This window comes from Micrococcus porci (assembly GCF_020097155.1).
Classification (GTDB): domain Bacteria; phylum Actinomycetota; class Actinomycetes; order Actinomycetales; family Micrococcaceae; genus Micrococcus; species Micrococcus porci.
The window spans coordinates 2,080,642-2,138,312 of the sequence record NZ_CP083691.1; the positions used below are offsets into that span (position 1 = coordinate 2,080,642).

At 74.2% G+C, this 57,671-nt stretch carries 44 protein-coding genes and 5 tRNA genes (2 of these 49 only partly in view); 14 read left to right on the forward strand and 35 right to left on the reverse strand.

Annotation, left to right across the window (positions count from 1 at the left end):
• Nucleotides 1-988 carry the 3' portion of an aminotransferase class I/II-fold pyridoxal phosphate-dependent enzyme gene (locus tag KW076_RS09830; RefSeq protein ID WP_224355168.1) on the forward strand. It extends 269 nt beyond the left edge of the window, so the window shows 988 of its 1,257 coding nt (coding positions 270-1,257); its start codon lies off the left edge, out of view; its stop codon occupies nt 986-988.
• 46 nt (nt 989-1,034) lie between these two features.
• Here the strand turns inward: KW076_RS09830 and rsmD are convergent, their stop codons facing one another.
• Genes rsmD through KW076_RS09850 form a run of 4 tightly spaced genes read right to left on the reverse strand, consistent with a single transcriptional unit; the run spans nt 1,035 to nt 5,929 of the window.
• Nucleotides 1,035-1,598, reverse strand: coding sequence for a 16S rRNA (guanine(966)-N(2))-methyltransferase RsmD (gene rsmD / locus KW076_RS09835; protein ID WP_224355169.1), 564 nt, complete (start codon nt 1,596-1,598; stop codon nt 1,035-1,037).
• Nucleotides 1,599-1,603: 5 nt separating this feature from the next.
• Nucleotides 1,604-3,802 carry an ATP-dependent DNA helicase RecG gene (locus tag KW076_RS09840; protein WP_224355170.1) on the reverse strand — a complete coding sequence of 733 codons (2,199 nt, stop codon included), beginning with the start codon at nt 3,800-3,802 and terminating at the stop codon, nt 1,604-1,606.
• Nucleotides 3,792-4,808, reverse strand: a complete 1,017-nt coding sequence (locus tag KW076_RS09845) for a DAK2 domain-containing protein (protein WP_224355171.1) — start codon at nt 4,806-4,808, stop codon at nt 3,792-3,794. Before KW076_RS09845 ends, KW076_RS09840 begins: the two co-directional genes overlap by 11 nt.
• Nucleotides 4,805-5,929 (reverse strand): LCP family protein, encoded by a 1,125-nt coding sequence (locus KW076_RS09850; protein ID WP_224355172.1) that lies wholly within the window; start codon nt 5,927-5,929, stop codon nt 4,805-4,807. The genes KW076_RS09845 and KW076_RS09850 overlap by 4 nt, the downstream gene beginning before the upstream one ends.
• 174 nt (nt 5,930-6,103) lie before the next feature.
• On the opposite strand from KW076_RS09850, the gene KW076_RS09855 reads away from it, so the two are divergent.
• The gene (locus KW076_RS09855) at nt 6,104-6,586 is read left to right on the forward strand and encodes a DUF3515 family protein (protein ID WP_224355173.1); all 483 of its coding nucleotides are present in this window, start codon (nt 6,104-6,106) and stop codon (nt 6,584-6,586) included.
• 28 nt (nt 6,587-6,614) lie between these two features.
• Here the strand turns inward: KW076_RS09855 and KW076_RS09860 are convergent, their stop codons facing one another.
• The 6 genes from KW076_RS09860 to leuC all read right to left on the reverse strand — a co-directional run bounded on the left by KW076_RS09860 (nt 6,615) and on the right by leuC (nt 13,251).
• On the reverse strand, nt 6,615-7,748 hold the full coding sequence (locus tag KW076_RS09860) for a D-alanine--D-alanine ligase family protein (protein ID WP_224355174.1): 1,134 nt from the start codon (nt 7,746-7,748) through the stop codon (nt 6,615-6,617).
• Nucleotides 7,745-8,758, reverse strand: a complete 1,014-nt coding sequence (locus KW076_RS09865) for an NAD(P)H-dependent glycerol-3-phosphate dehydrogenase (protein WP_224356830.1) — start codon at nt 8,756-8,758, stop codon at nt 7,745-7,747. The genes KW076_RS09860 and KW076_RS09865 overlap by 4 nt, the downstream gene beginning before the upstream one ends.
• An 83-nt stretch (nt 8,759-8,841) precedes the next feature.
• Nucleotides 8,842-9,585, reverse strand: a complete 744-nt coding sequence (locus KW076_RS09870) for a lysophospholipid acyltransferase family protein (RefSeq protein WP_224355175.1) — start codon at nt 9,583-9,585, stop codon at nt 8,842-8,844.
• Nucleotides 9,582-10,910 (reverse strand): UDP-N-acetylglucosamine 1-carboxyvinyltransferase, encoded by a 1,329-nt coding sequence (gene murA / locus KW076_RS09875; RefSeq protein WP_224355176.1) that lies wholly within the window; start codon nt 10,908-10,910, stop codon nt 9,582-9,584. The genes KW076_RS09870 and murA overlap by 4 nt, the downstream gene beginning before the upstream one ends.
• A 271-nt stretch (nt 10,911-11,181) precedes the next feature.
• The gene (gene leuD, locus KW076_RS09880) at nt 11,182-11,787 is read right to left on the reverse strand and encodes a 3-isopropylmalate dehydratase small subunit (RefSeq protein WP_224355177.1); all 606 of its coding nucleotides are present in this window, start codon (nt 11,785-11,787) and stop codon (nt 11,182-11,184) included.
• Between the two features lie 3 nt (nt 11,788-11,790).
• Nucleotides 11,791-13,251 carry a 3-isopropylmalate dehydratase large subunit gene (gene leuC, locus KW076_RS09885; protein ID WP_224355178.1) on the reverse strand — a complete coding sequence of 487 codons (1,461 nt, stop codon included), beginning with the start codon at nt 13,249-13,251 and terminating at the stop codon, nt 11,791-11,793.
• A gap of 220 nt (nt 13,252-13,471) precedes the next feature.
• Here leuC and KW076_RS09890 point away from each other — a divergent pair, with 220 nt between their 5' ends.
• Entirely contained in the window at nt 13,472-14,242 is a 771-nt protein-coding gene (locus KW076_RS09890; RefSeq protein ID WP_224355179.1) for an IclR family transcriptional regulator, read from the forward strand.
• Nucleotides 14,243-14,355: 113 nt separating this feature from the next.
• Nucleotides 14,356-15,855, forward strand: a complete 1,500-nt coding sequence (locus KW076_RS09895; protein WP_224355180.1) for a UDP-glucose dehydrogenase family protein — start codon at nt 14,356-14,358, stop codon at nt 15,853-15,855.
• Nucleotides 15,856-15,907: 52 nt separating this feature from the next.
• Here KW076_RS09895 and KW076_RS12595 read toward each other — a convergent pair whose 3' ends face one another.
• From KW076_RS12595 to KW076_RS09965, 13 genes are all read right to left on the reverse strand, one after another.
• The gene (locus KW076_RS12595; RefSeq protein WP_286670217.1) at nt 15,908-17,101 is read right to left on the reverse strand and encodes a thiamine-phosphate kinase; all 1,194 of its coding nucleotides are present in this window, start codon (nt 17,099-17,101) and stop codon (nt 15,908-15,910) included.
• Nucleotides 17,098-18,834 carry a GTPase gene (locus KW076_RS09910; RefSeq protein ID WP_224355181.1) on the reverse strand — a complete coding sequence of 579 codons (1,737 nt, stop codon included), beginning with the start codon at nt 18,832-18,834 and terminating at the stop codon, nt 17,098-17,100. The genes KW076_RS12595 and KW076_RS09910 overlap by 4 nt, the downstream gene beginning before the upstream one ends.
• Nucleotides 18,831-20,669, reverse strand: coding sequence for a dynamin family protein (locus KW076_RS09915; protein WP_224355182.1), 1,839 nt, complete (start codon nt 20,667-20,669; stop codon nt 18,831-18,833). Before KW076_RS09915 ends, KW076_RS09910 begins: the two co-directional genes overlap by 4 nt.
• A gap of 93 nt (nt 20,670-20,762) precedes the next feature.
• A tRNA-Glu gene (locus KW076_RS09920) sits at nt 20,763-20,835 on the reverse strand.
• Between the two features lie 123 nt (nt 20,836-20,958).
• Nucleotides 20,959-21,031 (reverse strand) — tRNA-Glu (locus KW076_RS09925).
• A 95-nt stretch (nt 21,032-21,126) separates the two neighbouring features.
• Nucleotides 21,127-21,198: transfer RNA gene (locus KW076_RS09930), tRNA-Gln, on the reverse strand.
• Between the two features lie 83 nt (nt 21,199-21,281).
• The gene (locus KW076_RS09935; protein WP_224355183.1) at nt 21,282-22,088 is read right to left on the reverse strand and encodes an HAD family hydrolase; all 807 of its coding nucleotides are present in this window, start codon (nt 22,086-22,088) and stop codon (nt 21,282-21,284) included.
• 8 nt (nt 22,089-22,096) lie between these two features.
• On the reverse strand, nt 22,097-23,662 hold the full coding sequence (gltX, locus tag KW076_RS09940; protein WP_224355184.1) for a glutamate--tRNA ligase: 1,566 nt from the start codon (nt 23,660-23,662) through the stop codon (nt 22,097-22,099).
• 51 nt (nt 23,663-23,713) lie between these two features.
• A complete protein-coding gene (locus KW076_RS09945; protein ID WP_224355185.1) occupies nt 23,714-24,508 on the reverse strand; it encodes a fumarylacetoacetate hydrolase family protein in 795 nt (264 codons plus the stop codon).
• 21 nt (nt 24,509-24,529) lie between these two features.
• Nucleotides 24,530-25,441 carry an SMI1/KNR4 family protein gene (locus KW076_RS09950; RefSeq protein WP_224355186.1) on the reverse strand — a complete coding sequence of 304 codons (912 nt, stop codon included), beginning with the start codon at nt 25,439-25,441 and terminating at the stop codon, nt 24,530-24,532.
• A gap of 110 nt (nt 25,442-25,551) precedes the next feature.
• On the reverse strand, nt 25,552-27,612 hold the full coding sequence (locus tag KW076_RS09955; RefSeq protein ID WP_224355187.1) for a DUF1851 domain-containing protein: 2,061 nt from the start codon (nt 27,610-27,612) through the stop codon (nt 25,552-25,554).
• A gap of 155 nt (nt 27,613-27,767) precedes the next feature.
• Nucleotides 27,768-28,505 carry a hypothetical protein gene (locus KW076_RS09960; protein ID WP_224355188.1) on the reverse strand — a complete coding sequence of 246 codons (738 nt, stop codon included), beginning with the start codon at nt 28,503-28,505 and terminating at the stop codon, nt 27,768-27,770.
• Nucleotides 28,506-28,598: 93 nt separating this feature from the next.
• Complete coding sequence (locus tag KW076_RS09965; protein WP_224355189.1) at nt 28,599-30,128, reverse strand: hypothetical protein; 1,530 nt, start codon at nt 30,126-30,128, stop codon at nt 28,599-28,601.
• 143 nt (nt 30,129-30,271) lie between these two features.
• Here KW076_RS09965 and KW076_RS09970 point away from each other — a divergent pair, with 143 nt between their 5' ends.
• A complete protein-coding gene (locus KW076_RS09970; protein WP_224355190.1) occupies nt 30,272-30,805 on the forward strand; it encodes a GNAT family N-acetyltransferase in 534 nt (177 codons plus the stop codon).
• Nucleotides 30,802-31,329 (forward strand): GNAT family N-acetyltransferase, encoded by a 528-nt coding sequence (locus KW076_RS09975; RefSeq protein ID WP_224355191.1) that lies wholly within the window; start codon nt 30,802-30,804, stop codon nt 31,327-31,329. The genes KW076_RS09970 and KW076_RS09975 overlap by 4 nt, the downstream gene beginning before the upstream one ends.
• Before the next feature lie 81 nt (nt 31,330-31,410).
• Here KW076_RS09975 and KW076_RS09980 read toward each other — a convergent pair whose 3' ends face one another.
• From KW076_RS09980 to ilvD, 10 genes are all read right to left on the reverse strand, one after another.
• Nucleotides 31,411-31,593 carry a YbdD/YjiX family protein gene (locus KW076_RS09980; RefSeq protein WP_224355192.1) on the reverse strand — a complete coding sequence of 61 codons (183 nt, stop codon included), beginning with the start codon at nt 31,591-31,593 and terminating at the stop codon, nt 31,411-31,413.
• 1 nt (nt 31,594) lies between these two features.
• Nucleotides 31,595-33,856: a carbon starvation CstA family protein gene (locus KW076_RS09985; RefSeq protein WP_224355193.1), complete on the reverse strand. Its 2,262-nt coding sequence runs from the start codon at nt 33,854-33,856 to the stop codon at nt 31,595-31,597.
• Nucleotides 33,857-34,028: 172 nt separating this feature from the next.
• Nucleotides 34,029-35,120 carry a branched-chain amino acid aminotransferase gene (locus KW076_RS09990; RefSeq protein WP_224355194.1) on the reverse strand — a complete coding sequence of 364 codons (1,092 nt, stop codon included), beginning with the start codon at nt 35,118-35,120 and terminating at the stop codon, nt 34,029-34,031.
• An 82-nt stretch (nt 35,121-35,202) separates the two neighbouring features.
• Entirely contained in the window at nt 35,203-36,294 is a 1,092-nt protein-coding gene (locus tag KW076_RS09995; RefSeq protein ID WP_224355195.1) for a 3-isopropylmalate dehydrogenase, read from the reverse strand.
• Between the two features lie 96 nt (nt 36,295-36,390).
• Nucleotides 36,391-38,004 carry a methionine--tRNA ligase gene (gene metG, locus KW076_RS10000; RefSeq protein ID WP_224355196.1) on the reverse strand — a complete coding sequence of 538 codons (1,614 nt, stop codon included), beginning with the start codon at nt 38,002-38,004 and terminating at the stop codon, nt 36,391-36,393.
• Nucleotides 38,005-38,100: 96 nt separating this feature from the next.
• On the reverse strand, nt 38,101-39,696 hold the full coding sequence (gene serA, locus KW076_RS10005) for a phosphoglycerate dehydrogenase (RefSeq protein ID WP_224355197.1): 1,596 nt from the start codon (nt 39,694-39,696) through the stop codon (nt 38,101-38,103).
• A 143-nt stretch (nt 39,697-39,839) separates the two neighbouring features.
• Complete coding sequence (gene ilvC / locus KW076_RS10010) at nt 39,840-40,871, reverse strand: ketol-acid reductoisomerase (protein ID WP_224355198.1); 1,032 nt, start codon at nt 40,869-40,871, stop codon at nt 39,840-39,842.
• A 49-nt stretch (nt 40,872-40,920) separates the two neighbouring features.
• Nucleotides 40,921-41,430, reverse strand: coding sequence for an acetolactate synthase small subunit (gene ilvN, locus KW076_RS10015; RefSeq protein ID WP_224355199.1), 510 nt, complete (start codon nt 41,428-41,430; stop codon nt 40,921-40,923).
• A gap of 11 nt (nt 41,431-41,441) precedes the next feature.
• Entirely contained in the window at nt 41,442-43,301 is a 1,860-nt protein-coding gene (locus tag KW076_RS10020) for an acetolactate synthase large subunit (protein ID WP_224355200.1), read from the reverse strand.
• Nucleotides 43,302-43,478: 177 nt separating this feature from the next.
• Nucleotides 43,479-45,212 (reverse strand): dihydroxy-acid dehydratase, encoded by a 1,734-nt coding sequence (gene ilvD / locus KW076_RS10025; protein ID WP_224355201.1) that lies wholly within the window; start codon nt 45,210-45,212, stop codon nt 43,479-43,481.
• 134 nt (nt 45,213-45,346) lie between these two features.
• On the opposite strand from ilvD, the gene KW076_RS10030 reads away from it, so the two are divergent.
• The 7 genes from KW076_RS10030 (at nt 45,347) to KW076_RS10060 (ending at nt 53,354) form a co-directional block, all read left to right on the forward strand.
• The gene (locus KW076_RS10030) at nt 45,347-45,817 is read left to right on the forward strand and encodes a hypothetical protein (RefSeq protein WP_224355202.1); all 471 of its coding nucleotides are present in this window, start codon (nt 45,347-45,349) and stop codon (nt 45,815-45,817) included.
• A gap of 54 nt (nt 45,818-45,871) precedes the next feature.
• Nucleotides 45,872-45,947: transfer RNA gene (locus KW076_RS10035), tRNA-Lys, on the forward strand.
• Between the two features lie 101 nt (nt 45,948-46,048).
• A complete protein-coding gene (gene bcp / locus KW076_RS10040; RefSeq protein ID WP_224355203.1) occupies nt 46,049-46,540 on the forward strand; it encodes a thioredoxin-dependent thiol peroxidase in 492 nt (163 codons plus the stop codon).
• Nucleotides 46,541-46,602: 62 nt separating this feature from the next.
• A tRNA-Leu gene (locus KW076_RS10045) sits at nt 46,603-46,684 on the forward strand.
• Between the two features lie 57 nt (nt 46,685-46,741).
• A complete protein-coding gene (locus KW076_RS10050; protein ID WP_224355204.1) occupies nt 46,742-48,403 on the forward strand; it encodes an ABC transporter substrate-binding protein in 1,662 nt (553 codons plus the stop codon).
• A 129-nt stretch (nt 48,404-48,532) separates the two neighbouring features.
• Complete coding sequence (locus KW076_RS10055; protein WP_224356831.1) at nt 48,533-50,014, forward strand: malate:quinone oxidoreductase; 1,482 nt, start codon at nt 48,533-48,535, stop codon at nt 50,012-50,014.
• A 10-nt stretch (nt 50,015-50,024) separates the two neighbouring features.
• Complete coding sequence (locus tag KW076_RS10060) at nt 50,025-53,354, forward strand: efflux RND transporter permease subunit (protein WP_224355205.1); 3,330 nt, start codon at nt 50,025-50,027, stop codon at nt 53,352-53,354.
• Here the strand turns inward: KW076_RS10060 and KW076_RS10065 are convergent.
• Both KW076_RS10065 and KW076_RS10070 read right to left on the reverse strand, forming a co-directional pair.
• The gene (locus tag KW076_RS10065) at nt 53,305-56,304 is read right to left on the reverse strand and encodes an AAA family ATPase (protein ID WP_239240207.1); all 3,000 of its coding nucleotides are present in this window, start codon (nt 56,302-56,304) and stop codon (nt 53,305-53,307) included. The genes KW076_RS10060 and KW076_RS10065 overlap by 50 nt on opposite strands.
• An 11-nt stretch (nt 56,305-56,315) precedes the next feature.
• Nucleotides 56,316-57,524: a metallophosphoesterase family protein gene (locus tag KW076_RS10070; RefSeq protein ID WP_224355207.1), complete on the reverse strand. Its 1,209-nt coding sequence runs from the start codon at nt 57,522-57,524 to the stop codon at nt 56,316-56,318.
• A 97-nt stretch (nt 57,525-57,621) separates the two neighbouring features.
• On the opposite strand from KW076_RS10070, the gene KW076_RS10075 reads away from it, so the two are divergent.
• On the forward strand, nt 57,622-57,671 hold the start of the coding sequence (locus KW076_RS10075; RefSeq protein ID WP_224355208.1) for an ADP-ribosylglycohydrolase family protein. 1,075 nt of this gene lie beyond the right edge of the window; 50 of the gene's 1,125 nt are visible here — the first part of the coding sequence; the start codon lies at nt 57,622-57,624; the stop codon falls past the right edge of the window.

Below are 57,671 nucleotides of genomic sequence, written 5' to 3' on the forward strand. Positions count from 1 at the left end.
GACGGGCCGCGCCGACCTGCGCGCCGCCGTCGCCGCCCACCGGGCACGCCACTGGGGCGTGGCCGAGGACCCGGACACGCAGGTCCTGGCCACCACCGGCGCCACCGAGGCGATCGCGGCGACCGTGCTGGCCCTCGTGCGGCCCGGCGACGAGGTGATCACCGTCGAGCCGTTCTACGACTCGCACGCCGCCGTGGTCGCCCTGGCCGGCGGGCGGCACGTCACCGTCCCGGTCCACGCCCCGGACTTCCTGCCGGACCCGGCGCGGATCGCCGCCGCGATCACGCCCCGCACACGGCTGCTCATCGTGAACACGCCGCACAACCCCACGGGCGCCGTCTATCCGCGCGCCCTGCTCGAGGAGCTGGTGGCGCTGTGCCGGGCGCGCGACGTGCTGATGCTCTCGGACGAGGTCTACGACCACCTCGTGCACGAGGGCCGGCACGTCACCCTCCGGGCGATCCCCGGCGCGGAGCGGATCGCCCTCACCGCCTCCAGCGCGGGCAAGTCCCTGGCCGTGACGGGGTGGAAGGTCGGCTGGCTCACCGGGCCGGCCGACCTGGTGGCCGCCGTCCGGGGAGTCAAGCAGTTCCTCTCCTACTCCTCCGGGCCGGCCTTCCAGCAGGCCGTGGCCGCGTTCCTGCCCCGGGCGGACGACTTCCTGGCCGGCCAGCTGGCCCGCCACCGCCGCTCCCGCGACCTGCTGGTGTCCGGGCTCCGGGACATCGGCCTGGACCCGGTGGTCCCGGCCGCCGGCTACTTCACCGTGGTCGACCTCGCCCCGTGGGGCGTGCGCGACGCCGCGGCGGCCGCCCGCACATGGACGGAACGGGCGGGCGTCGCCGGCATCCCCGTCTCGGCGCTGTGCCGACCGGACGGGGACCACCTGCGCTCGTGGCTGCGGCTGACGTTCTGCAAGTCCGAGGACACCGTGGCCGAGGCCGTGGCCCGGCTGACGCGCCACGCCGCCGATCTCCGCGCCGGCTGAGCGGGACCGTGACCCGGCGCGCGGGCACCGAGCGCGCGACGCCGGCTCAGCCCTCGTCCTGCCAGAAGTACAGCGCGGTCTCCCCGTAGGTCCGCACCTCGACCTGCTCCAGGCCTGCGGGCCGCTCCGGCGCGGGGTCCCGGGCCGAGCGCTCCAGCACCAGCAGCCCGCCCGCGGCCAGGCGCGCGGCAGCCGCGGCCAGCACCGCATGGAATGCCGGGCCGGACTCCGGGTACGGCGGGTCCGCCAGGATCAGGTCCGCGGAGTCCCCGGGCAGCGCCAGGGCCTGCTCCACGGACGAGGCCGCCACCTGCACGACGGGCGCCCCCAGCACGGCGTTCAGCGCGGCGGCGTTGGCGCGGCACACCTCGGCGGCGCGCCGCGCCTTCTCCACCAGCGTCACGTGCGCCGCCCCGCGGCTGGCAGCCTCGCAGCCCAGGGCGCCGGAGCCGGCGTAGAGGTCCAGCACCCGGGTGCCGTCCAGCCAGTCCCGGGCCTGGAGCCAGCTGAACAGGGCCTCCTTGGTGCGGTCCGTCGTCGGGCGCGTGCCGGTGCCGGGCACCGAGCGCAGGGGGCGGCCGGCGGCGGCGCCGGCGATGATGCGGGACATGGGGCTCAGCCCTTCTCGAGGTAGTCGGCGGCGGTCAGGTGCGCGGCCTCCCAGCGGGACACCTCGGCCGCGAGCGCCGGGTGCGCGGAGAGCCCGGGCGCCGCCGCCATGAGATCGGCGACGACGTCGGCGGCCACACCGATGACGTCGGCGTCGCCGATCACGTCGACGTGCGTCAGGCCGGAGGCGAGCCCGGACTGGGCGGCGCCCAGGACGTCGCCGACGCCGCGCTGAGCCAGGTCCGCCTGGGCGATCCGCATGCCATCCCGGGTGGCCTCCAGCACCTCGAGCCGCCGCAGCGACGGATGCCCGTCCGCCAGGCGGGTGGCCAGCAGGCAGATCGCCGCGTCCTGGCCGCGCCCCACGCGCCCCCGCAGCTGGTGCAGGGTGGACAGGCCGAAGTCGTCCGCGTCGAGGACCGCCATGACCGTGGCGTTGGGCACGTCCACGCCCACCTCCACGACGGTGGTGGCGACCAGCACGTCCGTCTCCCCACGGGCGAAGGCCTGCATGGCGGCGTCCTGCTCGGCCTGGTCCATGCGGCCGTGGACCTCGCCGATCCGCAGCCCGCCCAGCACGGGCAGCGCGCGCAGGCGCTCCGCCATCTCCGTGACGTTCGCGTGGGCCGGGTCGGCGTCGTCGGGGTCGATGCGGGGGCACACCACGAACGCCTGCCGGCCCGCGGCGCAGTGCTCCGCCACGACCTCCCAGACACGGGCGATCACCCGGGGCCCGTGCGCCATGCGGGCGACGTGCGTGGCCACCGGCGTGCGCCCGGAGGGCAGGCCCTCCAGCACGGACAGGTCCAGGTCGCCGAACACCGTCATCGCCACGGAGCGCGGGATGGGCGTGGCCGACATGACGAGCAGGTGGGTGCCCGGGTTCGCCCGCCGCAGCGCCTCGCGCTGGTCCACGCCGAACCGGTGCTGCTCGTCGACGACGGCGAGGGCCAGCTCGGCGAACTGCACGCGCTCGGCCAGGAGCGCGTGCGTGCCGACGGCGATCCCCGCCTCCCCCGAGGCCAGCTTCAGCAGCGCCGCGCGCCGCTGGGCGGAGCGCTGGGACCCGGTGACCAGGACGACGTCCGTGCCCGGCCCCTCCTGCGCGGCCGCCCCCAGCGTGCCCGCCTCCCTGGCCAGTGGGCCCAGCAGGGCGAGCAGGGCGCGGTGGTGCTGGGCCGCGAGGACCTCGGTGGGGGCCACGAACGCGGCCTGCCCGCCGGCGTCGACGGCCTGCGCCATGGCCCGCAGGGCCACCAGGGTCTTGCCCGCGCCCACGTCGCCCTGCAGCAGCCGGGACATCGGGTGCGGCCCGGAGAGCTCCGCGGCGAGCTCCTCCCCCACGGCCCGCTGGCCCGGGGTCAGCTCGAAGGGCAGGCGGGCGTCGAGGGCCTCGAGCAGGCCGCCGGCGCGGCGCGGGCGCGGCACGGCGGGCACGGCCTTCTCCCGCGAGCGCCGCCAGGCCAGCGCCCCCTGGACCACGAGCGCCTCCCGCAGGGACAGCGCCGTCCGCGCGGGTCCGGTCTGCTCGACGGCGTCCGGCGCGTGCAGCCGCCGGTAGGCCTCCGCCGTGCCCGGCAGCGTCTCCGGCAGGCCGAGGGCGAGCGTCGCGCGGGCGCGGATCGGCTCGGTGAGCAGCTCGGGGATCGCGTCGAGGTCCACGGTCTCGAGGACCCGGCGGACCGCCGAGCGGACCGTCCAGCTCGGCATCCTGCCCGTGGCCCGGTAGATCGGCACCGGCCGGGTGTCGACCTCGCCGGGGGCGACGTCGTCGTCCAGGAGGGCGAAGTCCGGGTTGTTCAGCGTGACCGCGCCCCGGTAGAGCGAGGTCTTCCCCTGGAACATGGCCGTCACGCCGGGGGCCAGGCGGCGCTGGGCGTCGTGGCCGTTGAAGAACGCCATGGACAGGCTCGCCCCCGCCGTGCCGGCCACGGAGGGGTCGGCCACGGTGACGTCCACGATGAAGCCGGCCCGGCTGCGCATCCGCCGCGTCGCCACGTGCTCCACGCGGGCCACCACCGTGACCTCCGCGTCCACGGGCAGCGCCGCGATGGGCGTCAGCTCCCCGCGCTCCACCCAGCGGCGGGGCACGTGGTCCAGCAGGCCGCCCACCGTGGCCAGGCCCAGCTCCTTCTCCAGCCGACCGGGCAGCCGGCCGGAGAGGACCTCGCCCAGGGGCAGGTCCAGCACGCCGTCAGCGGCCATGGCCGTCCGGGGCCGGGGAGGCTGCGTCGCCCTCGGCCGGGTCGTCGGGGTGCCGATGGGCGGGGTCCCACAGGTCCGTCACGGCCACCTCCTCCGGGGCGCCTGCCGCCTCCAGCAGGGCCACCGCGTCCTCGGCCCGGGCCACGTGGACGTGCACGCGCCAGCGCAGCCGGCCGGCGCCGTCGACGGCGCGGGACAGCGGGGCCAGGATGACCGAGTCCCCGGCCTCCTCGAGGCCGCGACGGAGGCCCGCCGCGTCCACGGGCGTCAGGTCGATCGAGCACATCACCTCGACGCCGGGGGCCTCCCGCCCGTCCGCCTGCGGGTCCTCACCGGCCGCGCCGGGGCCGTCGGCCCAGCCGTGCAGCGCCGCGACGACGCCCTCGTCGAACGGCGTGCGCGTCACCTCCGCGCGCAGCGCCTCCAGCACGAGCAGGAGGCCGACCGCGCCGGCGTCGACGACGCGGGCGCGGGTCAGCGGGGCGAGCTGGCCCTCCGTGTCCTCCACGGCGCGGCGGGCGGCCTCCACGACCGACCCCAGGGCCTCGGCGGGCTCCCGTCCGCCGGCCGCGGCGGCCTCCAGGACGGTCGCGGCCTCGCGCAGCACGGTGAGGATCGTTCCCTCGCGCGGATCCGAGAGCGCCGCGCGCGCCGCCCGGTCCGCCGCGCGGGCCCCCGCAGCCAGTTCGGCCGTGGTCAGGGGAGCGTCCGGCGTCAGCGGGGCCGCCAGCCCGACGAGGGCGACCGCCAGCAGGGTCCCGGAGTTGCCGCGCGCGCTGTCCAGCGCCGCCGCGCCGGCGTCGCGCAGGACGGCCGACATGTCCGTCCCCGCCGAGCGCTCGGCGGCCTGGCGGGCGGCGCGGACCGTGGCGAGCATGTTGGACCCGGTGTCGGCGTCGGGCACGGGGAACAGGTTGAGGGCGTCCAGGCGCGGGGCGGCCTGGGCGAGCGCCGCCTCGGCGCCGCGCAGCCACGCGAGGGCGCCCCTCAGGCGGGCCCGGATCATCGTGCCTCGCTGGTGCGGATCTGGCGGCCGATCTCGTGGATGGCGGCCCAGTCCGGCCACACCACGGCCTGGCCGTCGGCCGAGTACCCGACGCCCGCCGCCGGGACGGTCGAGGTCTGGATGTCCGAGCCGCGCAGGTTCCGCATCGACCAGGCGAGGGCGGCGAGGTCGCCCGAGTGCAGTTCGGAGTCCAGCGTCAGGAACGGCGAGAAGCGCTCGACCGCCTGCTGCACCCGCCCCGGGTCGGAGAGGGTGTCCAGGGAGAGGGCCTTGGAGAACACCGCCTTCACCACGCGCTGCTGGTTCTCCACGCGGTCGAAGTCGCCGCGCGGCAGGTTGTAGCGCTCCCGCGCGTAGACCAGCGCGGTGGCCCCGTCCATCTGGATCGCACCGGCCGGGTACGCGTGCCCGTCGTCCGCCGTGAACGCGATGGGGTTGTCCACGGTGATGCCGCCCAGCGCGTCCACCAGGCCCTGGAAGCCCGCCATGTCCACGGCGACGACGTGGTCCACCCGCGCCTGGAACATGTTCTCCACGGTCGCCACCGTCAGCGGGATCTGGCCGTACTGGTAGGCGGCGTTGACCTTGTGATCGCCGTGGCCGGGGATCGGCACCCAGGTGTCACGCATGATGGAGCGCACCTGCACCGCGGACCGGTCCCCCGGGATGTGCACCCACATCAGGGTGTCGGAGCGCCCGTTCGGGTCGCGGCCCTCGACGCCGGAGTCCTCACCGACCAGCAGGAAGTCGACGGCCTTCCCGTCCGCCACCTCGTCCGCGGCCGGCCCCGCCGGACCGGCCAGCGCCGTGGCGGGGTCGACGCCCGCGGGGGCGGTGCCGGGCGGCGGGGCCGACGGCGAGTACACGCCGCTGGCGTTCCGCCCGTCGGCCGCCGAGCCCGGGGCCGCAGCGGAGCCCGGCTCCGCCGGGCGCAGCGACTCCTCCGGCAGGGCCTGTCCCTCGAACCGCTGCACGCCCTCGTCCACCGTGCGGCCGAGGCCGCCGAGCCACAGGGCGGCGGTCAGGCCGGCCGCGAGCAGCAGCACCAGGAGGGCGACGAGGACGATCAGCAGCGGCCGACGGCGGCGGCGGGGGGTCGCGGTGGGCTCGGCGGTGGACATGGGCCGGGGCTCCTCAGGGCAGGGGTGCCGTCGGCGCGGCGGCACGGCGGCGAGGGGACCCTGCCATGCTAGGCCACCTCCCCGGGAGGGGCCCGGTCGGGCAGCGGCCGACGACCCGTCCCGGCCCCGTCCCGGACGGCGGCCTCCCCCCGGCCACCCCGTACCCTGGAGGGCATGCCCCGCCTGCCCCGTCCCGTGATCCTCGCGCCGGCCCTGGCCGCGGCCGCCCTCGGTCTCACCGCGTGCTCCGGCCCTGTCGTCTCGGTGGAGGCCGCCCCCGGCGCCGCGGACCCGGCCTGCGCCCCGGCCATGGTGGCCGTGCCCGACGTCCTGGGCGGCCAGGACCGCCGCGAGACGGACAGCCAGGCCACCGCCGCGTGGGGCGAGCCGGCCGCCGTCGTGCTCCGCTGCGGCGTCCCCACGCCCGGCCCCACCACCGACCGCTGCGTGTCCGTGGACGACATCGACTGGGTGGTCCGCGACGAGGACGACCACTGGCGGATCACCACCTACGGCCGCACCCCCGCCGTGGAGGCGGTGTTCGGCAAGAGCGAGGTCAGCTCCGACTCCGTGATGACCGGCCTCGGCTCGGCCGTCGCCCAGATCCCCTCCCAGCGCCGCTGCGTGAACATCGAGGACGCCACCCCGGTGGGGTGACGTCCTCGTGCTCCGGTGTGCGGGCCGCTCAGTGCAGGCCGACCCCCCGCTCCAGGGCGAGGTCGAGCAGCTCGGAGATCAACTCGCCGTAGGGCAGGCCCGTGCGCTCCCACATGGCCGGGTACATGCTGATCGAGGTGAACCCGGGCATCGTGTTGATCTCGTTGACCACCCAGCGCCCGTCCGGGGTGTAGAAGAAGTCGCAGCGGCCCAGACCGGCGCCGTCGACGGCCTCGAACGCGCGCACCGCCTGCTCGCGCAGGCGCTCGATGGCCTCCTCGGGCAGCTCGGCCGGGCAGGAGAGCTGCGCGGCGGAGGCGTCCTGGTACTTGGCCTCGAAGTCGTAGAACTGGTGGCCCGACTCGGCGCCCTTGACCACGATCTCACCCGGCAGGGACGCGCGCGGGGACTCGGCGCCGTGCCCGTCCAGCACGGCGCACTCGATCTCGCGGCCCAGGATGCCGGCCTCGACCACGACCTTCGGGTCGAAGCGGCGGGCCTCCTCCACGGCCGCGCGCAGGTCCTCGGGGGCGTCCACCTTGGTGATGCCGAAGGACGAGCCGCCACGGGCGGGCTTGACGAACAGAGGGTAGTCCAGGGCGCCGGCCCGTTCCAGGGCGGCCTCCGGGTCGTTGCGCCACTGGCGGTCGGTGATGGTCTCCCACGGGCCGACCTCCAGGCCGCCGGCCTGGAACGCGACCTTCATGAAGTGCTTGTCCATGCCCACGGCCGAGGCCAGCACGCCGCAGCCCACGTAGGGCAGGCCCAGGGACTCGAACATGCCCTGGAGCGTGCCGTCCTCGCCCCACGGTCCGTGCAGCAGCGGGAACACGACGTCCACGACGCCGAGGTCCTCCCCGTCCGCGCCGACCAGCTCCACGGCGTCGTCCGCGCGCGCCCGCAGGCTCACGGGGCGCTCGGGCTCCGGCACGCTCGGCAGCTCCCCGTCGCCGAGGGCGTAGGCGGCGGCGTCCACCTCGCCGTGGGACCACAGGCCCGAGTGGGCGACGCCGACGGGCACCACGTCCCAGCGCTCGCGGTCCGCGGCGTGCAGCACACCCGCGGCGGTGACACAGCTGATGGGGTGCTCGCTGGAGCGGCCGCCGAACAGCAGCAGCACGCGGGGGCGACGGCCCGGGGCGGTCTCGGGGGGCTGGGTCATGCGTGTCGTCCTTCCGACTTCAGGTCTCGGGCCAGCAGCAGTCCCGCGAGGCGGTCGACGTCGAGCGTCCCCGCCACCACGCGGTCCATGGCCTCGCTGATGGGCATCTCCACGCCGTGGGCGCGGGCGACGTGCACGACGGCGGACACCGACTTGATGCCCTCCGCCGTCTGCTTCATGGCGGCCACGGCCTCGTCCGCGCTCAGCCCCGTGCCCATGAGCCGGCCGGCGCTGCGGTTGCGGGACAGAGGCGAGGCGCAGGTGGCCACGAGGTCGCCGAGGCCGGCCAGGCCGGCCAGGGTCGAGGCCTCGCCGCCGAGCGCCACGGCCAGGCGGGTCGTCTCCGCCAGGCCGCGGGTGATCACGGAGGCCTTCGAGTTGTCCCCCAGTCCCTGGCCGTCGCAGATGCCCACGGCCAGCGCGATCACGTTCTTCACGATGCCGCCGATCTCCACGCCCACGACGTCGCCGTTGGTGTAGGGGCGGAAGGTGGGCCCGGCCGTGAGCGCGGCGACGCGGTCGGCGGTGGCCCGGGACGCCGAGGCCACGACCGTGGCCGTGGGCTCCCCGCGGGCGATCTCGAGGGCCAGGTTGGGCCCGGAGAGCACGGCGAAGCGCTCGGGGCCGATCCCCAGGGCCTCCTGGCAGACCTGCGAGGGCCGCGCGTCGGTCCCGCGCTCCAGGCCCTTCATGAGGGAGACGGCGATCGCGTCCGGGGCGAGGGCGTCGGCCAGGCCCTCCAGGACGGTGCGGGCCTGCTGGGCGGGCACGGCCACCACCACGACGCCGGCCTCGGCCACCGCCTCGCGCGCGTCGGTCACCGCGCGGACGCACTCCGGGAGGGCGACGTCCGGCAGGTACTCGGGGTTGGCGTGGTCCTCGGTGATGGCGCGGGCCACCTCCGCCCGACGGGACCAGACGACCACCTCGCGGGCGCGACGGCCTGCCGGGCTGGTGCTGGAGCCGAGCACGCAGGCGAACGCCGTGCCCCAGGAGCCGGCGCCGAGCACGGCGACGCGGGTGGGGTCCCCGGCGCGGTCGCCGGCCGACGCGGAGGCGAACGCGGGTTCCGGGCCCGCGGACGGCGCCGGGCTCACGCGGCGCCCTCGCGGCGACCGGTCCGCAGGTCCCAGCGCCAGGCCGGGGCCGGCTCGCCGCGCAGCTGCGCCACGAGCTCCGTGACGGCGTCCATCATGCGCTCCGTGCCGACGCGCAGCACGGCGGCGGTCAGCGGCCCGCCGCGGAGGTCGTCGAGGTCCACGGGCTCGCCCACGAGCACGCGGGCGGTCTTGCGCGGGAAGGGCGAGAGCCGGAACCCCGGGTAGGGCAGCAGCTCCTGCATGCCCCACTGGCCCACGGGGATCAGCGGGGCGCCGGTCTGCAGCGCCAGGCGCACGGCGCCGGAGCGGGCGGACATGGGCCAGCCCTCGGGATCACGGGTCACCGTGCCCTCGGGGTAGACGATGATGACCCGACCCTCGTCCAGTGCGGCCTGGGCGGCGGCCAGGGAGCGGCCCCCGTCGCGCGAGCGCTCCACGGGGATCATCCGGGTCGACTGCAGCACCCGCCGCAGGACGGGGACCTTCCACAGTTCGGCCTTGGCCAGGACCGCGGGCAGCAGCCCCTGGTTGTAGACCATGTGGGCGACCGAGAGGGGGTCCAGCTCGGAGATGTGGTTCACCGCGAGGATCGCGCCGGTGCGCGGGATCCGCTCAGCGTGCAGCCACTCCTGGCGCACCAGGGCGCGCAGGGCCGGCCGGACGACGGCGGCGGGCGCCACGAAGCCCCGGCGCAGGCCGCGCGAGGGCTGCGCGATCGGACGCTCGCCGTCGTTCATCGGGGCCGCTCGGAGAGCTCGACGTCCGCGCCCAGGCCCTGGAGCTTCGCCATGAAGTGCTCGTAGCCGCGGTTGATGATCTCCAGGCCGGTGGCGTGGGAGGTGCCCTCCGCGGCCAGGGCCGCGATGAGGTGGGAGAAGCCGCCGCGCAGGTCCGGGACGTCGAAGTCCACACCGTGCAGCGGCGTCGGGCCCGAGATCACGGCGGAGTGCAGGAAGTTGCGCTGGCCGAATCGGCACGGCACGGAGCCCAGGCACTCGCGGTGCAGCTGGATGGACGCGCCCATGCGCACCAGGGCGTCGGTGAAGCCGAAGCGGTTCTCGTACACGGTCTCGTGGACGATCGACACGCCGGTGGCCTGCGTCAGGGCGACGACGAGCGGCTGCTGCCAGTCGGTCATGAAGCCGGGGTGGACGTCGGTCTCCAGCACGAGCGGGTTCAGCTCGCCGCCCCCGTGCCAGAAGCGGATGCCCTCGTCGGTGACCTCGAACTCGCCGCCGATCTTGCGGTACGTGTTCAGGAACGCCGTGAGGTCGCGCTGGGAGGCCCCACGGACGAAGATGTCGCCCTTCGTGGCCAGCGCGGCCGATGCCCACGAGGCGGACTCGTTGCGGTCCGGGATGGCCACGTGGTTGTAGCCGCGCAGCTCCGGGACGCCCTCGATGCGGATGGTGCGGTCCGTCTGGACCGTGATGATCGCGCCCATCTTCTGGAGGACGTGGATCAGGTCGTGGATCTCCGGCTCCACGGCGGCGCCCTTGAGCTCGGTGATGCCCTCGGCCTTCACCGCGGTCAGCAGGACCTGTTCGGTGGCGCCCACGGAGGGGTACGGCAGCTCGAGCTTGGCGCCGTGCAGCCCCTTGGGCGCGGAGATGGAGATGCCGCCCGGGCGCTTGTCGACGACGGCGCCGAAGTTGCGCAGCACGGCCAGGTGGTAGTCGATCGGCCGGTCGCCGATCTTGCAGCCGCCCAGGTCGGGGATGAAGGCCTCGCCGATGGCGTGCATCAGCGGGCCGCAGAAGAGGATCGGGATGCGCGAGTCGCCCGCGTGGGCGTCGATCTCCGCGGTGAGGGCGGACTTCACGCCGGCCGGGTCCATGGTGATCGTCCCGGACTCCTTGTCCCAGTCCACGGTCACGCCGTGGATCTCGAGCAGGGAGCTGACGACGTCGACGTCCTTGATCTCCGGGATGCTGCGCAGCACGGACGGGCCGGTGCCCAGCAGGGCGGCGACCATCGCCTTGGGGACCAGGTTCTTGGCGCCGCGGACGGTCACCTCGCCCTGCAGCGGCTTGCCTCCGTGGATCGTCAGCAGCTTCGCCATAAGTGGTGTCCTTCTTCCTCACGCCGCCCGGGGGGCGGGGTCGTCGGCGGCCCGCGACGGGCGCGGGACGGTCATGCGGGCGGGCGGGGCCGGCGCGCCCGGGGAGGACGCGGCCGGCCGGGCCACGGATCCCGTTCAGCATAGGGCGTGGGCCCCCGTGCGGCCCAACCCTCCGCTCGCGTCCGACGGGTCCGCGCAGACGGACCCGCCCCGGGATCGCGGAGGATCCCGGGGCGGGTGGGGGCGCGGTCGACGCCGGCGGGCGGAGCCGTCAGTCGGCGGTGCGCGCGGGGAGGGTGGTCGGCTTGTACGACGGGCGGCCCGCCTCGTACGCGGCGATCGCGTCGGCGTGGCTGAGGGTGATGGCGATGTCGTCCAGCCCGTGGAGGAGGCGGTGGCGGGCGTCCTCGTCGATCTCGAAGGCCGCGGTGACCCCGCCGCACTCCACCGTGAGGTGCTCGAGGTCCACGGTCACGGCGGCACCGGGCTGGTTCTCCAGCTGCTTCATGATCCGCTCGACGTCCTCCGGCTCCACCTGTGCGGCCACGAGGCCCTGCTTGGCGGAGTTGCCGCGGAAGATGTCCGCGAAGCGCGATGAGACGACGACCTTGAAGCCGTAGTCCTTGAGCGCCCACACGGCGTGCTCGCGGGAGGAGCCGGTGCCGAAGTCCGGGCCGGCCACCAGCACGGAGCCGGCGGAGTAGGGCTCGGTGTTGAGGATGAAGTCGGGGTCCTGGCGCCAGCCGGCGAACAGGGCGTCCTCGAAGCCGGTGCGGGAGACGCGCTTGAGGTACACGGCCGGGATGATCTGGTCCGTGTCCACGTTCGAGGCGCGCAGGGGCACGCCGATGCCGGTGTGGGTGGTGAACTTGTCCATGGCTCAGGCCTCCTGGTTCTCGAGCGCGGGCAGGTCGGACGGGCTGGCCAGGCGGCCGAGCACCGCGGTGGCGGCGGCGACGAGGGGCGAGACCAGGTGGGTGCGCCCGCCCTTGCCCTGGCGGCCCTCGAAGTTGCGGTTGGACGTGGATGCGCACCGCTCGCCCGGGGCGAGCTGGTCCGGGTTCATGCCCAGGCACATGGAGCAGCCGGCGAAGCGCCACTCCGCGCCGAAGTCCTCGAAGACCTTGTCCAGGCCCTCGTCCATCGCCTGCAGGCGCACGCGGGCGGAGCCGGGGACCACCATGACGCGCAGCCCGTCGGCCTTGGTCCGGCCCTTGACGACCTCGGCGAAGGCCCGGAGGTCCTCGATGCGGGAGTTGGTGCAGGAGCCCATGAACACGGTGTCCACGGCGACGTCCTTCATGGGCGTGCCGGGGGTCAGGTCCATGTACGAGAGCGCCTTGCGCGCGGCCTCCTGGGCCGCAGGGTCCGAGAAGTCCTCGGGGGCCGGGACGGCGTCGTTGAGGGAGACGCCCTGGCCCGGGTTGGTGCCCCAGGTGACGAAGGGCTCGAGCGTGTCGGCGTCGATGACCACCTCGGCGTCGAACTCGGCGCCCTCGTCCGTGGCGAGGGTGCGCCAGTGCTCCACGGCGGCGTCCCAGTCCGCGCCCTGCGGAGCGTGGGGGCGGCCCTTCAGGTACTCGAACGTGGTGTCGTCCGGGGCGACCATGCCGGCGCGGGCGCCGGCCTCGATGGACATGTTGCAGAGGGTCATGCGGCCCTCCATGGACAGGCTCCGGATGGCCTCGCCGCGGTACTCCAGGACGTAGCCCTGGCCGCCGCCGGTGCCGATCTTCGCGATGACGGCCAGGATGACGTCCTTCGCCGTGACGCCGGGACGCAGGGTGCCGTCCACCGTGATGGCCATGGTCCTGAAGGGCTTCAGGCGCAGCGTCTGCGTGGCGAGCACGTGCTCCACCTCGGAGGTGCCGATGCCGAAGGCCAGCGCGCCGAACGCGCCGTGCGTCGAGGTGTGGGAGTCGCCGCAGACCACGGTGAGCCCGGGCTGGGTCAGCCCGAGCTGAGGGCCCACGACGTGGACGATGCCCTGCTCCCTGTCCCCGAGGGAGTGCAGGCGCACGCCGAACTCCTCGGCGTTGGCGCGCAGAGTCTCGATCTGCACGCGGGAGGTCTCATCGGCGATCGGCCGGTCGATCTCCAGGGTGGGGGTGTTGTGGTCCTCCGTGGCGATGGTCAGCTCCGGGCGCGCGACCGGCCGGTCGGCCAGGCGGAGGCCGTCGAAGGCCTGGGGGCTGGTGACCTCGTGGACCAGGTGCAGGTCGATGTACAGCAGGTCGGGGGTCCTCCGGGCGCCCTCGCCCTCGCCGCGCACGACCACGTGCTCGTCCCACACCTTCTCGGCCAGCGTGCGCGGACGCGGGGTCTGCGTCTGAGTGCTCATGAGCCGTCCTCCTCGTGTTCCTCACGCCGACCCGGGTGCGGACGGCGCATGCTGGGGTCCACTGTGCCGCCCGCGTCCGACGACGACGAACCCGCCCCGCGACATCTCACCTGTTGAGACCCCCGCCGTCATCGCCGCACCCTCTCACGCCGCCGTCGCACGGACGACAGGGCGCGATCGCGCGGCTGGCGTCCGATGGGTGAGACGGTACGATCAGCGCATGACCACCACTCCCCTTCCGGACGCCGGGGCCGACATCGGCCCGGCACTGCATGTGCACCCCAGCGGGGTCGGCGTCGTGGACAAGTCCGTGGCCATCCTCGACGCGCTCGAGTCCGGCCCGGCCACCCTCGCCCAGCTCGTCACGGCGACGGGGATCGCCCGCCCCACGCTGCACCGGCTCGCCGCCGCCCTCACCCACCACCGGCTCGTGGCCAAGGACCTCCAGGGCCGGTATGTGCTGGGGTCCCGGCTCGCCGAGCTGGCCTCCGCCGCCGGCGAGGACCGCCTGACCTCCGCGGCGGGCCCCGTGCTCCAGTGGCTGCGCGACGCCTGCGGCGAGTCGGCCCAGGTGTTCCGCCGCCAAGCAGACTCCCGCGTGTGCGTGGCCTCCGCCGAGCGCCCCTGGGGGCTGCGGGACACGATCCCCGTGGGCACGCGGATGTCCATGAAGGCCGGCTCCGCCGCGCAGGTGCTCCTGGCCTGGGAGGACAACGAGCGGCTCGTGGACGGCCTCGTCGGGGCCGTGTTCACCCCCACCGTGCTCGCGGCCGTGCGCCGCCGCGGCTGGGCCCAGTCGCTGGCCGAGCGCGAGCCCGGCGTCGCCTCCGTCTCCGCGCCCGTGCGCGGGCCCAACGGAAAGGTGATCGCCGCCCTCTCCATCTCGGGACCCCTGGAGCGGCTCTCCCGCCAACCGGGCCGACTCCACGCCGGGTCCGTCGTCGCGGCCGCCGACCGGCTCACAGAGCTCATCCGCGCCGGCGAGGCCTGAGCCCGTCCCTCGTCCCACCGCAGTCCCCCCGGTGTTCGGCCCGTGTTCACGCGGACCACGTAGCGTCACCGCCGGAACCCGCCCATGCCCGCCGTCCACCCGAGGAGCCCCACGTGACCGAGACCGCCGTCGTCCCCGCCGCAGCCGAGTCGGAGGAGGCGCCCGCGCGGCCCCGGCTCTCCGTGATCGGCACCGGCTACCTGGGCGCCACCCACGCCGCGTGCATGGCCGAGCTCGGCTTCGAGGTCCTCGGCGTGGACGTGGACCCCGCCAAGATCGAGCGGCTGGCCCGCGGCGAGGTCCCCTTCCACGAGCCCGGGCTGCCCGAGCTGCTGCGCGCGCACGTCGCCTCGGGGCGGCTGCGCTTCACCACCGACGTGGCCGAGGCCGCCTCCTGGGCGGACGTGCACTTCATCGGCGTGGGCACCCCGCAGAAGGTCGGCGAGGCCGCCGCGGACCTGACCTACGTGGACGCCGCCGTCGAGTCCCTCGCGCGGGCCATCGACCGGGACGCCCTGATCGTCGGCAAGTCCACGGTCCCGGTGGGCACCGCGCGTCGCCTGGCCGCCCGCGTGGCGGAGATCCGCGCCGCGGAGGGCCTGCCCGGCGAGGTCGAGCTGGCCTGGAACCCCGAGTTCCTCCGCGAGGGCTACGCCGTCAAGGACACCCTCACCCCCGACCGCCTGGTGATCGGCACCCACGGCCCGCGCGCCGAGCTCCTGCTGCGCACCGTCTACGCGACCCCCCTGGCTGCCGGCACCCCGTGGATCAGCACGGACCTGGAGACCGCGGAGCTCGTCAAGGTCGCCGCCAACGCCTTCCTGGCCACCAAGATCTCCTTCATCAACGCCTTCTCCGAGATCACGGAGACCGTGGGCGGGGACATCGGCACACTGGCCGACGCCATCGGCCACGACGGGCGCATCGGCCGCCGCTTCCTCAACGCGGGCGTCGGCTTCGGCGGCGGCTGCCTGCCCAAGGACATCCGCGCCCTCCAGGCTCGCGTCTCCGAACTCGGCCTGGACCGTACCATGCGCTTCCTCGCCGAGGTCGACGACATCAACCTGCGCCGCCGCGACCGGGTGGTGGACCTGGCCGTGCAGGTGCTCTCCGCCGCCCGCCAGGGCGTGGTCCGCTCCGCCCCGGGCGGGGCGCGCACCGCGCCCACCCCGGCCGGCGTGCAGGTCCTCAACGGCACGCGGATCGCGGTCCTGGGCGTCACCTTCAAGCCGTACTCCGACGACGTGCGGGACTCCCCCGCCCTGGACGTCGCCAACCGCCTGTTCACGGCGGGCGCCGAGGTGGCCGTCTACGACCCGGAGGGCAACGCCAACGCCGCCGCCCGGTTCCCGCGGCTGGGCTACGTGGACTCCCTCGACGCCGCCCTCCAGGGCGCGGAGCTGGTGCTCCTCCTCACCGAGTGGGACGAGTTCCGGCAGATGGACCCCGCGGCCGCCGGCGAGCTGGTCGCCCAGCGGATCCTCATCGACGGGCGCAACGTCCTCGACGTGGACGCCTGGGGCGAGCACGGCTGGACGGTCCTGGGCCTCGGCCACCGCTTCGACCCCGCCGCCCTCAACGGGGGGCGCCCTGGGGACGACGCGCAGGCCTGATCCGACGCGCCGGGGTCTGAGCCCCGGAGGCAGGGCCGGTGCCGGCCCGGCCTCAGCCCCGCCCGGCGTCGAAGTGGTCCCAGCCGGCCTCGGGCAGGCGGACGTGCCCGTCCGGCGTCTCCCCCGCGGGGGCGAGGCGTCCCACGCGGCGGAAGCCTGACGGCAGGGCGAGCCCGGGCTCGGCCAGGCCGAGGAGGCCGTAGTCCTCGGCGCCGCCCAGGACGAGCGCCTCGGGCGTCGTGCCGGCCAGGGAAGCGACCCGGCGCAGCGGCTCGGCGGCCTCCGCGAGCCAGCGCCGGTCCACCCACGGGACCAGAGGCGCGCCCGGCGCGGAGGACGCGCGGGCCAGCCGGTGGCCGTCGCGGCCCAGGCCGTCGGAGACGTCCATCAGCGCCGCCAGCCCGGCCCGCGCGGCCGCGGGGCCGGCCGCCAGGGGCGGACGCGGCCGCAGCTGGCCCCGGACGGCGCGGGCGAGCTCCCGGGCGGAGGGCCGCTCGTGGGCGGCGAGGTCGGCCCAGCGGCGCGTCAGCACGGCACGGTCGGTGAGCAGCAGCGCGAGCCCGGCCGCCGCCCAGCCCGGGCCCGCCGGGCCCCAGGCGGAGTCCTGCCCCTCCCCCGCGGCCGCTGCCCGCGGGGAGCCCGCCGCGAGGACGAGGTCGGCGCCGCGGCGGGCGATCCTCGCCCCGCGCTCCCCGCCCGCGGCGCGGCGGAGGGCGCCCGCCGGGTCGGGGTCCCCGAGGGCTGTGACCGCCACCTGGACGGACTCCCCGGCGCCGAGGTCGCCGCCGGCCACCCGGCAGCGGTCCGCCCCCAACGCGCGCACGGCGGCCGTGAACCCGCCGGCGAGGGAGGCGACCCAGTCCAGCGGCGTCGGCGCCGGCAGGGCGAGGGCGGTGACGAGGGCGGACGGCGTCGCCCCCATCGCGTTGACGTCCGAGAGGTTCTGCGCGGCGGCCTTCCAGCCGACGTCGTGCCCGCGGGTGCGCACCCCGGCCGGCCACCGGCGCAGGAAGTCGGTGCCCTCGCCCATCGCGTCCGTGGACACGGCCACCAGGCCGCGGGGAGCGGGGACGACGGCGCAGTCGTCACCCGGGGGGACGGTGCCGGCGGGCCAAGGGACGTCCCGGGCGACGGGGGCCAGGGCGTCCTGGATCAGGTCCAGCAGCTCGGCCTCGGACGCCTCGCCGACCGTGCGGGCCGGCGCGGGCCGCCCGCCCGCGGACGCCGTGCTCGCCGGAGTGCTCACCGGCGCGAGCGCGAGCGGACGCCGGACCCCTGCGCGGCGGCCAGGGCGGAGCGGAACTCGCGGTGCCGCGCCGCCTCGGCGTTCACCGGGTCCACCACCAGCTCGCGGCCCACGCGCACCGCGGCCTCCTCGAGCCGACGCCGGGCGCGGCGGCCCCGGGACGCCGCCGTCAGGCGGGTGAGCGGCACGGCCAGCAGGGCCAGCAGCAGGCCGAGGGCCAGGCCGCCGATCAGCAGCAGCGTCGGGATCGGGAAGCCCTGGGTGGTGGGTGCCGGCGGCAGCGGGAACTGCAGCCACGCGGCGAGCGCGTAGGCGCCGAGCCAGCCGGCCCCGGCCACGGCCACCGCGAGGGCCAGCCACTGGAGCACGTCCAGCACCGGCCACCACCAGCTGCCCCGGCCGGCCTCCACGTCGGTCCCGGCGATCGCGTGGTCGACGGCGGCGGGCAGCTCGTCCAGGTGCTCCCGGCCGGCGCGGCGCACCGAGGCGGCCCACGGCTCGGACGCCCCGGCCGAGGCGGAGGTCACGAGGGTGCGCACGGCCCCCTCGACGACGGCCCTCTGCGTCTGGGTGCGCTCCGGCAGGGAGGTCCGGTGCAGGGCGGGGTCCCGGTCCACGGGGTCGCGGTCCCGCCGGGCGACGGCGCGCTCGGGCAGCAGGTGCAGGCGGCGGAGCGGATCCGCACGGAACGAGTGCATCCAGCGCAGCACAGGCCAGCTCGTCCGCTTGGCCGAGCGCAGGCGGTACGAGCCCTCCACGGCGCGCACCACGGCCGGCACGCCCCCGGCGACGGCGAGATCGCGGCCCAGGCGCACGGCGTCGTCGTCGCCGGCCCCGGCGGGCTCCCCGGGCCCGGAGGCCTCGTCCAGGGCGCGCGCCCGGGCGGAGACGTCCGCGCCGAGCCGCTCGGCCGCGGCTCCGCGGCGGGAGACGATGGCGGCGATCTGCCTGCCGACCTCCTCCAGCCCCTCGCCCGTGCGGGCGGAGACGGGCAGCACGCGCACGTCCCCCATGCCGTGGCCGGAGAGCATGCGACGCAGGGAGGCGAGGACGGCGTCCCGGTCGGTCACCGTGAGGCGGTCCACCTGGTTCAGCAGCACGAGCGTGACCGCGGCGTGGGAGGCCATGGTCGCCAGGAAGTCGCGGTGGATCACGGCGTCGGCGTACTTCTCCGGGTCCACGACCCACACCAGGACGTCCACATGCCCGGCCAGCCGCGCGGTGACGTCCCGGTGGGAGCGCTGCACGGAGTCGATGTCCGGCAGGTCCAGCAGGATGAGCCCGGTGGCGTCCGCGCCCTCGCGGTGGCCGAGGCCCAGGAAGACGGGGCGGCCGCCGTCGAGCACGGGGGCGTCGTCCAGCAGGTGGCGACGGCGCACGCCGAGCCAGTCCAGCAGTGCGGCGGCACCGCCGCCCTCGCCGTCCAGGTTCTCCCCGCGGCCCACGCCCCAGACGGCCGCCAGGGGCTCCGACGTGGTGGGGCGGGTGGCGGCGACGCCGGCCAGCTCGCGGCCGGTGAGCGCGTTGAAGAGGGAAGACTTGCCGGATCCGGTGGCCCCGAAGAAGCCCACCACGGTGTGCTCGGCGGAGAGCGACTGGCGCTCCTCCGCGGCGCGCACGGCGGCCTGGGCGTCGGCGACGACGGCGTCCGGCAGCCGGTCCCGGGCGAGCTCCGCGGCGGTGCCGAGGGCGTCCAGGCGCTGGGCGAGAGTCGGTGCGGCGGGGCGGCTCATCGGGCGTCCTCCTCGATCGCGGCGTCGGCGGCCTCACGCCGCGGGGCGTCCGGGGCGGCGTCGGGCTGCGGGCCGTCGACGCCGGCGGCCACGCCCCGGCGCAGGGTCGGCACGAGGGCGCGCAGGGCCGCGGTGTCCTCCGCGTCGCGCTCGAGGCGCAGCAGCGGCAGGAAGCGGCCGCCGACCACGTCCTCCAGGAGCACGCGGACGCGCTCGTCGAGCAGCTCGGACGCGCGGCGGGCCATGCGGCGCACGGCGTCCTCCCCGAAGATCGACTCCAGCAGCTTCTGACCGACGGCGGCCGCGCCGCCGGCGATGCCGAGCTCGATGCCGGACAGGCCCGCGGTGGAGGCGAAGGAGATGACCATGAGGGCCACAGCGGCGCCGTTCACGCCGAAGGCGGCCAGGCGCGCGCGGGTGCGGCGGCCGGCGCCCTCCTCCTGGATCAGGGCGAGGACGTCGCCCTGCCACTCCCGGACGAGCGTCGCGGCACGCTCCGAGGTGCCGGCGGGCAGGGAGCCCAGGTCCCGGCCCTCGACCAGCGCGCGGCCGGCGGGCTCGGAGCGCCAGCGGCGCTCGACCTGCTCGACGGCGGAGGCGACGGCCTCCACGAGCACGGCGTGCAGGCCCGTCTCCAGCGCGTCCTCGACCTCCTCGGGCGGGGCCGGGCGGCCGCGGACCAGCGCGCCCAGGCGGTCGCGGACGCGGCCGACGGCGGACTCGAGGCCGCGGAAGAACTCGCCGGTGCCCACGAAGTCCTGCCAGCGGGCGAGCACCTCGCCGCGCAGGAGCGTGCCGTCCGAGGTGGCGCGGTGGACGGTCTCCAGGGCCAGCTCCGTCGAGTCCGCGACGATCCCGGCGAGGCGGGCGGCGGTCTCCTGCTGGCCGTGTTCGGCCTCGGCCAGCGCCTCCACCCGCACGGCCAGCTGGGTGAGCACGCCGTCCACGGTGCGGCGGGCGACGGCGGAGCGCGCCTGCGCGTCCTCGGCCAGGGAGGTCAGCCAGGCCCGGAGATCGGCCACGTGCTCGGCCGGGAGCAGGCCGTCCTCGCCGAAGCGGGTCTCGGGAATGACGTGGATGGGCGCCTCGGGCAGGCCGTGCTCCACGAGCATGCGGCGCAGGTCCGGCGCGATCGCCTCCCCCGCCCCCTGGGGCACGCGGCCGAGCACCACGGCGACGGTGATGTCCCGGGCGGCGGCCTGGTCCAGGAGCTCCCACGGCACGGCGTCGGCGTAGCGGTGGGCGGTGGTGGTGAAGATCCAGAGGTCGGCGGCCTCGAGGAGCTGCCGGGCGAGGGCGCGGTTCTGGTCGGCCACGGAGTCGATGTCCGGGGCGTCGACGATCGCGATGCCCTGCGGCAGGGACGGCTCGGCCACCAGGGCCACCGTGTCCATGGCCTGCGAGTCCGGCTCCACGGGTCCGGCGGAGGCGGAGCGGTGCACGGTCACGCGCGCCAGGTCGGGGAGGACGCGGGAACCGGTGAACCAGTGGGCGTCGTCGGGGTGGTGCAGCAGCAGGGGCTGGCGCGTGGTGGGGCGCAGCGCGGAGGAGCGGGAGACCTCGTGGCCGACCAGCGCGTTCACCAGGGTCGACTTGCCGGCGCCCGTGGAGCCGCCGACGACGGCCAGCAGGGGCGCGTCGAGGGAGTCCAGGCGCGGCAGGACGTAGTCGTCGATCTGGTGGCGGGTGCGCTCGGCCTCGGCGCGGTCCGCCCCGACGGTGGCGGTGGCGAAGGGCAGTTCGAGGGCGTCCAGGTGCGCGCGGACGCGGCGCACAGCCGTGTCCACCCCGATCGGGGCGGCGGCGCTGGGGGAGGTCAGGTCGGTGGATTCCACCCGGACATGGTCTCATGCGCGCGCGTCGCTCCCCCGGTGCACGCCGGAGACGACGAACGCCCGGTCCAGCTGGACCGGGCGTGCGTTCTCACGTGACCCCAGCGGGATTTGAACCCGCGTTACCGCCGTGAGAGGGCGGCGTACTAGGCCGCTATACGATGGGGCCGTACGCGTCGCGCGGCTTCACTGCCGTCCGACGACTGGAGACTCCTTCACGACCTGCGTCTCCGAGCAGGCGACGGACTCGCGTCCGTCACACCCGTCACCTGAGAGGTGGTGGGTGCATGCGTGACCCCAGCGGGATTTGAACCCGCGTTACCGCCGTGAGAGGGCGGCGTACTAGGCCGCTATACGATGGGGCCGTACGTCCTCCGCAGGGACTGCGGAAAACTTGGAAATCATGCCTGACTTCCTGAATCCCGTCAAGCTGACCGCATGGCCGGCTCTCCGTGACTCGCTGGGGTACCAGGACTCGAACCTAGAATGACGGTACCAGAAACCGTTGTGTTGCCAATTACACCATACCCCACTGAACAGTCAAGCCAGGCCTGACCTCAGTGAACCTCTTCACTTGTCCGCGTGCTCGGATCTCTCCGGCAACGAGTAAGAACTCTACAGCACCTCGCGACCGGATGCCAAATCGGCTCCGGAGCCGGGGAACCACGCCGCCAGCGCGCCGAGTCCGCCGATCGTCCAGGCGCCCTCCGCCGCGTCCCAGCGGCCCTCCCCGCCCCCGTCCGCGGCCCCGGCCCCCCGGCGCAGCCACACCGGGACGAGTCCCGCGGCCCGGGCCCCGCGCACGTCGTGGGACAGGCTGTCCCCCACGCACGCGGTGCGCCCCGGAGTCGTGCCCATGCGACGGCACGCCTCCAGGAACGGCGCCGGATCCGGCTTCGGCGCCCCGGCGGAGTCCGACCCCACGAGGACCGTGATCGCCTCCAGCCCGAGCGCGTCCGCCTTGGCCCGCTGGTAGGCCTCCACGTTGTTGGTCACGATCCCCAGCGCCACCCCGGACGACCGCAGCGTCGCCAGGGTGGGGACGACGTCGTCGAACAGGGCCCAGTGGGCGCGGACCCGCACCTCGTACTCGTCCGTCCACAGCGCGGGGTCCGGCTCGGCGACGGCGCCGGGCGCGCCCAGCACTGCGAGGGCGTCCCGGGCCCGGGCCAGCCGCTGGCCGGCGAAGTCGAGCTCCCCGGCGATGTAGCGCTGGTAGTGCCCCGAACGGTCCGCCGCGAAGTGGTCGGCGGCGCGGACGAAGACCCCCGCCTCCGCGGGCGGTGCGTCCGGCCACTGGGCGCGGACGGTCTCGGCGAAGGCCGGGAGCTGCGCGCCGCGCAGGTCGAGGAGCGTGTCGTCCAGGTCGAAGAGCACCCCGTCCACGACGGGCGCGGACGGGGTGCCGGGGGTGCGGATCACGAGCGGGATCAGGCGGCGGCCTGCTCGGCGGCGAACCGGTCCAGGCGGGCCAGGGCCGACTCCTTGCCCAGGATCTCCAGGGACTCGAACAGGGGCGGGGAGACCTTCTTGCCGGTCACGGCCACCCGGACCGGGCCGAACGCCTGGCGGGGCTTCAGCTCGAGCCCATCGATGAGCGCCGCGCGCAGCGCCTCTTCGACGGCCGCGGTGGTGAACTCGGCCTCGTCGATGCCCGCCAGGGCCTCTCGGGCCGCGGCGACGGCTGTCGGCAGGTCCGCCGGCATGCCCTTGAGGGCACCCTCCGCGGTGGCGATCTCCGCGTCCGGGGTGAACAGGAAGGCGAGCATGTCGACGGCCTCGCCCAGCAGCGCCACCCGCTCATGAACCAGGGGCGCGGCGGCGTCGAGGATCCGCTCCTCGCGCTCCGTCAGCCGCTCCCCCACCAGGCCGGCAGCCTGCAGGTACGGCACCAGGCGGGCGCGGAAGTCGGCCGGCTCCAGCATGCGCACGTGCGTGCCGTTGATGGCCGTGGCCTTCTTCTCGTCGAAGCGGGCGGGATTGGCGAGCACCTTGTGGATGTCGAAGTGCTCCACGAACTGCTCGGGCGTGAAGATGTCCTCGTCCGCAGACAGGGACCAGCCCAGGAGGGCGAGGTAGTTCAGCAGGCCCTCGGGAATGAAGCCCCGATCGCGGTGCAGGAACAGGTTGGACTGCGGGTCCCGCTTGGAGAGCTTCTTGTTGCCCTCACCCATCACGTACGGCAGGTGGCCGAACACGGGCATGTACCGCGCCACGCCGATCGCGTGCAGGGCGCGGTACAGGGCGATCTGGCGCGGGGTGGAGGAGAGCAGGTCCTCGCCGCGCAGCACATGGGTGATGCCCATGAGGGCGTCGTCCACCGGGTTCACCAGCGTGTAGAGGGGCGAGCCGTCCGCGCGCACCACCACGAAGTCCGGCACGGAGCCGGCCTTGAAGGTGATCTCCCCGCGCACCAGGTCCGTGAAGGTGATGTCCGCGTCCGGCATGCGCAGGCGCCACACCGGCCGGCGGCCCTCGGCCTCGTACGCCTCAACCTGCTCGGCCGAGAGGTCGCGGTCGGCGCCGTCGTAGCCGAGCTTGGGGTCCCGCCCGGCGGCCCTGTGGCGGGCCTCCGTCTCCTCCGGGGTGGAGTAGGACGGGTAGATGTGGCCGCCGGCCTTGAGCTTCTCGATGACCTCGGCGTAGATCTCCCCGCGCTGGGACTGGCGGTACGGCTCGTGCGGGCCGCCGACCTCGACGCCCTCGTCCCAGTCGATGCCGAGCCAGCGCATGGCCTCGAGCAGCTGCTGGTAGGACTCCTCCGAGTCGCGCTTGGCGTCCGTGTCCTCGATGCGGAACACCAGGGTGCCGCCGGTGTGGCGGGCCCAGCCCCAGTTGAACAGGGCGGTGCGGATCAGGCCGACGTGCGGGGTGCCGGTGGGCGAGGGGCAGAAGCGCACACGCACGGGCGTGTCCGCGTCCACCTGGGGGACGTCGGCGAACACGGCGGGGGCGTTCTCGGCGGCGGTGTCAGAGGCGGTGGTGGGCTCAGTCATGATGCCCCCGAGTCTACGCGGGGGCCCGGACGCGACGGCGGCCGCGGACGCTCAGCGGCGGACGTGGGTGCCGAGGACCCCGATGCCCTCCACCTCCGCCTCCACGCGCTGGCCCGCCTCCACCGTCCCGACGCCGGCCGGCGTGCCGGTGAGGATCACGTCGCCGGGCAGCAGGGTGAACATCTCGGAGGCGGCCGCCACGAGCTCCTTCACGCCGAACACCATGTCCGCGGTGGTGCCGTCCTGGCGGGTCTCGCCGGCCAGGCGGGAGGTGACGCGCAGGCCGCCGGCCTGCTCCACGTCCAGCTCGGTCTCGATCCACGGGCCGAGCGGGCAGGCGCCGTCGAAGCCCTTGGCGCGGGCCCACTGCAGGTCGGTGCGCTGGGCGTCGCGGGCGGTGAGGTCGTTGGCCACCGTGTAGCCGAACACGACGTCGTCCACCCGGCTCAGCGGGACGTCCTTGCAGATGGTGCCGATCACCACGGCGAGCTCGGCCTCGTAGGAGACCTCCTCGGACCAGGAGGGCAGGGTGACGGGCTCGTCCGGACCCACCACGGAGGTGTTGGGCTTGAGGAAGAACTGGGGCGAGGACGGGACCTCGTTGCCGAGCTCCTTGGCGTGGTCCGCCCAGTTGCGGCCGACGCCCACGATCTTCGAGCGCGGGATGATGGGTGCCACCAGGCGCACGTCCTCGAGGCGGTGCGTGGTGCCGGTGGGCTGGATCCCGTGGAAGAACGGGTCGCCCTGGAGGGCGGTGACGGTGAGCGCGGAGAGGTCCGCGTCCGCGGGGCCCTCCACCACGCCGTAGGTCGGTTCTGCCTGGTCCACGAAACGAGCGATGCGCATGGGGGCAAGCCTAGTGGGCGGTCAGTCCTCGAGATCCTCCACGTGGTCCTGGAGCCAGGCGCGGAAGTCGGGGTGGGTCACGCGCGTCTCGCCCTCGCCGTAGGACAGGACCTTGCCGGCGGTGCCCTCCGGCCCGGGTGCGCAGTCCAGGATCACGAACTCACCGGTGCCGTGGGAGTACACCGGCGGCTCCTTCGCGTCCCGGGCCACCTCGTGGGCGCCCTCGAACTCCCGGTCCTTGGAGCCGTTGGCGCGTTCGAGGAAGGCGCGGTAGTCGGCGGGGAGGGTCACACCGGTGCGCTGCTCGAGAGTGGCGATCTGCTTCTCCGTGGCGGGGCGGCGCCACTCCAGGTCCTCGAGGGCGACCAGGGCGTCGAGGAGTTCGCCGAGCGGGCGCGCGGGGCGGGGCTCGGCGGGCTCGTCCACGGGGGCCTCCACGACGCGGAGCGCGGCGGTGTAGAGGGGCGGCACGGGCAGAGCGGCCGAGCGCAGGCGCGTGAGCGCGGCCATGAAGCCGCGTGGGAACACAGTCCTGGGCTCGTCCTCGAACGGCTCCGGGGTGGGAACGCCACGACGCTCGCGCTCCCCTGCGACGGCGTCCGCGAGGGCGGCGTCGATCCCGGCGCGGCGTTCGGCGTCGAGGGTGGGGTCCAGACGGGCGGCCCAGGCCCCGGCGACGCCCTCGGGCAGGCGGCCGCCGGAGCCGGCGGCGACGCGCAGGGCGAGGGCGGCGGGCAGGGCGGTGTTGAAGAGCTCCGCGTAGCCGGTGAGGGCCGTCTGCTCAGCCGCCCACTGCGCGGCCGGCAGGGCCGCCCAGGCGTCCGGGTCCCCGGGGTCCGCGGCCAAGACTGCGGCCAGGGCCTCGGCGGAGGACCGGACGGCGCCCCTGTCCCCGGTGACGGCGGCGTCGAAGAGCAGGGTCGAATCGGTCATGTCAGTGCGTCTCCTCGTGTAGGTCGCTGCGAGGGGCCGCGTCAGCCGCGGAGGAGGCACCGGGCTCCGCCCGCCGTCGCCGCCCACGGTGGTCGCCCCACGGCTTGGGCTCACCCCTTGAACATGCGCCCGAAGAACCCCTTCTCCTGCTTCGGGCCGGACCCGTCCTGCCGGGCAGCGGCGGCCTCGGAGACACCCGGGGCGCCGCCGTCGTGCAGACCGCTGAGGCCGTCCCCCGTCCGGCCGTCGGGCAGGGTGTAGTGGATCAGCGGGCGGCCGTCCTCCAGGGGCTCGACCCGCTGGATGCGAGCGCCCTCCGGCATGGCCCGCGCCTGCGCGAACACCCGGCCGTGCCATGACCAGTGGACGTCCAGGGAGTCGTCCTCCCAGTTCTCCGGGGACTCGTCCCCGCCGAGGAACAGCGGCCGCTTGACGCCCACGCAGCGCCCCTGCCCGATCCGCACCAGGCCCAGCGTGTCCAGCGCCCGCCGGAACCCTGCCTCGTCGAAGAGCTCGCGGGCCACGGGGGTCACCAGGATCTGCTCGAGGCCGTCCTCGAACCGGCTCAGCTCCTCGCGCTGGCCGGAGGCCGCGTCATAGGAGACGAGCATCGACTGGCCCTCCACCACCTCGCGCACCGCGTACCGGCCCAGCCAGTCCACGATCACGGGGACGGCTTCTGCGGCCTGGCCGCCGAAGGACTCACGCAGATGCCCGGCCGCCTGCGCCACGCCCTCGGCCCCGAGGAAGCGGAACAGGCCGGCGTTGTACACCCGGCCGGCCAGGCCGTACCAGGCGATCGCCATCTGGGCGTCCCCGGCGTCCTTGTCCGGGGCGGCGTCGTCGTCCTGCGCCGTCTGCACCACGCCGGTCTCGGCCAGCGCGGCGAACCGTGGGGCGAAGCGCACCGGGGGCAGGCCCGCGGTGTCCTCGGACGGGCGCGGCGGCGGGGTGGGCCCGTCGGCGGGGGCGGTCTGCAGCCCGAGCCGCCCCTCCGGCGTGAGCACGTAGCCCTGGAGACGACGCTCGGGGCCCGCCTCCCGCGCGAGCCGGGCCAGGTTGCCGGCGAGCCACCAGGCGACGGACGCGGACTGGAGGCGGAAGGTGGCCGGGTCGTCCGCCTCGGGGCCCGCCACCGACGGCGGGGCCGGCGGCACCAGCACGTCACCCGCCGGGATCTCTGTCAGACGCAGTCGGGCGCAGAGCAGGGACTTCTCGGCCTCGCCGAACAGGTCCAGCAGCGCGGGGTTGCCGGCGAGGCGGTCGCGGAAGCCGTCCGCCTCCGCCACGGGGGTGCGCGTCATGGTGACCGGGCAGGAGCGCACGACGACGTCGCGGCCGTCCACGCGCTCGACCGCGTAGCAGCGGGCCCGCCAGTCCATGAGGAACGGGGCGGCGGCGTCGGGGGTGCCGAACGCCTCCCGCACCGCCTCGGCGGCCTCTCGGGCCTGCTCGTCCGTGAGCTCGCGGGCCAGGCCGTGGTTGTAGACGGCGGGACCGTGGGGGGAGGTGACCACGAGCCGCTCGGCACGCGTGCCGGCGCCGGGGCTGTGCTCCGGGTCCTGGTCCGTGTCGAAGACCAGGGTGAGGCCGCCGTCGCGGGCGGCGACGGCGATCGCGTGAGCACCCGGCTGGCGGTGCTGCCACTGGTTCTTCATGTCCGCCATGGCCGCCCAGTAGGGGTTCACGGGGACGTCCAGGATGTTGGAGGAGTGGTCCTCGCCTCCGGCGAAGGGCGGGAGCATGTAGCCCAGGCACTGGTCGAACGGCAGGTCCGAGATGCCGCGAGCCGCGAGGGCCGCAGCGCAGTCCTCGGCGCCGAGGACCCTGGCCGCGCCGGGATCGGTGAGGACGGTGTCCATGAACACCTCGAAGTCCACCACGCTGCTGGCCGCGAACAGCCCCGGGTCCGCGCGAACCGCCGAGTCCACACCGTCCTGCCGGACCCGACAGTACTGCCGGCCACGCCAGTCCACCGCGAACGGGACCCACCCCTCCGTGAACCCGGGCGGGAAGTGGAAGGCGAGCAGGCGGGCCGCCTCGGACCCGGACTCGTGCGTGTGGAACCGCAGCAGCCCGTGCTCCAGGGTGGCGCCCGCGAGACCCGCCGCGCCGATGCGCCCGTCCAGGTCCTCGTCCCGGTAGGGCTGCGCGTCCGGGACGCGGCTCATGATCGTCAATGCCATGGTCGTGGCGCTCCCCCTCGATGCGGACGGCGTACCGCCCCATGTCGATCCGATGTTCCCGTTCACCCTGCCACGGATGCCCCCGGCCGGTGGAGTGACGCGGAGCGCCTCAGCGGACGTCGGGCCCGAGCCCCCTGCCATCAGGCCGACACGAACCCCGTGAACTCCACCGGCAAGTCGACGCGCGGATCCTCCGTCAGGGGCGCCTGCTCCAACGGCAGACCCAAACGGGCACGCACCACACCCACATGCCAAGCCACTTCGCGCTCAATCCGCTCCCGCTCCCACCCGTAGTCATTCATCCACGGCACATCCCGCGCCACCAACAACCACGTCAACCCGTCCAGGATCATGCGCACCGCCACCACGTAGTTCGAGGGCGTCACCTTCATCGCACCCTCCAGGTCCCCCTTCTCATCGAAGGCAATCCCTGCATACTCCTTGTCCGAACCGAAATTGAAGCTCACTCGCGGAATGTGCGCCTCCGGACCCGGCTCCGAGTTCGGCGGAGCATCGAACACCTCAGCCCACCCCGAAAGCCCCACCCGCTGCGCACACCACCTGTTCACCACCCGCCGCGACTCCATCTTCGTCGACCGCGCCGGCTTCACCGCCTCCTCCATCAACAGATCCCCCCGGAACAACGGCACCAACGCCTCACGCTCCCCCGCCAACGCCAACAACAACGCGAACTGGAAATGCGCATCCGAGAACTCGTTCTCCCCCAACTCCACCCCCGGCCGACGCCCCAAGAACTTCTTCACACCCTTCGGCGTGTCTTTGGAGAGAAGCTTCGGGAACCTCTTCCACTCCCGCCCCGCAGCAACCAGCAACCCCTCGTCCACCGGCAAGTGCGACTTATAGATCTCCACCGTCATCTCCTCACCTCTCCCATGACAACTCTGCTGATCAGTGCGTCATGCGATTCCGCACTCAACGCGTCGAGATCGTCGACAGGGCTATAGCCGTACTTATCCCGATGATGCCGCACCTGCGAACCCCGCACTCCGATTCGCCGACTTCTCCAACCACTGCAGATTCTCATGGGCGTCCCGGCCGCCCAGCTGCAGGTCACGTGCGTGGTCAAGGTCGAATCCCTTCATGGCTGCACGGACCGCCCGCTCCTGCGTGTACTGCGGCAGTTCGTGCCAGTCAGCGATCTCGCCTCGGGAGCCCTTCGCGGCATTGTGCCGCGTCATCTCGTCCTCGAGCCGCCGGAGAATGTCGTCCTCCACGCCCTTCAGCAGGGCGGGAGCCTGGTTTCCTCGCAGGTCAGTCACGCGGCCCAGCGCGTAGTCCGGATCCTTCATAAAGTCGGACCGCTTGATCGTGCGCGCATCCGGCTTCGTGAATCCCAGCCGTTCAGGCGAGCTCACGAACTGCTTGTACTGATCGACCTTGCCGACGAAAGCCTCATAAGACGCCCGACCCTCAGCCGTGGACAGATCCCACTTCGGACTCGGCCGCATCACCATCGTGCCCTTGCCCTCCACCACACCCGCAGGAAGACCACCACCCCCAGACCGGACCGGCGACACCCCCTCATCGACCGCGCGGCGCAACACCGAGGAGAACGACTCACCGCTCTTCACCCACATGACACCACCATCGGCGAGCACGCCCACCGCCGGCACCTTCGCCAACATCCCATCCGAGAACACCTTGGCCGCCTTGTTCACATCGAACTCCCACACCGTGCGCATCGTGCTCGCCATCGCACCCACCTGCGGATGCCGATACGCAAACGCCGACGCCTTCGAGTGCAGCGCATCCGTCACCGCGAACTTCTTGTCACTCAGACCTCGCACGAGGTCCTCCGCCTTAAACGCCACCTTGAACTTCGCCGCGGTGCCCAACTCCTTCACAGTGTCCGCAGCACGAGCTGCCTTCCCGAGGACCGACGCCGCCTTGCCCGACTTCGCCGCCACCGACGCGCCCTTCACCGCCGCACCACCAGGCACCAGCGCCGTCGCCAGGTCACCCGTGAGCATCCCCGCCGCCTTCGCCGGGTTCTCCTTCCACATCTCCACATTCAGCACCGCCTCGCCCACCTGCACCAGACGCTGCCCCGACTGAGCCCGACGCTCATCAGAGACCAGAAGACCCACCGGCGTGGCCGTCACCGCCAGATCCACCGCCAACGTCCCGATCCCCTTCCACGTGGCCGAGAACGTCTCCCAGTCGAACGGATTCACCATCGCCAGCAGACCCGTCACCGTCCCCTTCAGGGACTCCCACACACCCGAGCCGAAATCCACCACGGCATCGGCCACATCCAGGTACCACGGCTTGTCCCACACCGCAGGCATGCCCCATGGGGTCTCCCCCGCACCGGACGCCGAGTTCAGCATCTCGCGGGACATCCCGTATGCCTCAGACCCCGCCGGCGGCGCCGACCCGTCCGCGGAGACCTGCACGTACCGCGTCCCCCCGTACAGCGCGTTGATCGCGTTCGCGCACGTCATCTCCGCCGTCTGATGGCGCGAGATCAGCCCGTTCATGCCGTCCGGCCGTCGCCTAGGGGGATCGGACTCGTCGGCCCGGCTCTCTAGACTGCTGGCCATGAGCCTCCACAGCCCGTTCAGCGCGATCCTCCGGGGGGCCGCGCCCGCGCTCAGCGGTTCCGGCCAGGCGGTATGAGGGCGTGGAGATCACCCTCCGTCCTGCGTCGCCGGGCGACGCCGAGGAGCTGGCCGCCCTGACCCTCGCCCAACGAGAGCATCTGGCACCGTGGGAGCCCGAGCGCGGGCCCGGCTGGTTCACCGTGGACGGCCAGCGACACGCGCTCCGGGCCGCCGACGCCGACCGGGCGGCAGACCGGGCCCACGCGTTCGTCATCGTGGGCGCGTCCGGGGCCATCGTGGGCCGACTGACGCTGGCGAGCGTCGTGCGGGGCGCGGCCCAGTTCTGCTCGATCGGCTACTGGGTGGCCCACGAGGCCACCGGGAGGGGCATCGCCGGCGAGGCGGTGCGGAGGGGCGTGGCCCTTGCTTTCGGGCCGCTGCGTCTGCACCGCGTGCAGGCCGAGGTCCTGCCCCACAACCACGCCTCGATCCGCGTCCTGGAGAAGGCCGGGTTCCTCTCGTACGGCCGCGCACCCGAGTACCTGAGGATCGCCGGACGCTGGCAGGACCACCTCCTGTACCAGCGGGTGAACCCCGACTGGCGCCCCGCGTGATCGCGTCCTATGCCCGGTGGCAGCCGGAGGATCACGGGACGCCCCGGGCCGACGTGCTGATCCGGCCCGTCCGGCCTCACGACGTCCCCGCCCTCGCGCGGGTGATGGCCGCACGGGGTGGAGCCCCCGAGACGCACACTGACGCGGCCGCACTGCTGCTGGACCGTGCGCCCGTCCTCCTCCTCGCGGTCGCCGAGGACGGCGGGGGCGACGCCCTCGGCTGGTCAGGTGCGCTCCAGACGTCCGTGCATCCGGGTGAGCACCCCGTCTGGCTCACCGCGGGCCTCACCGTGGTTCCGCAGGCCCGCCGAGCCGGCGTCGGACTGCGCCTGCTGCACGCCGTGGCGGAGGCGGTCCGGACCTCCCGGATCGAGACCGGCCCCCTCCACAGCGTGGTGAACACCCGCAACCGGGCCTCCCTCGCGCTGCACGCACGGGCCGGGTTCCAGGAGACGGCGAGTGGCCCGCGGTTCGCGGGCATCGAGTTCGACGGCGGCGACGGCGTCCTGCTGCGCCGGAGGTGACGCCCTCCGAGCCAGCCCGAGACGGCGAGGGCCGGGACGGGCGCCCGTTCGGCGTCCGTCCCGGCCCCCGCCGGCACCCGGTCAGCAGCAGCGGCTGCCGGGGTTCGCGTCCTGCCTGGCGTACTCGTCCCGCCAGAACTCGCGCTCCGTCATCGGGACCTCGCCCGGGTGGTGCGCCCGGTGGTGGGCGAGGTACGCGTCGTACTTGCCCTCCCCCGTCAGCTGGCGCACCCACCAGCGGGTGCTCGCCCAGATGCCGGCCACGTCAGTGTCCTCGCACCGGCTGCCGGTCGGCCGGCAGCGCGTCCCACTGCGCCTGGATCTCCTTCTCCGCCGGGGTGGCCGTCAGGCCGGCCGGGGCGAAGCGCCGCGAGGGCACGTACGGGTCCTGGTGGTCCACGACCTCCGTGGAGCGGAACGCGCGCACCGTGGCCACGATCGACGAGGTGATCACGATCAGCGCGAGCGCCAGGAAGAGGACGGACAGCGTGCCCTGCACGAACGTGTTGCGGACCACGGCCTCCATGGCCGGCACCGTCGTGGCGGCACCGAAGCTCGTCTTCCCGGCGGCCAGCGCGTCCTGGAACGCACGGTGCTGCGCCCAGTAGCCCACGGCCGGCACCGGGGAGAAGATCTTGTGGAGCGACGCCACGGTGGTCACCACAGTGATGAACGCCAGCGGGAGCGCCACGATCCACAGGCCCTTGAAGGTGCGGCGCTTGGCCACGATCGCCATGACCACGGCCAGGGCGATCGAGGCCAGCAGCTGATTGGCGATGCCGAACAGCGGGAACAGCGTGTTGATGCCGCCCAGCGGATCCGTCACACCCATGACCAGGACCGCGCCCCAGGCCGCCACCATGACGGCGGTCGCCAGCCAGGCGCCCGGCGTCCAGTTGTGGTCCTTGAACTTCGGGAAGACGTTGCCCAGGGTGTCCTGGAGCATGAAGCGGGCCACGCGCGTGCCGGCGTCGACCGCGGTGAGGATGAAGAGCGCCTCGAACATGATGGCGAAGTGGTACCAGAAGCCCATGAGGGCGTCCCCGCCGATCAACTGCCCCATGATCTGGGCGAGGCCGACGGCCAGGGTGGGGGCGCCGCCGGTACGGGAGACCACGGTCTCCTCCCCCACCTGATTCGCCAGGGTGGTCAGCTGGTCCGGGGTGAGGTCCGCGTTCGCCAGGCCCAGCCCGTTGACCCACGCGACGGCGGAGTCCACGGCGCCTCCGGTCAGGGCGGTGGGCGCGTTCATGGCGAAGTACACGCCGCGGTCGATGGTCACGGCCGCCACGAGCGCCATGATGGCGACGAACGCCTCCATGAGCATGCCGCCGTAGCCGATGAAGCGCGTCTGACGCTCCTTCTCCACCATCTTCGGCGTGGTGCCGGAGGCGATCAGCGCGTGGAAGCCGGACAGGGCGCCGCACGCGATGGTGACGAACAGGAACGGGAACAGCGAACCCGCCCACACCGGGCCGGCCTGACCGCCGGCGAACTCCGAGAACGCCGGGGCCTGGACGCGCGGCTGGACGATGACGATGGCGATGGCCAGGCCGGCGATCACGCCGATCTTCATGAAGGTGGACAGGTAGTCGCGGGGGGCCAGGAGCAGCCACACGGGCAGCACGGCGGCCACGAAGCCGTAGACGATCACGGCCCACGCCAGGGTGACGCGGTCCAGGGTGAACAGGGCGGCGCCCCACGGCGTCTCGGCGATGAAGCCGCCGCCGATGATGGCGGCCAGCAGCAGCACGAAGCCGATGATCGAGACCTCGGTGATGGCGCCCGGGCGCAGGTAGCGCAGGTACAGGCCCATGAAGAGGGCGATCGGGATGGTCATGCCCACGGAGAACACGCCCCACGGGGAGTCGCCGAGGGCGTTGACCACGATCAAGGCGAGGATCGCGGTGATGATCACCATGATCAGCAGGGTCGCGATGATCGCGGCGGTGCCGCCGATCCGTCCGAGCTCGTCGCGGGCCATCTGGCCCAGGGAGCGGCCGCCGCGGCGCATGGAGAAGAAGAGCACCAGGTAGTCCTGGACGGCACCCGCGAGGATCACGCCGACGATGATCCAGATGGTGCCGGGCAGGTAGCCCATCTGCGCGGCGAGCACGGGGCCCACCAGGGGGCCGGCGCCGGCGATCGCGGCGAAGTGGTGGCCGAAGAGGACGCGCCGGTCCGTGGCCACGAAGTCGCGGCCGTCCGCGTTGTACTCGGCCGGGGTGGCGCGCGTGTCGTCCGGGCGGACGATCGCCCGCTCCACGTACTTGGAGTAGAAGCGGTAGCCGATGAGGAAGGTGCTCACTGCGGCGAACACGAACCAGATGGCGTTGATGGACTCGCCGCGGTGCAGGGCCAGCATGGTCCAAGCGACGGCGCCGAGCAGGGCGATCACGGCCCAGACCGCGACGCGCGCGGGCGTCCAGCGCTGCTCGTGGGGCGCCTCCACGGGCGGCAGGCCGTCCGGGCGCGCGTCGTGCGGCGCGCTCCCCCCGGTGGGGATGACTGAGCGGGTCGAGCTCACGGAGAACTCCTCTGTTCACGAAGCGAGGGAATGACCGGTCGAGTGTCTCATGCGTCACGCCCGGTGCGGCGTGGACCCCCACCCGGTGACAGCGCCGCCCCGGAGCCGAGGGGCTCCGGGGCGGCGTGGTGTCCCGCGCCGGCGACGACGTCGGCGGGCAGGTCCGGCGGGCTCAGACCAGCCGGTGCATCCAGCCGTAGCGGTCCTCCACCGTGCCGGTCTGGATGCCCTCGAGCTCGGCGCGGATCTTCATGGCCACCTCGGTGCCGCCGGTGGACTCGATCACGTCGTCGCCGTCCAGCAGCCGGCCGATCGGGGTGACCACGGCGGCGGTGCCACAGGCGAACACCTCCGTGATGGCACCGGTGCGCACGCCCTCGGCCCACTCGGCGAGGGTCACGCGGCGCTCCTCGACGCTCATCCCCATGTCCCGGCCGAGCTGGAGGATCGAGGAGCGGGTGACGCCCTCGAGGATGGTGCCGGTGAGCTCGGGGGTGACGAGCCGGCCGTCGGCGTGCACGAAGAACACGTTCATGCCGCCGAGCTCCTCGATCGCGTCGTCGTGGTACTGGTCGAGGAACACGACCTGGTCGGCGCCCTTGGCCGCGGCCTGCAGCTGGGGCAGCAGCGAGGCGGCGTAGTTGCCGCCGGTCTTGGCCGCGCCCATGCCGCCCTTGCCGGCGCGGGCGTAGTCGCGCGAGACCCAGATGGTCACCGGCGTGAGCTCGCCGCCGAAGTAGTTGCCGGCCGGGGAGGCGATCACCATGTACCGCACCTGCCGGGCCGGGCGGACGCCGAGGAACGCCTCCGAGGCGAACATGAAGGGGCGCAGGTAGAGGGACTGGCCCGGGCCGGTGGGCACCCAGGCCTGATCCGCCTCGAGCTGGGCCCGCAGCGAGCCGAGGAACAGCTCCTCGGGCAGCTCCGGCAGGGCCAGGCGGCGGGCGGAACGGTTCAGGCGGGCCGCGTTGGCCTCGGGGCGGAACGTCCACACCGAGCCGTCCTCGTGCCCGTAGGCCTTCAGGCCCTCGAAGATCTCCTGGCCGTAGTGCAGCACCGCGGCCGAGGGGTCCAGGGACAGCGGTCCGTAGGGCTCCACGCGGGCGTCATGCCACGCGCCGCCGTCCTCGTCCCAGGTCCAGTCGATCGAGACCATGTGGTCCGTGAAGACGTTGCCGAAACCGGGGTCCTGGAGGATCTCGACGCGCTGCTGATCGGACATCGGGGACAGATGCGGTTGCCGCGTGAACACGGTCTCGGACACGGTGGGATTCCTCCAGTCGGGAAGGGCGGGTGGGCGTGGGTTCATGGTAGACCCGCATGCGCGGGCGCGGGTGGCGGGGGTCTCAGGCTGCGGAGGACTCCCGGACGCGGCGGACGACGTCGACGCCCACCTCCGCGGTGGAGCCGCGCTGCGGGCCGCGCTCAGCCAGGTGGGCCCAGACCGCGCGGTCGATGCGATCCGCGGCGGCCCGCTCGCCGACGTGCTCCAGCAGGAGGCCGGCGGAGAGGATCGCGGCGACCGGGTCGGCGATCCCCTGTCCGGCGATGTCCGGGGCGGAGCCGTGCACGGGCTCGAACATCGAGGGGGCGGTGCGCTCCACGTTGATGTTCGCGGAGGCGGCCAGGCCGATGCCGCCGGTGACGGCGCCGGCGAGGTCGGTGAGGATGTCGCCGAACAGGTTGTCGGTGACGATCACGTCGAACCGGGCCGGGTCCGTGGTCATCACGATGGTGGCGGCGTCCACGTGCATGTAGTCGTGGGCGACCTCGGGGAACTCGGCGGCGACCTCCTCCACCGTCCGCCGCCACAGGTGCCCGGCGTGGACCAGCACGTTGTGCTTGTGCACCAGGGTGAGGCGCCTCCGCTCGGTGGCGGAGGCGCGGCGGAAGGCGTCGCGGACCACTCGGCGCACGCCGTGGGCGGTGTTCACGGAGACCTCGGTGGCGATCTCGTGCTCGGTGCCGGTGCGGATGGCGCCGCCGTTGCCGACGTACGGCCCCTCGGTGCCCTCGCGGACCACGGTGAAGGCGATCTCGCCGGGCTCCGCCAGGGGGCTCGTGGTCCCCGGGTACAGGCGGGACGGGCGAAGGTTCACGCCGTGGTCCAGCTCGAAGCGCAGGCGCAGCAGGATCCCGCGCTCGATCAGCCCGGAGGGGATGCGCTGGTCGCCGGGGGCCGCACCGACCGCGCCGAAGAGGATCGCCTCGTGCCCGCGCAGGGCCTCGAGGGTCTCGTCGGTCAGAGCCTCGCCTGTGGCGAGCCAGTGCTCGGCGCCCAGGGCGTACGGCGTCAGCCGCGGGGCAGGACGGCCCTCGGCCGCGAGCGCGGCCTCGAGCACGGCCACGGCCTGGTCCGTGACCTCGGGGCCGATGCCGTCGCCGCCGATGACGGCGATGTCCAGGGGTGCTGCGGAGGTGCGCGTGCTCTCGGTCATGGCCCGAGGCTACGCCGCGACCCGCCGCGGACCACATCCCGCGACGGGCTGTCTCACTCCTCGGACGGGAAGGCGCCGGGAGGGTGCCGGGGTGGCTCAGCCCTCGGCCGGGTCCTCGTGGCGGGGGAACACACCCTCGGGCCTGGGCAGGGCCGTGCCGGGCATCAGGTCCTCGCCGAACGCCGCGAAGGAGCGCGGGCCGGCGTTCGAGGCGGCGGTGGCGCCGGCGTCGCCCTCGGCGGGCACGCCCAGCAGGTCCAGCAGGCGGGACGACGAGGCCGGCATGACCGGCTGCACCAGCAGCGCGACGCGGCGCACGGCCTGCAGCGTCACGTACAGGACGGTGCGCATGCGCGGCTCGTCCGTCTTCTTCAGCACCCAGGGCGCCTGGTCCGCGAAGTACGCGTTGACCTCGCCGAGCACGCGCCAGGTCTCCTCCAGGGCCCCGTGGAAGTCCTGCACCGTGTAGGCGGCACGGGAGTGCTCCAGCAGGGCGTCCACCTGCGCCAGGACGGCGGTGTCCGCCTCGGTGAGCGAACCCGGCTCGGGGACGCCGCCACCGCAGTTCTTCGCCACCATGGACAGCGAGCGCTGGGCCAGGTTGCCCAGGTTGTTGGCCAGGTCCGCGTTCTTACGCCCGACGACGGCCTCGTGGCTGTAGGAGCCGTCCGCGCCGAACGGGAACTCGCGCAGCAGGAAGAAGCGCACGGCGTCGAGGCCGTAGCGGGCCACCCAGTCCCGCGGGGCCACCACGTTGCCCAGGGACTTGGACATCTTCTCGCCGTTGTTGTTCAGGAAGCCGTGGATCATCACACGCTTCGGCAGCTCGATCCCCGCGGACATGAGGAACGCGGGCCAGAACACGCAGTGGAACCGGGAGATGTCCTTGCCGATCACGTGGACGTCAGCGGGCCAGAACCGCCGGAACGACTCGGAGGACTCGTCCGGGAAGCCGACGCCGGTGAGGTAGTTCGTCAGCGCGTCCACCCACACGTACATCACGTGGTGGGCGTCCGAGGCGGCGCCGTCCGCCGGCGCGGGGACGTCGATGCCCCAATCGAAGCTGGTGCGGGAGATGGAGAGGTCCTCCAGGCCGCCCTCGACGAAGCGGATGACCTCGTTGAACCGCGAGCGCGGGGCGGCGAACTCCGGGTCGTCCCGGTACAGGGCCAGCAGCGGCTCCTGGTACTTCGAGAGCCGGAAGAACCAGGACTCCTCCTCCGTCCAGGTGACCTCGGTGCCGGTCTCGGCGGCGTACCGCTGGCCGTCCTCGCGGACCTCGGTCTCGTCCTCGTCGAAGAAGCGCTCGTCGCGCACGGAGTACCAGCCGGCGTAGCGGTCCAGGTAGACGTCCCCGTTGGCCTCCATGCGGCGCCAGATCTCCTGGGAGGCACGGTGGTGGTCCTCGTCCGTGGTGCGGATGAACCGGTCGTAGGAGACGCCGAGCACCTCGTCGTCCATGGCCTTGAAGGCGGCGGAGTTGCGGGTGGCCAGCTCCATCGGCGTGACGCCGAGCCGCTCCGCGGTCTGGGCCATCTTCTGGCCGTGCTCGTCCGTGCCCGTCAGGAAGAACACGTCGCGGCCATCGAGGCGCATGAAGCGCGCCAGCGCGTCCGCCCCCACCACCTCGTAGGCGTGGCCGATGTGCGGCTCGCCGTTCGGGTAGTGGATGGCCGTGGTCACGTAGTACGGGGCGCGGGTGTCAGTCACGGTACGCCAGTCTACCGGTGGGGACGACGACGGCCCCGGTCCCGCGCGGGCGGGTCCGGGGCCGTGGGAGCCGGGCTCGGGGCCCGGCCGGTCGGCTCAGTCGGCCAGGTTGACCTCGGCGGCGCGGTCGGCGTCGATGGCCGCGGCCAGGGTGGGCGCGGTGCCGGGGGCGAGGGCGGCGTCGAGGGTGAGCACGGCCAGGGCGGAGCCCTGCTCGTCGCGCGAGACGTCCATACCGGCGATGTTCACGCCCTGCTCGCCGAGGGACTGGCCCAGCACGCCCACCACGCCCGGGCGGTCGGCGTAGCGGAAGAGGAGCATGTGCTCGGCGAGGGCGACCTCCATCTCGTGGCGGCCGACGCCCACGAGCTTCTCCACCTGCTTGGGGCCCGTCAGCGTGCCGGTGACGCTCAGGCGCTCGCCCTCGTCCGTCACCGCGGCCACGGTCACGGTGTTGCGGTAGGAGCCCGCCTCGGCGGCGGTGGTCAGCTGGCCGCCGACGCCGCGCTGCTCCGCCAGCACGGGGGCGTTGACGTAGGAGACCTGGTCGGAGACGACGTCGGTGAACACGCCCTTGAGGGCGGCCAGGCGCAGGGCCTTCACGTCGTGGACGGCGATCTCACCGGCCACCTCGACGTCCACGGAGGCCAGGGAGCGCTCGCCGGCGAGGGCGCGCAGCACGCGGGCGAGCTTCTCGGCCAGCGGCAGGCCGGGGCGCACGTCCTCGTGGATGACGCCGCCGGCGACGTTCACGGCGTCGGGCACGAGCTCGCCGGCCAGGGCCAGGCGCACCGACTTGGCGACGGCGACGCCCGCCTTCTCCTGGGCCTCCGCGGTGGAGGCGCCGAGGTGGGGGGTGACCACGGCGGTGTCGTGGCGGAAGAACGCGAGGTCCGTGGCGGGCTCGGAGGAGAACACGTCCACGCCGGCGCCGGCGATGGCCCCGGACTCGAGGGCGCGGTCCAGGGCGTCCTCGTCGATCAATCCGCCGCGGGCCACGTTCACGATGAAGGCGGTGTCCTTCATGGTCGCGAACTGGGCGTCGGAGATCATGCCCACGGTCTCCGGGGTCTTGGGCATGTGGACGGTGATGAAGTCGGACTGGGCGAGCAGCTCGTCCAGGTCCAGGAGGGTGGCGCCGAGCTGCTGGGCGCGGGCCGCGCTGATGTACGGGTCGTAGGCCAGGATCTCCATGCCGAAGGCCTTCATCCGCTCGGCCACGAGGGCGCCGATGCGTCCCAGGCCGATCACGCCGAGCTTCTTCTCGAACAGCTCGACGCCGGCGTACTTGGAGCGCTTCCACTCCCCCGCCTTCAGGGCCCGGTTGGCCGGGGCGATGTTGCGTGCCACGGACAGGATGTGGCCGCAGGTCAGCTCCGCGGCGGAGACGATGTTGGAGGTCGGGGCGTTGACCACCATGACGCCGGCGGCCGTGGCCGCGGGGACCTCCACGTTGTCCAGGCCGACGCCCGCGCGGGCGATGACCTTGAGGTCCTTCGCCACGGCGATGGCCTCGGCGTCCATCGTCGTGGCCGAGCGGATCAGGACGGCGTCCACGCCCGGGAGGTCGGCCAGCAGGCGGGCGCGGTCGGCGCCGTCGGTGTGGCGGATCTCGAAGTCGGGGCCCAGGGCCTCGACGGTGGCGGGGGAGAGTTCTTCGGCGATCAGGACGACGGGCTTCGCGGCGCTCACGACGGACTCCTTCGGGGGGCGGGGGCGGACCTTCCGGTGGCTCGACCCTAGCGGAATGACTATGTGCGCCCCGGAAGACGACGCCGCCGCGCCCCTGCATGACGCGGGGGCGCGGCGGCGTCGGACGTCACCGGGCGGGGGGCTCAGCGGGCGGCGGTGCCCTCGGTGTAGTCGTCGTCGGTGTCCTTCAGCCACGAGAACATCTGGCGCAGCTCGCGACCGGTCTTCTCGATCGGGTGGGACTCGCCCTTGGCGCGCAGCTCCGTGAACTCCGGGGCGCCGGCCTTCTGGTCGTCCATGAAGTGCTTCGCGAAGGCGCCGTTCTGGATGTCCGCGAGGACCTCCTTCATGTGGTCCTTCACCTCGGGGGTGATCACGCGCGGGCCGGAGACGTAGTCGCCGAACTCGGCGGTGTCCGAGATGGACCAGCGCTGCTTGGCGATGCCGCCCTCCACCATGAGGTCCACGATCAGCTTGAGCTCGTGCAGCACCTCGAAGTACGCGATCTCCGGCTGGTAGCCGGCTTCGGTGAGGACCTCGAAGCCGTACTGGATCAGCTGGGAGGCGCCGCCGCAGAGCACGGCCTGCTCGCCGAAGAGGTCCGACTCGGTCTCCTCGGTGAAGGTCGTCTTGATGACGCCGGCGCGGGTGCCGCCGATGGCCTTGGCGTAGGAGAGGGCGAGAGCCTCGGCCTGGCCGGAGGCGTCCTGCTCGACGGCGATCAGGGCGGGCACGCCGCGGCCGGCCTCGAACTCGCGGCGCACCACGTGGCCCGGCCCTTTCGGGGCGACCAGGGCCACGTCCACGCCCTCGGGGGCCTGGATGTAGCCGAAGCGCACGTTGAAGCCGTGCGCGAAGAACAGGGCGTCGCCCTCCTGCAGGTTCGGGGCGATGTGCTCGTCGTACACGTCGGCCTGCACCTGGTCCGGGGTGAGGATCATGATGAGGTCGGCCTCCGCGGCGGCGGTGGCCACGTCCACGACGCGCAGGCCCTCGGCCTCCGCCTTGGCGCGGGACTTCGAGCCCTCCGCCAGTCCGATGCGGACGTCCACGCCGGAGTCACGCAGCGAGAGCGAGTGGGCGTGGCCCTGGGAGCCGTAGCCGATCACGGCCACGGTGCGGCCCTGGATGATCGAGAGGTCGGCGTCGTCGTCGTAGAACTTCTGGGCGGTCATGCTGTTCTCCTTGCCTTGAAGGGGGGTCGGTCGGATCCGGGACAGACGCTCAGCGCGCCAGCGCCCGGTCGGTCATGGAGCGCGGGCCGCGGGCCAGCGCGAGGGTGCCGGAGCGGACGAGCTCGCGGATGCCGTGGGGCTCCATCATCTCGAGGAACGCCTCGAGCTTCTCCCGGGTGCCCGTGGCCTCGAAGGTGAGGGAGTCCGGCGCCACGTCCACCACGTGCGCGCGGAACAGGTCGGCGGCCTGGACCACCTGACCACGGGTGGACGCGTCGGCCCGCACCTTCACGAGCAGGTGGTCGCGCTGCACCGACGAGTCGCCGGCCAGCTCCACCACCTTGATCACGTTGATCAGCTTGTTCAGCTGCTTGGTGACCTGCTCGAGCAGGTGGGCGTCGGCGTCCACCACCACGGTCATCCGGGAGATCCCGGGGACCTGGGTGACGCCCACGGCCAGGGAGTGGATGTTGAAGGCGCGTCGGGCGAACAAGCCGGCCACCCGGGTCAGGGTGCCGGGCACGTCCTCGACGAGCACGGACAGGGTGTGTCGTTCCATCGGGCCTCTCCTCAGTCCTCGTGGTCCCAGTCCGGCGTCATGCCGCGGGCGATCTGGATGGCGTCGTTGCTGACGCCGGCGGGCACCATCGGCCACACCATGGCGTCGCGCGAGACCACGAAGTCGACGACGACGGGCCGGTCCTCGATCTCCAGGGCCTGGCGGATGACGTCGTCCAGGTCCTCCTCGCGCTCGCAGCGCAGGCCGGCGGCGCCGTAGGCGTCGGCCAGCTTGACGAAGTCCGGGATCCGGGCGGTGCCGTGGCCGGTGTTCAGGTCCGTGTTGGAGTACCGCTGGTCGTAGAACAGCGTCTGCCACTGACGGACCATGCCGAGCGAGGAGTTGTTGATCACGGCGACCTTGATCGGGATGCCGTTGATCACGCAGGTGGCCAGCTCCTGGTTGGTCATCTGGAAGCAGCCGTCGCCGTCGATGGCCCACACGGTGCGCTGCGGCTGGGCCACCTTGGCCCCCATGGCCGCGGGCACGGAGAAGCCCATGGTGCCCAGGCCCGCGGAGTTCAGCCACTGGCGGGGGCGCTCGTACTCCACGAACTGGCTGGCCCACATCTGGTGCTGGCCCACGCCGGCCACGTACACGGCCTCCGGGCCGGAGAGCGCGGAGATCCGGGAGATGACCTGCTGCGGCGCCATGAGGCCGTCGTCAGGGGCGGTGAAGCCCAGCGGATAGGTCTCCCGCAGGCGCTCCAGGGTGGCCCACCACGGAGCGAGGTCGGGCAGGTCCGCACCGGCGCCGAGCTCGGCGACGAGGTCCGGGATGATCTCCTTCACCGAGCCGACGATCGGCACGTCCGCCAGGCGGTTCTTGGAGATCTCGGCGGGGTCGACGTCCGCGTGGATCACCTTGGCGCCGGGTGCGAAGGAGGGCAGGTGGCCGGTGACGCGGTCGTCGAAGCGGGCGCCGAGGGTGATCAGCAGGTCGGCCTGCTGGAGCGCGGCCACGGCGGGCACCCCGCCGTGCATGCCGGGCATGCCCAGGTGCTGCGGGTGCGAGTCCGGGAAGACGCCGCGGGCCGTCAGCGTGGTGACCACGGGGGCGCCGGTGAGCGCGGCGAGCGCGCGCAGCTCCTCGTGCGCCTCGCCGCGCGCGACGCCGCCGCCCACATAGAGCACGGGACGCCGGGCCTCGCGGATCAGGCGCGCGGCCTCGCGGATCTGGCGGGGGTGCCCGCGCAGCACCGGGCGGTATCCGGGCAGGTCCAGCCTCGGCGGCCAGGAGAACTCGAACTCGGACTGCTGGGCGTCCTTGGTGACGTCCACGAGCACGGGCCCGGGCCGGCCGGTGGAGGCGATGTGGAAGGCCTCGGCGAGCGCGGCGGGAATGTCCTCGGCGCGGGTCACCAGGCGGGAATGCTTGGTGATGGGGATCGTGATGCCCACGATGTCCGCCTCCTGGAAGGCGTCCGAGCCGATGGCCGCGGAGCTCACCTGGCCGGTGATGAACACGACGGACTGGGAGTCCATGTGCGCGTCCGCGATGGCGGTGACCAGGTTGGTGGCGCCGGGGCCGGAGGTGGCGATGGCGACGCCCACGCGACCGCCCGCGAGGTGGTAGCCCTGCGCGGCGTGGCCGGCCCCCTGCTCGTGGCGCACCAGGATGTGACGGATCCGCGAGGAGTCCATCAGGGGGTCGTAGGTGGGGAGGATCGCGCCGCCCGGCAGGCCGAAGACGTCCTCGACGCCCAGCTCCTCGAGCGAGCGGATGATGCCCTGGGCGCCGTTCATGACGGTGGGCTCCACGACGGCGGCGGGCCCGGGCACGCGGGGCTCCACGGTCTCGGTGCGGGTGGGACCGCGCTGGTCCCGTCCGGCGGACGCCGCCGGTGCGGTGGCGCGGGGGGTCGTGCTCATCGGATGCACCTCGCTGCATGTGTCGGCTCGGGGATGGATTCAGTATGCGGAGCCGTGACCGGGCCCACCAATCGGACCCCGGTCGTCTCACTTTCCGAGACGGGCGCTCGCATGTCGAGACCAGGGCAGGGCGGGGGCGCGCACCGTGGCGGACCCGCACCCCCGCACGATCGCGGATCAGCCCAGGTAGGCGCCCTCGGCGGCGGAGTGCACGAGCTTGGCGTACTTGCCGAGCACGCCGGTGGTGAACTTCGGGGGCACGGGCTGCCAGGACGTCCGACGCGCCTCGAGCTCCGCCTCCTCGACCAGCAGGTCCAGGGTGCGGGAGGCGATGTCCACCCGGATCCGGTCGCCGTCGCGCACCAGGCCGATGGGGCCGCCGTCGGCCGCCTCCGGGGCGATGTGCCCGATGCACAGGCCCGTGGTGCCGCCCGAGAAGCGCCCGTCGGTGATCAGCAGGACATCCTTGCCCAGGCCCGCGCCCTTGATGGCGCCCGTGATGGCGAGCATCTCGCGCATGCCGGGGCCGCCCTTGGGGCCCTCGTAGCGGATCACGACGACGTCGCCGGCCTGGATCACGCCCTCCTCGAGGGCGTCCATCGCGGCGCGCTCCCGGTCGAACACGCGGGCGGTGCCCTCGAACACGTCGGCGTCGAAGCCGGCGGACTTCACGACGGCGCCCTCGGGCGCCAGGGAGCCGTGGAGGATCGCGATGCCGCCGTTGGGGTGCAGCGCGTTCTCCATCGTGCGGATGACGGTGCCGTCCACCGGGTCCGGATCGAGCGCGGCCAGGTTCTCGGCGAGGGTCTTGCCGGTGACGGTGAGGGTGTCCCCGTGCAGCAGGCCCTCGTCCAGGAGGGCCTTCATGACCACCGGGACGCCGCCCACGCGGTCCACGTCCGTCATCACGTACTGGCCGAACGGCTTGAGGTCGGCGATGTGGGGCGTGCGGTCCGCGATGCGGTTGAAGTCGGACAGCTGCAGGTCGACGCCGGCCTCCCGGGCGATCGCCAGCAGGTGCAGCACGGCGTTGGTGGAGCCGCCGAAGGCCATGGTCACGGCGATGGCGTTCTCGAAGGCGGGCTTGGTCATGACGTCCCGCGCGGTGATGCCCAGGCGGAGCATGTTGACGACGGCCTCGCCGGAGCGGCGGGCGAAGGCGTCGCGCCGGCGGTCCGCGGACGGCGCGGCGGCCGAGCCGGGCAGGGACATGCCGAGGGCCTCGCCGATGGAGGCCATGGTGTTGGCCGTGTACATGCCGCCGCACGCACCCTCGCCCGGCGCGATGGCCTTCTCGATGCGCAGCAGGTCCTCCTCGGACATCAGGCCGCGGGCGCACGCGCCGACCGCCTCGAAGGCGTCGATGATCGTCACCTGCTTCTCGGTGCCGTCCGTCAGGCGGGCCACGCCGGGCATGATCGAGCCGGCGTAGACGAACACGGAGGCCAGGTCCAGGCGGGCGGCCGCCATCAGCATGCCGGGCAGGGACTTGTCGCAGCCGGCCAGCAGCACGGAGCCGTCCAGGCGCTCGGCCATCATCACGGTCTCCACGGAGTCGGCGATGACCTCGCGGGACACCAGGGAGAAGTGCATGCCCTCGTGGCCCATGGAGATGCCGTCCGACACGGACACGGTGCCGAACTCGAGCGGGAAGCCGCCGGCCGCGTGCACGCCGTCCTTGGAGGCCTGCGCCAGGCGGTCCAGGGAGAGGTTGCAGGGGGTGATCTCGTTCCAGGAGGACGCGATGCCGATCTGCGGCTTGGCGAAGTCCTCGTCGCCGAGGCCCACGGCGCGGAGCATGCCGCGGGCGGCGGTGCGCTCCATGCCGTCGGTGACGTCGCGGGAGCGCGGCTTCATGTCCGGTGCGGTCACGACGTCCTGGGGGGTGCGGTCAGCGGCAGAGGTGTCCATGGCCGGAAGTGTAGTGATCCACCCCTCACCCCCCGGCTCGGCGACCGCCCATGACGCCGCCCCGCCCGCGCCGGATGTCGAGCCGCGTCGGCGCGGCCCTGACAGGGCACGTCGCGCACCGTACGGTGGAGATCATGTCAATGGACTCGCCGACCCTCGCCCGCCGCATCCGCGGCGCCTTCGACGCGCGCGTCTTCAACCACGGCGACTACAACCTGGTCTACGGCCAGCGTTCCGGCGGCTCCCTCCCGCTGGTCATCGGCTACCGCCACTCCCCGCTCGAGATGCTGCTGTGCCCCCTCGACCCCGTGGAGGCGGTCGCCGCGGTCCCGGAGGAGGTGGCCCTGGCCAACGTGGCGACGGTCGCGGACACGGGCTCCGGCTACCAAGTGGAGACCGTCACCGGGTTCCGCACCTGGTTCGAGGTCGTCGACCGTCCCCGCGTGCCCGTCGGAGAGGCCTCGGAGGACGGACTCGCGGAGCTCGACCAGGCCGACGACGCGGCCGACTTCCACGCCTTCATGACCGCCTTCATGGACGAGCTGGACCGCCTCTACGCCGAGCCCGCAGACCCCGATTTGCATCCGCCGCAGAAGAGCGTGTAGAGTCTCACCTCGTTGCACGGCGTACCGGAGGGATCCGGAACCCGCGCGGCACCTGCACTTCTAGCTCAATTGGCAGAGCATCTGACTCTTAATCAGCAGGTTCCGGGTTCAAGTCCCGGGGGGTGCACCAGGGCAGGCCCCGTCACCGTTCGGTGACGGGGCCTGCGTCGTCCCCGAGGCGTGCGGGCCCCGGCCGCTGCGGGGCACGGGCGCCCCGTCTAGGGTGGCCGCATGACCGAGAACACCGCCGCCCCCGCCCGTCTCTCCCCCGGCGACGTCGCCCCCGAGTTCACGCTGCAGGACCAGGACGGCCGCCCCGTCTCCCTGCGGGACTCGGCGGGCAAGTCCACGATCGTGTACTTCTACCCGGCCGCCTCCACCCCCGGGTGTACCACGCAGGCCTGCGACTTCCGCGACAGCCTGGCCTCGCTGACGGCCGCCGGCTACCGCGTGCTCGGGATCTCCCCCGACCCCATCGGCAAGATCATCCGCTTCGCCCAGAACGAGGGCCTGACCTTCTCCCTGCTCTCCGACGAGGACCACGCCGTGGCCGCCGCCTACGGCGCGTGGGGCGAGAAGAAGAACTACGGCCGCACCTCCGAGGGGCTGATCCGCTCGACCGTCGTCGTCGGACCCGACGGGAAGGTCACCCTGGCCCAGTACAACGTGAAGGCCACCGGCCACGTGGCGCGCCTGCGCCGCGAGCTCGGCCTCGACGACTGACCCCGGCCCCGGCCCGCGCCGCGCGATAGGATCGGGACTCGCCCCGCACCGAGGGGCGAGATGCGGGCGTGGCGGAACTGGCAGACGCGCTGGATTTAGGTTCCAGTGTCCGAGGACATGGGGGTTCGAGTCCCCCCGCCCGCACCCACGCGGCCGCCCCCGGCGTCCGCCCGCCGTCCGAGACCCGCCGAGGAGGAGCCCGTGGACGCCAGCCGCCGCTCGGTCCTGAGCCTCGGCCTCGCCGGTCTGGGCCTCGGACTGTCCGCCTGCGGCGCGGGCCGCGCCACGCCCGCGTCCTCCTCCTCGTCCGCCGCCTCCGCACCGGCCGTCCGACCCCTGGTGCTGGGCGCGCCGGGGCGGCCGCTCACCCGCACTCCCGCCCTCGCCTGGGACACCGAGTCGCTGCGGCTCATCGCGCAGGTCCTCGAGCCCCTGCTCGGCGTCGACCAGGACACCGGCGCCCCCACCCCCCTCCTCGCCGAGCACCGCGAGTCCGAGGACGGGCTCACGCACACGTTCGTCCTCACCCCCGACCTGCGCTTCAGCGACGGCGTCGCGTGCGACGCGGACGCCGTCGTCGCCAACCTGCGGCGCTGGTCCGAGGGCGAGCCCGCCGAGGCGGTGGCCATGCCCTCCCCGTTCGTGGCGGCCTTCGGGGGCCTGGCCGGGGAGGACTCCACGGCGTTCCGCGACGCGACGGCCGCCGACGCCCGCACCGTGCGCCTGCGCCTGCGCCGCCGGCTGCGCCACCTGCCGGCCGCCCTGGCGTCGCCGCGCTTCGCGATCTCCTCCCCCGCCTCGTGGAAGCGCACCCAGGACGTCGACGGCGCGCCCGTGGCCACCCCCGCCGGGACCGGGCCCCACCGGTGGGCGGACCCCACCGAGTCCGTCGAGGTCCTCGAGCCCCTGGGCGGCACCGGACCCGCCACCGTCCTGGTCCCGAACGAGCACGCCCGGGCGGGCCTGCCCACGCCGCCGACCGCCGTCGTCCACTCGTGGGGGCGCGCGTCCACCCGGCTGCGGGAGCTGCGGCGGGGGAACGCGGACGTCATCGACGTCGTCGCGCCGGGCCAGCTGAGGCCCCTCGTGGAGGCCGGCACGCAGGTGCTCCCCCGCGACCCCTTCTCCGTGCTGTACCTCGGCATGAACCTGGACCACCCGCTGCTGCACTCCCTGTATCTGCGGCAGGCCGTGGCCTACGCGGTGGACCGGCCGCGCCTGGCGTCGTCCGACGTGTTCCTGCAGGGCACGGCGTTGGCCCACGACCTCGTGCCCCCCGCCCTCGGCGTCGCCGTCGAGGACGGGCCGCGCTACGACGTCGACCCGGCGCGCGCCCGCCGGCTCCTGGAGCTGGCCGGCTACCGCGGCGAGCCGCTGGAGTTCCTCTATCCGTCGGGGCACGCCTGGCCGTCGCTGCCCGAGCCCGAGCGCGTGTTCGCCATGGTCTCCTCCGACCTGGGCGTGGTCGGCCTGCGGGTGGTGCCCGTCCCCGTGCCCGCGGACCAGGACTACCGGCGGGCCGTGCTGGGCAGGAGGGGCCGCGCCCTGCACCTGATGGGCCGCGACGGCCACTACCGGGACCCCCATGCGTTCCTCGAGCCGTTCGCCCGCTCCGCCCGCACGGAGACGGGCTACGTCAACGCCGCGCTCACCGCGGACGTGGACGCCGCCGCCTCGGAGACCGACGACGAGCGCCGCCGCGAGCTGCACCGGCGCGCCGGGCGCACCCTGCTGCTCGACCTGCCGGCGCTGCCGCTGGTCCACCCGATCTCCGCCCTGGCCACGGGCCCCCGGGTGGCCTCCTACCCCACCTCCCCGCAGCTCGACGAGCCGCTCGCCCAGGTGCGCCTGGCCGATTCCTGAGCCCTCGCCCCGGGTCATCGCGGGGCACCGGCCGGGAGTAGACTCAGCGCCCGAGGCACCGGCGTGTGGATCCCGCCGGACGGGGTCCGCCGGTGCACGATCCTCGCCCTCGAGCACCAGGAGCACATCGTGTCCACCCCCACGTCCACCACCCACGACGTCGTCCTGATCGGCGGCGGCATCATGAGCGCCACCCTCGGCGTCATGCTGCAGAAGCTCGAGCCGTCGTGGTCGATCGCCCTCTACGAGAACCTCGACCAGTCCGGCCTGGAGTCCTCCGACCCGTGGAACAACGCCGGCACCGGCCACGCCGCCCTGTGCGAGCTGAACTACTCGCCCCTGGGCAAGGACGGCAAGGTGGACACCGCCAAGGCCAAGGGCATCAACGAGCAGTTCTGGATCACCCGCCAGTTCTGGTCCTCCCTCGTGAAGGACGGCACGCTCGCCGACCCGAAGAACTTCATCAACCCGCTGCCCCACATGTCCTTCGTGGTGGGCGACGCGCACGCGGACTACCTGAAGACCCGCTACGAGGCGATGTCCGCCGAGCCCCTGTTCGCGGACATGGAGCACACCGAGGATCCGGACGTCATCGGCGAGTGGGCCCCGCTGCTCATGGACGGCCGCACCGGCACCGAGCGCCTGGCCGCCTCGCGCGTGCCCACCGGCACTGACGTGGACTTCGGCTCCCTGACCCGCCAGCTGGTCACCGCCCTCGCCGCCGGCGGCGCCGACGTGCGCTTCGGCCACAAGGTCACCGGCCTGTCCCGCGGCACCGACGGCCGCTGGGACGTCACCGTCAAGAACAAGGCCGCGGGGACCGAGGTGCGCGACCGCGCCCGCTTCGTGTTCGTGGGCGCCGGCGGCGGCGCCCTGGGCCTGCTGCAGAACTCCGGCATCCCGGAGATCAAGGGCTTCGGCGGCTTCCCCGTCTCCGGCCAGTTCCTGCGCTGCACCGACGAGAAGGTCGTCAACCAGCACATGGCCAAGGTCTACGGCCAGGCCGCCGTGGGCGCCCCGCCCATGTCCGTGCCGCACCTGGACACCCGCTTCGTCAACGGCAAGCGCTCCCTGCTGTTCGGCCCGTACGCCGGGTTCTCCACCAACTTCCTCAAGTCCGGCTCCTACCTGGACCTGCCGCTGTCCATCCGCCCGCACAACCTGCCGACGATGCTGAACGTGGCCAAGGACAACATGGACCTGACCAAGTACCTGGTCACCGAGGTCCTCAAGTCCAACGAGAAGAAGGTGGACACCCTCCACGAGTTCTACCCGGCCGCCGACGGCTCGGAGTGGGAGCTCATCACCGCCGGCCAGCGCGTCCAGGTGATGAAGAAGAAGGGCAAGCTCGGCGGCGTGCTGCAGTTCGGCACCGAGGTCGTCAGCCACGCCGACGGCTCGATCGCCGGCCTGCTCGGTGCCTCCCCGGGCGCCTCCACCGCCGCCCCGATCATGGTCAAGCTCCTGGAGCGCTGCTTCCCCGCCAAGATGGCCGGCTGGGACGCCGCCCTCAAGGACATGATCCCCACCCTGGGCCGCACCCTGAACGACGACCCGTCCCTGCTGGCCGAGGTGCGCTCCGCCACCGACGCCGCCCTGCAGCTCGGCTGAGCCCGCCACCATGGGCGCGCTCGCACGGTTCTCCCTATCCCGGCGCGCCCTGGTGGCGCTCGTCACCGCGTTCATCGCGGTGTTCGGGGTCCTCTCGGCGGGCCTGCTCAAGCGTGAGCTGATCCCCTCGCTCGAGCTCCCCGTCATCTCGGTGTCCACGACCTATCCGGGCGCGAGCCCGGAGGTGGTGGACGCCGAGATCGGCCAGCCCCTCGAGCAGGCCCTCCAGGCCGTCGAGGGGCTGGACTCGTCCGCCTCGACCTCCGCCACGTCCTTCAACAGCGTCCAGCTCCGGTTCCGCTACGGCACGGACTTGACGCGCGCCCGCTCCCAGGTGGACCGGGTGATCTCCAACCTCGCCTCCCAGCTGCCCGAGGAGGCGCAGACCACCTCCTTCGCCGGCTCGGTCTCCGACTTCCCCGTGGTGTTCCTCGCCCTCTCCGGGGACGAGGACCTGAACGCCCTGAAGCGCCGCGCCGAGGACGTCCTGGTCCCCCGGCTGCAGCGGATCGACGGGGTGCGCGGCGCCCAGGTGCTGGGCGGCACCGAGGAGTACGTCTCCGTGGTCCCCGACGCCGCGAAGCTCGCCGCCGCCGGCCTGACCACGCAGGACGTGACCACGGCCCTCGAGGAGAACGCGGGCCTGTTCCCCATCGGCCAGGCCACCTCGGGGACCGTCACCTACCCCGTGCAGGCGGGCGCGCCCGTCGGAAGCGTCGCGGACCTCGAGCAGGTCACCGTGACGCCCGGCGGGGGTCAGTCCTCCACCGGGGCCGCCGACCAGGGCGCCGGGGCCGGGGCGGGCGGCGGGCCCGGGGCCGCCACGGGCACCCCCGCGCGCCTGGGCGACGTCGCCGCGGTGAGCATGCAGGCCGCGGACCCCACGTCCGTCACCCGGACCGACGGGGCGCCGACGCTCTCCCTGAGCGTCACCGCCACGCCGGACGCGGACCTCGTGGCGGTGTCCCACGCCGTGGCCGACGCCCTGCCCGAGCTGGAGTCCCTCGCCGGGTCCGGGGCGAAGCTCACGGTCGTGTTCGACCAGGCGCCGTTCATCGAGCAGTCCATCCGCACGCTCTTCGTCGAGGGCCTGCTGGGCCTGGCCATGGCGATCCTCGTGATCGCCGTGTTCCTGCTCTCCGCCCGCTCGACGATGGTCACCGCGGTCTCCATCCCGCTGTCCCTGCTGACGGCGCTGATCGGCGTCGCGGTGTTCGGCTACTCCCTGAACACCCTGACGCTGGGCGCGCTCACCATCTCCATCGGCCGCGTGGTGGACGACGCGATCGTGGTCGTCGAGAACATCCGGCGCCACCTCGGCCTCGGCGCGGACAAGCGCACCGCCATCCTCGAGGGCACCCGCGAGGTCGCCACCGCGATCACGGCGTCCACGCTGGTCTCCGTGGCCGTGTTCCTGCCCATCGCGTTCGTCGACGGGCTCGCCGGCGAGCTGTTCCGGCCGTTCGCGGTGACGACGTCGATCGCGCTCCTGGCGTCGCTGGTGGTCGCCCTGACCATCGTGCCCGTGCTGTGCTGGTGGTTCCTCAGGGCGCCGCGGGCGGCGGCCGCGCCGGGCGGCGCGGAGGGCGTCTCGTCCCCAGTGGAGGACGCCGCCCAGGACACCTGGCTCGCGCGCGCGTACCGCCCGGTGCTGCGCTGGACCCAGCGCCACGCCGTCGCGACGCTGGCGGGGGCCGCGGCCCTGCTCGCCGGCACGGTCGCCCTCGCCCCGCTCATCCCCACCAACCTGCTCGGCGACTCCGGGCAGAACTCGTTCGTGGTGACCGCCCAGCAGGCGCCGGGCACCTCCCTCGAGGCGACGACGGCGATCGCCGGGCGCATCGAGGCCGCCCTGCGCGACACCCCCGGGGTGCGCACCGTGCAGTTCACCGCGGGCAGCGCCGGCGGCGCGATGGGCGCGTTCGGCCGCGGCTCGGCCGACAGGGCGACGTTCACCGTGGTCACCGACCCGGACGCGGACCAGACCGCGCTGCAGGACGAGGTGCGCGGCCGCCTGGCCGGGCTGGGCGACGTCGGCGAGGTGGACGTGTCCGCCCAGCAGGGCCCGGCGGGCGGTCAGGACATCACCGTGTCCGTCACCGCCCCGGACCCGGAGGCCCTGGCCGACGGGATCGACCGGGTGGCGGAGGCCCTGCGCGGGCTGGACGGCGTGCTGCAGGCGAGCACCCCCTCCTCCGACGTCCGCCCCACGTTCCAGGTGGACGTGGACACCCTCGCGGCGGCCGAGCGTGGACTCACCGAGAAGGCCGTCTCCGGCCAGGTGGCGGCGGCCCTGCAGGCCGTGCCCGCCGGGACCGTGCGGTTCGGCTTCCAGGAGTTCACCGTGCGTCTGGGCGACCCCGACCCGGTCGAGAGCCTGGGGGCGCTGCGCGCCGTCCCGATCAGCACCCCCTCCGGGCCCGTCCCGCTGAGCGAACTCGCCGACGTCCGCCGCGCGGACGTGCCGGCGCAGGTGACGTCGTCCAACGGGCAGCGCACCGCCGAGGTCACGGTGACCCCGGACCCGGCCGACCTCGGCGGCGTCTCCCGGCGCGTCTCCGACGCCCTGGAGGGCGTCGCGCTGCCCGACGGCGTCGAGGCGACGGTGGGCGGCGCCGCCACCGAGCAGGCGAAGACCTTCCGGGACCTCGGCCTCGCGCTGCTCGCGGCGATCGCCGCCGTGTACGTGGTGATGGTGGCGACCTTCAACTCGCTGCGTCAGCCGTTCGTGCTGCTGGTCTCCATCCCGTTCGCGGCGACGGGCGTCGTGCTGGCGCTGCTGGCCTCCGGCACCGCACTGGGCGTGGCGACGATGATCGGCCTGCTGATGCTCGTGGGCATCGTGGTGACGAACGCGATCGTGCTGATCGACCTCATCAACCAGTACCGGCGCCGGCACGGCATGGCCCTGGACGAGGCGATCGAGAGGGGCGCCCTGCACCGCGTGCGCCCCGTGGTGATGACCGCCCTGGCCACCGTCCTGGCCATGACCCCCATGGCGCTGGGCATCACCGGGCACGCCGGGTTCATCTCCCAGCCGCTGGCCGTGGCCGTCGTGGGCGGCCTGGCCTCCTCCACCGTGCTCACGCTCGTCCTGGTGCCGGTGCTCTACCGGCTGACCGAGGCCCGGGGCGAGCGCCGGATCCAGGCCGAGCGTGCCGCGCGAGAGGCCGAGGAGCGCGAGCTCGCCGAGCGTGAGGCCCGGGAGCGCGAGCTCGCCGAGCGTGAGGCCGCCGCGCGGGCGGTGGCCGGGCCCGCGGCGGCGGCGCACCCGGCACCCGCGGGGCGACTCAGCCGCCGTCGTGGATGGCGAGGGTGGATCCGGCGCGCGACTTCGTGACCTCGAGGCGGACCGGGATCTCCTGCTTCATGCGCTCCACGTGGGAGACGAGGCCCACGGTCCGCCCGCCGGCACGCAGCCCGTCGACGACGTCGAGGACGTCGTCGAGGGTGTCCGCGTCGAGAGAGCCGAAGCCCTCGTCCACGAACAGGGTGTCCAGCTCGACGCCGCCGGCCTCGGCCTGGACGGTGTCCGCCAGGCCGAGGGCGAGGGCCAGGGAGGCCATGAAGGTCTCGCCCCCGGAGAGCGTCGAGGGGTGCCGGGTCTCGTCCACGTAGTGGTCCCGGATGACGAGTTCCAGACCCTTGTTGCCCCGCCCGGTGGCCTCGTCCGAGTACTCGATGGAGTAGCGGCGGTCCGTCATGGCCAGCAGCCGCTCCGTGGCCGCCGCGGCCACCTCCTCGAGCCGTCCGGCCAGGACATAGCTGGCCAGCGGCATCTTGAGCCGGTTCTCCCCCTGGCCGCGGACCAGGGCCAGCAGGCCGGTGGCCCGCTCGTGCTCGGCGAGGAGCTCGCTGGAGCGCTCCAGGACGGCGCGCAGCCGGCGGGCCTGCCGCTCGAGCGACGCGACGAGCGCCTCGCGTCGGCCGACGACGGCGGCACGTGCGGTGCGCGCGGCCGTGGCCTCGCGGAGGGTCTCCTGCGCGGCGGCGAACTCCTCCGCGGTGGGCTCGGACGTGCCGGCCTCCCGCAGGGCGCGGCCGCGGACCAACGGCTCCGAGGCCGCGGCCTCGGCGAGGCGGGCCTCCTCCACGTCCCACGACCTCACGCGGGCGGCCCGCGCCGCGGCGTCGTCCGGCGGGAGCGCGGCCGCCCGGGCGGCCGCCACGTCCGCGAAGTCCTGCTCTGCGAGGGCACCGGCGAGCGCCTGGGCGGCGTCCTCGGCGACGGCGGCGGCCCGGGCCGCGGCGTCCCCCGCCTCGACGAGGGCGGACAGCGCCCGGGTGGCGGTGCGCACGTGGGCCGTGCGGGCGTCGAGGTCGGCGGCGTCCCCCTGCGCGGCGGCCACGGCCGCGGTGAGCTCGGCTGCGCGCTCGGTGCGCCGCGCCTGAGCTTCGGAGAGCCGGGCGAGAGCGGCGGTGCGGGCCGTGGCGGCCTCGTCGGCCGTCCGCTGCTCGGACTCGCGGCGGGCGAGCGCCCGGCGGTCCGTGGCCAGGGCGGTGCGGGCGGCGGCGAGGGCCTCGTGCTCGGCGCGGACGGCCGACAGGGCCTCCTCGGCGGCGGCCACGTCCTGGCCGCCGGCCCGCTCCCGGGCCGCCCGATGCTCCTCGGACGCCGCCGCGAGCGCCTGCTCGGCCTCGGCGAGGGCGGCGTCCGCGGCCTCCAGGGCCCGGTCCGCGGCGGCCACGTCGGCCTCGGTGACCGCGCCGTCCGCGCGGGGCGCGGGGTCGGGGTGCTCGGCGGAGCCACAGACGGGGCAGGGACTGCCGTCCTCGAGCCCGGCGGCGAGCTCGGCCGCGGCCTGCTCGAACCGGCTGCGGAGCAGGTCGAGGCGGGCCTGCGCGGCGCCGCGTTGGGCGTCCCTCCGCTCGTCGCGGGCCGCCCGGGCCCGCTCCTGGGCGACGGCGCGCTCGGCGGCCTGCCCCGCGGCGGCCGCCCGCTCGGTGGCCTCGGCCAGGCGCCGGGCGACCTCGTCCTCGGCGCCGAGTCGGGCGGCCGCGGCGTCGACGGTGTCGTGGAGTTCGGCGATCTGGGCGGCGCGGCGCTTTCCCTTCTCCCGGGCCGAGCGGGCCTCGTCCTCGAGCCGCTCCCGCTCGGCGTCCGCCTGGGTGCCCTCGGCCTCGAGGCGGGTCAGCGCGTCGCGGTCCCGGACGGCCCGGGCCAGCGCATCGGTCTCCCGGTCGGCGCGTCGGCGGGCGGCGTCCGCGTCCTCGGCCTCGTCGAGCCAGGCGGCCGCGAGGGCGTCCGCGGCCACGGCCTCGGCGGCGGCCCGGGCTCTCTCCGCGGTGGAGGCGTGGGCGGCCCGGGTCTGCTCCGCCCGGGTGGCGGCGCCGAGCACGTGGGAGGCACGCTCGTGCAGGGCCACGGCCGACCTGTCCGCGGCGACGTGGTCGGCGGCCTGCCGATGCTCACGCTCGCGCCCCTCCCACGCCGCGAGCGCCCGGAGGGCCTCGGTGTCGGCGGTGAGGCGATCCTGCGCGGCGCGCGCCGCGGCCTCGGCCGCGTCGGCCGCCTGCTGCGCCGTCCGGGCCTCCGCGAGAGCGGCGTCCGCGCGGGTGCGGGTGAGCTCCACCAGCCGCTCGTCCTCCCCCTCCTCAGGGGCCGGATCCGGCGCGTGCCAGTCCTCCCCCAGCTCCAGACGGGCCTGCTCGAGCAGCTGGGCCCGCGCCCCGGCCGCCTCCGCGGCGTCGGCGGCCACCCGCGTCCCGAGCGCCTCGGCGCACTCCTTGAGGCGGTCCTCGACGCCGTCGAAGCGCTGGGTGCCGAAGAGGCGGCGCAGCAGCCTCTGCCGGTCGTCGGACCTGGCGGTGAGGAACTCGGCGAACCGCCCCTGCGGCAGGGAGACGACCTGCATGAACTGGGCCGCGTCGAGCCGCAGCACCTCGGCGACCTGCCGGCCGACCTCGTCCGCCCGGGTCAGGGGCGCGGTCCAGGCACCGTCCACGCGCTCGCGCAGGGACACGGACGCCTGGGTGGCCGTCGTGCCGCCGCCGCGCTTCTTGGGGCGGGCGTGCCGGGGCGAGCGGAGGACCTCGAACCGCCGCCCCTGCACGGTGAATTCGACGAGCACCTGCGGGACCACCGCCCCGGGCGGGCGCAGGGTGGTGACGAGGGACTCGGGCGTCCGTCCCCCGGGCACGGAGCCGTAGAGGGCGAAGCACAGGGCCGCGAGCACGGTGGACTTGCCGGCGCCCGTGGGCCCGTCCAGGAGGAACAGGCCGGCGTCGTTGAGCGGGTCCAGGTCCAGGTCCTGGGGCTCGGCGTACGGGCCGATCCCCTCGAGTCGCATCCGGTGGATCCTCATGCCTGCGCCTCCCCGATCCGCGAGGCGGTCAGGGCCTCGTCCAGCAGCTCGCGTTCCGCCTCCGACGCCGGCCTGCCCCGCACGTGGTCCACGAAGCCCGTGGTGAGGGCGAGGTCGTCCGGGGCCTGACGCAGCGCCTGCGCGTAGGTGCGCTCCCGGGCGGCGTGCCCGCCCTCCGGCTCGTGGCGGAACACGAGCAGGTGGGGGAACCGGGAGCGCAGCCGCTCGAGCGCCTTCTCCGGGCGCTCGGGGTCCGTGACGGTCGCCTGCACGAACCGGTCCTCCGCCCATGCGTAGCCGGGCGAGTCCAGCAGGGGCTGGATCCGGTCCTCGAGGACGGCGAGGCGGCGTCCGGCGTCCCAGTCCACGGACTCCACCTCGGTGACGGCGCCGCCGGCCACGTGGACGAGCCAGCCGCCCTTGGTGTGGCGGGCCTCCGAGAACGAGTAGGGCAGCGGGGAGCCGGAGTAGCGGACGTGCGGGGCCATGGTCTGCCGACCGTGCAGGTGGCCCAGGGCCGCGTAGTCCAGGCCGGAGAACACGCTCACGGGCACCTGCCCCAGGGTGCCGACGAGACCCTCGGGGGCGGTGCCGTGGGCGTCCGTGTGCGGCCCCTCGCCGATGTCCCGCTCGGACTCGGTGCCCTCCGCTCCCGCGGCGAACAGGTGCGCCAGGACGACGCCGGCCAGCGGGCCGTCCGCGGCGCGCCGCTCCTCGAGGTCGGCGAGCACGCGGCGCACGGCCTCGGTCATGACGGCGGTGTGGTGCGGGTCCACGCCCCAGGCCTCGCCCAGGTGGCGGGGCTCCAGGTAGGGGATGCCGTAGACGGCGGCCCGCTCCCCCGCCGCGTCCTCGAGCAGCACCGGCTCGGCCAGGCGCTCCGGGTCCGTGCGCACGTGGACGCCGCCGGCGGCCATCAGGGCGGAGCCGAAGCCGAGCCGGATCGCGGAGTCGTGGTTCCCGCTGGTGAGGACCACCTGGGAGCCGGCGGCGCGGAGGGCGGCAAGGGTCTCGTCGAGGAGGGTCACGGCGTCGGCGGCGGGCAGCGCGCGGTCGTAGACGTCCCCGGCCAGCAGGACGGCGTCCACGCCCCGCTCCCGGACCGTGTCCACGAGCTGGGCGAGCACCCTGCGCTGGGAGTCCAGTAGGCCGGTGCCGTGGAAGGACCGGCCGAGGTGCCAGTCGGAGGTGTGCAGCAGGAGCATGGACCCAGCCTAGGGACGCGGCCGGACGCGACAAGCCGCCCCCCGGCCCACCGCGACGAGGCCGTCACGGCGCCCCGCCCCTCCCTACGATGGGTCCATGACCGACGCCGCCCCCTCCCCCCGCACCGACGTCTCCTACCCGTCCCG

What these genes read in the sequence shown, in the direction of transcription:
- rsmD (WP_224355169.1), bottom strand. Translation starts at nt 1,598, where the DNA reads ATGTCCCGCATCATCGCCGGCGCCGCCGCCGGCCGCCCCCTGCGCTCG.
- KW076_RS09840 (WP_224355170.1), bottom strand. Translation starts at nt 3,802, where the DNA reads ATGGCCGCTGACGGCGTGCTGGACCTGCCCCTGGGCGAGGTCCTCTCC.
- KW076_RS09845 (WP_224355171.1), bottom strand. Translation starts at nt 4,808, where the DNA reads ATGATCCGGGCCCGCCTGAGGGGCGCCCTCGCGTGGCTGCGCGGCGCC.
- KW076_RS09850 (WP_224355172.1), bottom strand. Translation starts at nt 5,929, where the DNA reads ATGTCCACCGCCGAGCCCACCGCGACCCCCCGCCGCCGCCGTCGGCCG.
- KW076_RS09855 (WP_224355173.1), top strand. Translation starts at nt 6,104, where the DNA reads ATGCCCCGCCTGCCCCGTCCCGTGATCCTCGCGCCGGCCCTGGCCGCG.
- KW076_RS09860 (WP_224355174.1), bottom strand. Translation starts at nt 7,748, where the DNA reads ATGACCCAGCCCCCCGAGACCGCCCCGGGCCGTCGCCCCCGCGTGCTG.
- KW076_RS09870 (WP_224355175.1), bottom strand. Translation starts at nt 9,585, where the DNA reads ATGAACGACGGCGAGCGTCCGATCGCGCAGCCCTCGCGCGGCCTGCGC.
- murA (WP_224355176.1), bottom strand. Translation starts at nt 10,910, where the DNA reads ATGGCGAAGCTGCTGACGATCCACGGAGGCAAGCCGCTGCAGGGCGAG.
- leuD (WP_224355177.1), bottom strand. Translation starts at nt 11,787, where the DNA reads ATGGACAAGTTCACCACCCACACCGGCATCGGCGTGCCCCTGCGCGCC.
- leuC (WP_224355178.1), bottom strand. Translation starts at nt 13,251, where the DNA reads ATGAGCACTCAGACGCAGACCCCGCGTCCGCGCACGCTGGCCGAGAAG.
- KW076_RS09890 (WP_224355179.1), top strand. Translation starts at nt 13,472, where the DNA reads ATGACCACCACTCCCCTTCCGGACGCCGGGGCCGACATCGGCCCGGCA.
- KW076_RS09910 (WP_224355181.1), bottom strand. Translation starts at nt 18,834, where the DNA reads ATGAGCCGCCCCGCCGCACCGACTCTCGCCCAGCGCCTGGACGCCCTC.
- gltX (WP_224355184.1), bottom strand. Translation starts at nt 23,662, where the DNA reads ATGACTGAGCCCACCACCGCCTCTGACACCGCCGCCGAGAACGCCCCC.
- KW076_RS09945 (WP_224355185.1), bottom strand. Translation starts at nt 24,508, where the DNA reads ATGCGCATCGCTCGTTTCGTGGACCAGGCAGAACCGACCTACGGCGTG.
- KW076_RS09950 (WP_224355186.1), bottom strand. Translation starts at nt 25,441, where the DNA reads ATGACCGATTCGACCCTGCTCTTCGACGCCGCCGTCACCGGGGACAGG.
- KW076_RS09955 (WP_224355187.1), bottom strand. Translation starts at nt 27,612, where the DNA reads ATGAGCCGCGTCCCGGACGCGCAGCCCTACCGGGACGAGGACCTGGAC.
- KW076_RS09960 (WP_224355188.1), bottom strand. Translation starts at nt 28,505, where the DNA reads ATGACGGTGGAGATCTATAAGTCGCACTTGCCGGTGGACGAGGGGTTG.
- KW076_RS09965 (WP_224355189.1), bottom strand. Translation starts at nt 30,128, where the DNA reads ATGAACGGGCTGATCTCGCGCCATCAGACGGCGGAGATGACGTGCGCG.
- KW076_RS09995 (WP_224355195.1), bottom strand. Translation starts at nt 36,294, where the DNA reads ATGACCGAGAGCACGCGCACCTCCGCAGCACCCCTGGACATCGCCGTC.
- ilvC (WP_224355198.1), bottom strand. Translation starts at nt 40,871, where the DNA reads ATGACCGCCCAGAAGTTCTACGACGACGACGCCGACCTCTCGATCATC.
- ilvN (WP_224355199.1), bottom strand. Translation starts at nt 41,430, where the DNA reads ATGGAACGACACACCCTGTCCGTGCTCGTCGAGGACGTGCCCGGCACC.
- KW076_RS10020 (WP_224355200.1), bottom strand. Translation starts at nt 43,301, where the DNA reads ATGAGCACGACCCCCCGCGCCACCGCACCGGCGGCGTCCGCCGGACGG.
- ilvD (WP_224355201.1), bottom strand. Translation starts at nt 45,212, where the DNA reads ATGGACACCTCTGCCGCTGACCGCACCCCCCAGGACGTCGTGACCGCA.
- KW076_RS10030 (WP_224355202.1), top strand. Translation starts at nt 45,347, where the DNA reads ATGTCAATGGACTCGCCGACCCTCGCCCGCCGCATCCGCGGCGCCTTC.
- bcp (WP_224355203.1), top strand. Translation starts at nt 46,049, where the DNA reads ATGACCGAGAACACCGCCGCCCCCGCCCGTCTCTCCCCCGGCGACGTC.
- KW076_RS10060 (WP_224355205.1), top strand. Translation starts at nt 50,025, where the DNA reads ATGGGCGCGCTCGCACGGTTCTCCCTATCCCGGCGCGCCCTGGTGGCG.
- KW076_RS10065 (WP_239240207.1), bottom strand. Translation starts at nt 56,304, where the DNA reads ATGCGACTCGAGGGGATCGGCCCGTACGCCGAGCCCCAGGACCTGGAC.
- KW076_RS10070 (WP_224355207.1), bottom strand. Translation starts at nt 57,524, where the DNA reads ATGCTCCTGCTGCACACCTCCGACTGGCACCTCGGCCGGTCCTTCCAC.